This is a genomic window from Anaerostipes sp. CAG:276, from assembly GCF_000432215.1.
GTDB lineage: Bacteria > Bacillota > Clostridia > Lachnospirales > Lachnospiraceae > Anaerostipes > Anaerostipes caccae.
In genome coordinates this window covers 33,700-79,877 of the sequence record NZ_FR889191.1, presented here as the reverse complement: position 1 = coordinate 79,877, position 46,178 = coordinate 33,700, and the positions used below count along the sequence as shown (strand labels likewise).

The 46,178-nt window shown below is 39.0% G+C and carries 44 protein-coding genes; 2 read left to right on the top strand and 42 right to left on the bottom strand.

Annotated elements, in window-relative coordinates; genetic code table 11:
* The 21 genes from QVP35_RS09255 to QVP35_RS09155 all read right to left on the bottom strand — a co-directional run.
* On the bottom strand, positions 1–1,528 hold a 1,528-nt coding region (locus QVP35_RS09255), incomplete at its 3' end, for a polysaccharide biosynthesis protein (protein WP_288187846.1).
* 46 nt (positions 1,529–1,574) lie between these two features.
* Entirely contained in the window at positions 1,575–2,705 is a 1,131-nt protein-coding gene (locus QVP35_RS09250) for a DegT/DnrJ/EryC1/StrS family aminotransferase (RefSeq protein WP_009290634.1), read from the bottom strand.
* A gap of 15 nt (positions 2,706–2,720) precedes the next feature.
* Positions 2,721–4,004: a right-handed parallel beta-helix repeat-containing protein gene (locus QVP35_RS09245; RefSeq protein WP_147510131.1), complete on the bottom strand. Its 1,284-nt coding sequence runs from the start codon at positions 4,002–4,004 to the stop codon at positions 2,721–2,723.
* A 270-nt stretch (positions 4,005–4,274) separates the two neighbouring features.
* Positions 4,275–4,856: an acyltransferase gene (locus tag QVP35_RS09240; RefSeq protein WP_009290632.1), complete on the bottom strand. Its 582-nt coding sequence runs from the start codon at positions 4,854–4,856 to the stop codon at positions 4,275–4,277.
* On the bottom strand, positions 4,856–5,929 hold the full coding sequence (locus tag QVP35_RS09235; protein ID WP_009290631.1) for a Gfo/Idh/MocA family protein: 1,074 nt from the start codon (positions 5,927–5,929) through the stop codon (positions 4,856–4,858). Before QVP35_RS09235 ends, QVP35_RS09240 begins: the two co-directional genes overlap by 1 nt.
* 90 nt (positions 5,930–6,019) lie before the next feature.
* Positions 6,020–6,922 (bottom strand): DapH/DapD/GlmU-related protein, encoded by a 903-nt coding sequence (locus QVP35_RS09230; RefSeq protein WP_022261072.1) that lies wholly within the window; start codon positions 6,920–6,922, stop codon positions 6,020–6,022.
* On the bottom strand, positions 6,907–7,311 hold the full coding sequence (locus QVP35_RS09225; RefSeq protein ID WP_009290629.1) for a MaoC family dehydratase: 405 nt from the start codon (positions 7,309–7,311) through the stop codon (positions 6,907–6,909). The genes QVP35_RS09230 and QVP35_RS09225 overlap by 16 nt, the downstream gene beginning before the upstream one ends.
* A 14-nt stretch (positions 7,312–7,325) precedes the next feature.
* Complete coding sequence (locus QVP35_RS09220) at positions 7,326–8,060, bottom strand: hypothetical protein (RefSeq protein WP_009290628.1); 735 nt, start codon at positions 8,058–8,060, stop codon at positions 7,326–7,328.
* Position 8,061: 1 nt separating this feature from the next.
* Positions 8,062–9,375 (bottom strand): nucleotide sugar dehydrogenase, encoded by a 1,314-nt coding sequence (locus tag QVP35_RS09215; RefSeq protein ID WP_009290627.1) that lies wholly within the window; start codon positions 9,373–9,375, stop codon positions 8,062–8,064.
* A 15-nt stretch (positions 9,376–9,390) separates the two neighbouring features.
* A complete protein-coding gene (gene wecB / locus QVP35_RS09210) occupies positions 9,391–10,479 on the bottom strand; it encodes a non-hydrolyzing UDP-N-acetylglucosamine 2-epimerase (RefSeq protein WP_009290626.1) in 1,089 nt (362 codons plus the stop codon).
* Between the two features lie 16 nt (positions 10,480–10,495).
* Complete coding sequence (gene asnB, locus QVP35_RS09205; RefSeq protein WP_022261071.1) at positions 10,496–12,319, bottom strand: asparagine synthase (glutamine-hydrolyzing); 1,824 nt, start codon at positions 12,317–12,319, stop codon at positions 10,496–10,498.
* Between the two features lie 20 nt (positions 12,320–12,339).
* Complete coding sequence (locus QVP35_RS09200; protein WP_009290623.1) at positions 12,340–13,314, bottom strand: D-glucuronyl C5-epimerase; 975 nt, start codon at positions 13,312–13,314, stop codon at positions 12,340–12,342.
* Positions 13,298–14,614, bottom strand: coding sequence for a lipid II flippase MurJ (locus tag QVP35_RS09195; protein WP_022261070.1), 1,317 nt, complete (start codon positions 14,612–14,614; stop codon positions 13,298–13,300). The genes QVP35_RS09200 and QVP35_RS09195 overlap by 17 nt, the downstream gene beginning before the upstream one ends.
* A gap of 1 nt (position 14,615) precedes the next feature.
* A complete protein-coding gene (locus tag QVP35_RS09190; RefSeq protein ID WP_022261069.1) occupies positions 14,616–15,929 on the bottom strand; it encodes an O-antigen ligase family protein in 1,314 nt (437 codons plus the stop codon).
* The gene (locus tag QVP35_RS09185) at positions 15,926–17,194 is read right to left on the bottom strand and encodes a glycosyltransferase family 4 protein (protein WP_022261068.1); all 1,269 of its coding nucleotides are present in this window, start codon (positions 17,192–17,194) and stop codon (positions 15,926–15,928) included. Before QVP35_RS09185 ends, QVP35_RS09190 begins: the two co-directional genes overlap by 4 nt.
* A gap of 86 nt (positions 17,195–17,280) precedes the next feature.
* Positions 17,281–17,916 carry a NeuD/PglB/VioB family sugar acetyltransferase gene (locus tag QVP35_RS09180; protein WP_022261067.1) on the bottom strand — a complete coding sequence of 212 codons (636 nt, stop codon included), beginning with the start codon at positions 17,914–17,916 and terminating at the stop codon, positions 17,281–17,283.
* A 15-nt stretch (positions 17,917–17,931) separates the two neighbouring features.
* The gene (locus QVP35_RS09175; RefSeq protein WP_287630178.1) at positions 17,932–18,561 is read right to left on the bottom strand and encodes a sugar transferase; all 630 of its coding nucleotides are present in this window, start codon (positions 18,559–18,561) and stop codon (positions 17,932–17,934) included.
* Positions 18,552–19,700, bottom strand: a complete 1,149-nt coding sequence (locus tag QVP35_RS09170; RefSeq protein WP_009290617.1) for a DegT/DnrJ/EryC1/StrS family aminotransferase — start codon at positions 19,698–19,700, stop codon at positions 18,552–18,554. The genes QVP35_RS09175 and QVP35_RS09170 overlap by 10 nt, the downstream gene beginning before the upstream one ends.
* A 50-nt stretch (positions 19,701–19,750) precedes the next feature.
* A complete protein-coding gene (locus QVP35_RS09165; protein WP_022261065.1) occupies positions 19,751–21,127 on the bottom strand; it encodes a glycerophosphodiester phosphodiesterase family protein in 1,377 nt (458 codons plus the stop codon).
* A 166-nt stretch (positions 21,128–21,293) separates the two neighbouring features.
* Complete coding sequence (locus QVP35_RS09160) at positions 21,294–23,288, bottom strand: S8 family serine peptidase (RefSeq protein WP_022261064.1); 1,995 nt, start codon at positions 23,286–23,288, stop codon at positions 21,294–21,296.
* Positions 23,285–25,960: a YfhO family protein gene (locus QVP35_RS09155; protein WP_009290613.1), complete on the bottom strand. Its 2,676-nt coding sequence runs from the start codon at positions 25,958–25,960 to the stop codon at positions 23,285–23,287. Before QVP35_RS09155 ends, QVP35_RS09160 begins: the two co-directional genes overlap by 4 nt.
* Before the next feature lie 206 nt (positions 25,961–26,166).
* On the opposite strand from QVP35_RS09155, the gene QVP35_RS09150 reads away from it, so the two are divergent.
* Both QVP35_RS09150 and QVP35_RS09145 read left to right on the top strand, forming a co-directional pair.
* Positions 26,167–26,601, top strand: coding sequence for a GtrA family protein (locus tag QVP35_RS09150; protein WP_006565726.1), 435 nt, complete (start codon positions 26,167–26,169; stop codon positions 26,599–26,601).
* 227 nt (positions 26,602–26,828) lie between these two features.
* On the top strand, positions 26,829–27,542 hold the full coding sequence (locus QVP35_RS09145) for a PIG-L deacetylase family protein (protein ID WP_009290611.1): 714 nt from the start codon (positions 26,829–26,831) through the stop codon (positions 27,540–27,542).
* Between the two features lie 36 nt (positions 27,543–27,578).
* Here the strand turns inward: QVP35_RS09145 and QVP35_RS09140 are convergent, their stop codons facing one another.
* The 21 genes from QVP35_RS09140 to QVP35_RS09040 all read right to left on the bottom strand — a co-directional run.
* Positions 27,579–28,511 (bottom strand): glycosyltransferase family 2 protein, encoded by a 933-nt coding sequence (locus QVP35_RS09140; protein ID WP_006565728.1) that lies wholly within the window; start codon positions 28,509–28,511, stop codon positions 27,579–27,581.
* 10 nt (positions 28,512–28,521) lie between these two features.
* A complete protein-coding gene (locus QVP35_RS09135) occupies positions 28,522–29,751 on the bottom strand; it encodes a CdaR family protein (RefSeq protein WP_009290610.1) in 1,230 nt (409 codons plus the stop codon).
* A complete protein-coding gene (gene cdaA / locus QVP35_RS09130) occupies positions 29,729–30,553 on the bottom strand; it encodes a diadenylate cyclase CdaA (protein WP_108912362.1) in 825 nt (274 codons plus the stop codon). The genes QVP35_RS09135 and cdaA overlap by 23 nt, the downstream gene beginning before the upstream one ends.
* Positions 30,554–30,612: 59 nt before the next feature.
* Positions 30,613–31,569 carry a hypothetical protein gene (locus tag QVP35_RS09125; protein ID WP_009290608.1) on the bottom strand — a complete coding sequence of 319 codons (957 nt, stop codon included), beginning with the start codon at positions 31,567–31,569 and terminating at the stop codon, positions 30,613–30,615.
* A complete protein-coding gene (locus QVP35_RS09120; protein ID WP_006565732.1) occupies positions 31,547–32,008 on the bottom strand; it encodes a hypothetical protein in 462 nt (153 codons plus the stop codon). The genes QVP35_RS09125 and QVP35_RS09120 overlap by 23 nt, the downstream gene beginning before the upstream one ends.
* Positions 32,009–32,112: 104 nt before the next feature.
* The gene (locus tag QVP35_RS09115) at positions 32,113–33,021 is read right to left on the bottom strand and encodes a metallophosphoesterase family protein (RefSeq protein ID WP_006565733.1); all 909 of its coding nucleotides are present in this window, start codon (positions 33,019–33,021) and stop codon (positions 32,113–32,115) included.
* Positions 33,018–34,220 carry a DUF4474 domain-containing protein gene (locus QVP35_RS09110; RefSeq protein ID WP_022261063.1) on the bottom strand — a complete coding sequence of 401 codons (1,203 nt, stop codon included), beginning with the start codon at positions 34,218–34,220 and terminating at the stop codon, positions 33,018–33,020. The genes QVP35_RS09115 and QVP35_RS09110 overlap by 4 nt, the downstream gene beginning before the upstream one ends.
* A gap of 213 nt (positions 34,221–34,433) precedes the next feature.
* The gene (gene lysS / locus QVP35_RS09105; protein ID WP_009290606.1) at positions 34,434–36,347 is read right to left on the bottom strand and encodes a lysine--tRNA ligase; all 1,914 of its coding nucleotides are present in this window, start codon (positions 36,345–36,347) and stop codon (positions 34,434–34,436) included.
* A gap of 12 nt (positions 36,348–36,359) precedes the next feature.
* Positions 36,360–36,839, bottom strand: coding sequence for a transcription elongation factor GreA (greA, locus tag QVP35_RS09100; protein WP_006565736.1), 480 nt, complete (start codon positions 36,837–36,839; stop codon positions 36,360–36,362).
* A gap of 85 nt (positions 36,840–36,924) precedes the next feature.
* Positions 36,925–37,923, bottom strand: a complete 999-nt coding sequence (dusB, locus tag QVP35_RS09095) for a tRNA dihydrouridine synthase DusB (RefSeq protein WP_009290605.1) — start codon at positions 37,921–37,923, stop codon at positions 36,925–36,927.
* Positions 37,907–38,674, bottom strand: coding sequence for a type III pantothenate kinase (locus tag QVP35_RS09090; RefSeq protein ID WP_009290604.1), 768 nt, complete (start codon positions 38,672–38,674; stop codon positions 37,907–37,909). Before QVP35_RS09090 ends, dusB begins: the two co-directional genes overlap by 17 nt.
* A gap of 3 nt (positions 38,675–38,677) precedes the next feature.
* A complete protein-coding gene (locus tag QVP35_RS09085) occupies positions 38,678–39,007 on the bottom strand; it encodes a DUF6145 family protein (RefSeq protein ID WP_009290603.1) in 330 nt (109 codons plus the stop codon).
* 12 nt (positions 39,008–39,019) lie between these two features.
* Positions 39,020–40,003, bottom strand: a complete 984-nt coding sequence (locus QVP35_RS09080; RefSeq protein ID WP_009290602.1) for a biotin--[acetyl-CoA-carboxylase] ligase — start codon at positions 40,001–40,003, stop codon at positions 39,020–39,022.
* A gap of 3 nt (positions 40,004–40,006) precedes the next feature.
* Positions 40,007–40,945 (bottom strand): ornithine carbamoyltransferase, encoded by a 939-nt coding sequence (gene argF, locus QVP35_RS09075; RefSeq protein WP_006565741.1) that lies wholly within the window; start codon positions 40,943–40,945, stop codon positions 40,007–40,009.
* Positions 40,946–40,983: 38 nt separating this feature from the next.
* Complete coding sequence (locus tag QVP35_RS09070) at positions 40,984–41,637, bottom strand: SGNH/GDSL hydrolase family protein (RefSeq protein WP_009290601.1); 654 nt, start codon at positions 41,635–41,637, stop codon at positions 40,984–40,986.
* A 199-nt stretch (positions 41,638–41,836) separates the two neighbouring features.
* Complete coding sequence (locus tag QVP35_RS09065; protein WP_006565743.1) at positions 41,837–42,586, bottom strand: amino acid ABC transporter ATP-binding protein; 750 nt, start codon at positions 42,584–42,586, stop codon at positions 41,837–41,839.
* Entirely contained in the window at positions 42,576–43,259 is a 684-nt protein-coding gene (locus QVP35_RS09060; protein ID WP_009290600.1) for an amino acid ABC transporter permease, read from the bottom strand. The genes QVP35_RS09065 and QVP35_RS09060 overlap by 11 nt, the downstream gene beginning before the upstream one ends.
* Positions 43,260–43,270: 11 nt before the next feature.
* Positions 43,271–44,077 carry a transporter substrate-binding domain-containing protein gene (locus QVP35_RS09055; RefSeq protein WP_006565745.1) on the bottom strand — a complete coding sequence of 269 codons (807 nt, stop codon included), beginning with the start codon at positions 44,075–44,077 and terminating at the stop codon, positions 43,271–43,273.
* Positions 44,078–44,150: 73 nt separating this feature from the next.
* Positions 44,151–45,122, bottom strand: coding sequence for an SPFH domain-containing protein (locus tag QVP35_RS09050; RefSeq protein WP_009290599.1), 972 nt, complete (start codon positions 45,120–45,122; stop codon positions 44,151–44,153).
* A gap of 10 nt (positions 45,123–45,132) precedes the next feature.
* A complete protein-coding gene (locus QVP35_RS09045) occupies positions 45,133–45,558 on the bottom strand; it encodes an NfeD family protein (protein WP_009290598.1) in 426 nt (141 codons plus the stop codon).
* Positions 45,559–45,560: 2 nt separating this feature from the next.
* Positions 45,561–46,178: TrmH family RNA methyltransferase (locus QVP35_RS09040; RefSeq protein ID WP_288187843.1), on the bottom strand; the 618-nt coding region annotated here is incomplete at its 5' end.

The following is a 46,178-nucleotide window of genomic DNA, read 5'->3' as shown; positions in this document are numbered from 1 at the left end:
CTAAAACAAAAATCTCGCCGCCCTTTGCATAAGCCCCTGCTTGTAGTACTAATGATACCGCTTCTGGTATTGTCATAAAATATCTAATAATGTCAGGATGGGTAACTGTTACTGGTCCCCCCTCCTCAATCTGTTTCTTAAATAGCGGGATGACAGAACCATTAGAACCTAAAACATTTCCAAATCGTACAGCAACAAACTCTGTACGGGATTTTTTCCCAAAAGTTTGTACTATCATTTCACAAATTCGTTTGGTAGCTCCCATAATATTAGTTGGGTTTACGGCTTTATCTGTAGAAATTAGGATAAACTTTTCTGCGCCATACTTATCTGCCGATTTTGCTACATGAAAAGTACCAAACACATTATTTTTTATGGCTTCATTTGGAGATGTTTCCATAAGAGGAACATGTTTGTGAGCTGCTGCATGATAAACGGTGTCCGGATGATAATCATGAAACACTTTATCAATTTTTTTAGAATTTCTTACTGAGGCAATTAAAACCTTTAAATTCAATGCAGGATATTTTCTCATTAATTCTTGTTGTATATCGTAAGCATTATTTTCATATATATCCAGTAAAATCAATTGCTTTGGACCATGTTTGGCAATTTGTCTGCAAAGTTCACTGCCAATGGAACCTCCTCCACCAGTTACCATAACCACTTTATCATTGACATATCCCATTATTTCTTCAGTATTAATATGTATTTGGTCTCTTCCAAGCAAATCTTCTATTTCAACATTTCTTAATGAACTAATACTCACTCTATCAGTTAGTATTTCATATATTCCGGGCAAAACCTTGATTTTGCAATCAGTTTTACTGCAAATATCAATAATTTCTTTCCGTCTAAGGCCAGTAATACTTGGAATTGCTATATAGATTTCGTCTATATCATACTCTTCAGCGGCTATAGGAATCTGTTCTCTCTTTCCAACTACTTTTTTGCCCTGCAGATAACGCCCCTGTTTTGTATCCATGTCATCAATAAAACAAATGACAATCTTATTTAATTTATCAGAATTAGAAATTTCTTTTGCAATTTGATTTCCGGCCTCACCTGCACCTACAATCATTATGCGACTTTTTTCTCCACGACTTCTTCCAAATATTTCATGTTCTTGTAAATACAAACGCGCAAAACGATAGACAAACCTTATTCCTCCAGTTAAAGCAGTCAATAGTAATAAGTAAATGCAATACCAAGATCGAAACATATCCACTCCTAGCAGCACAAATACACCCATAATTATTCCGATTGATATTATGTTGGCAAGAATAATATTTCTAACCTCATATATACTGGCATACAGCCACAGACTAGAATAAAATTTCATAGATATGAATACTGTCATTGTTAGAACTATAATAATGGGTATGTATCTATTTAATAATAATAAATAGTAGGATTCTATTCCACCGTTAAATCTTATCCATAAAGCTCCATATGATGAAACTAATATTGCCATTATATCAAAAATAATAAGTCCTACTCTTCTAATACTTATTGATTTCCATTTCATTGTATTTTATCCTCAGTTTTTTATTTTAACACATTATAGAAAAAGTTCATCTGTTTTTATAGTCATCTATATATCCCGCTACTTCTTGAATCTCTTCGCTGCTCAAATATGGATGGATTGGAAGTGAGAGTACAGTCTCACATAATTTATTTGTCACTGTATAATCCTTTTCCTCATAGCAATATTGCTGAAATGCTTTCTGATGATGCATGGGCTTCTGATAATAAATCATAGATGGAACTTTTTTTGTTCCTAAAAACGCCCTCAATTCATCTCTTTCTTTTGAACTAGATAACGTGATTGTATACTGGGCCCAACTTGAGCAAAATCCTTCAGGTACGATTGGTGTCTTGACCTTGTCCTTTAATAATGTTGTATATATCTCTGCTGCTTTATTAATATTTGATAACTCATATTTCTGAAAAGCGTCTAATTTTACCAGTAATATTGCAGCCTGAAGAGTATCAAGCCGTGAATTCAACCCCACTCTAATGTTATCGTATTTACCATTTCCTTTCCCATGAATTCTAAATGATCTGATTAGTTCTGCTATATCATCATCATCAGTAAAAATTGCACCCCCGTCACCATAACACCCTAAAGGTTTAGCCGGAAAAAAAGAAGTCGTACCTATATTCCCAAAACTGCACGCCTTTCTTTCACGTATAGTTCCACCAAAACCTTGTGCACCATCCTCAAGCAAAAGCAAATCATATTTATTAGCAATATGGGTAATTTCCTGATAATTTGCTGGAAGACCAAAGAGATCTACGGAAACAATCGCCTTTGGACTTAATACTCCTTCTGTTAGAATCTTTTCAATCTGTTCTTGTAATTTTTTTGGATCAATATTAAATGTATCTTCATCCACATCTACAAATATAGGAGTGGCCCCCTGAAGAGCAACGACTTCTCCAGATGAAAAGAAAGTGAAATCAGGAACAAAGACAGCATCTCCGACTCCTACATCCCATGCCATAAGTGCCAGCTGTAAAGCATCTGTACCATTGGCACAAGAAATGCAATGTTTTACACCAACATATTCTGCAAGTTTTTGCTCAAACTGCTTAACTTGTCCACCCATAATAAAATCACAATTTTTCATTACCGACTGTACAGCTTTATCTATATCAGATTTAAGCTCCTGATACTGCTGTTTTAAATCCCTGAACTCCATCTAAAATACCTCATGTTATCTTATATTACGTGTTTTTTGTTCTGTAATATTGTCCTTTTGAATAATCCCTTTCGGATTTCCCCAGAGCACGATATCTCCTCCATATCCAGCCTCTTCAGGATCTACATAGTTATTGCCTGATAAAATATTATTTTGTATGATACATTTCTTGCTCTTTTCCCCTATTGAAATACCGGAAATCAAATTGTTTGTAACATAATTTCCAGAAATATTAGAATTTGAAATTTCTTCTGCACAAATGCCACCTGAATTTCGTTCTGTTCTATTATTCTGAATTAAATACCCTTCACCGCTTTCTAAATAGATACCGTATGTAACATTCGCTTGAATCACATTATCTGAAATATTATTGCCTGATCTTTTTCCCTTTAATGCCCAAATCCCATAACAGTTTCCACCTATAATTTGATTATTTTTAATATTATTAAATGATGCAGATTTAAGAATCGTAATTCCATCGCCTGAGTTCAGAGTTGCACCGCTTGAATTAATGACATTGTCTGTAATTATATTATTGCTCCCAAAAAGATATATTCCACCAGAACAATCGTAAAATGTATTGTCTAATACCTTGCACAGACTAGAGCCAGCATCTATAATAACGGCATTTCTTCCACCTTCTACATGACAACTATTAACAGAAATATTTTCACTTTTCATAATTGCTATATTATTTTGATTATAATTTTCATTGGTTATTTTTATATTGGATAACTCTATATCATGTCCATGATCAACAACAATAATCGACTTCTCACCTCTGGATTTAGTGAGCTTAATAGTTTCATCCATTCCTGAATCTGTCGTCCCGTTTTGTCTAAGTTGATTTTTTATCTGTCCATTTTGTATTGTTATATTAGCTTTTTCATCATTGAAAAGCTCCAAATAACCGGCTTTACTTTTGTATATTCTATGAGGTCGCTCTTTTAATAGAAATCTTTTCTCGTCCAATACTTTATCAATGATATTCATTTCACCCTGGGAGCCATCAGACAAATAAACCCTCTGGCCCTTTTTTATATTTTGTGTACTTTTTATCTCTACGATAAACTTTTTGGGATCCTGCAGTGGTTTAATCTCTACGTCTTTCATTAGATCTAATTTCGTTTTCTTCTCTACATTTCCTATATAAAACAGTGGATTCCCACCTTTTTTTAACAAAGTATGTCCATTCAGATTCAAATTAGTATTAGCACCAATATACAATGTTCTGTCTTTACATAAAATATCACTCTTTAGTACAATATTTAAACTCACATTTTCTCTTTCCTTTTTCAATACCGTCTCTAATTCTTCAAACGTTTTTACATTATGTGTTACTTGAAGACTCTGAGTACGCTCCTCAGCCTTTACCCCCCCCCTCTATCAGAATTGAGACTCATTATTAAAATAATCATAATCAAACTCAAAATTGTCCTTTGTCCAATGTTTTTCATTTTATCCCCTCCATTATTATGTATTGTTAAAATTTACAAACTAAAAAATCAAAATATACCCTACCTTTATATATTAACGTCTATACAAACGGCTGATTTAATGATTCATTTTTTAAGTCTTATCAATTATCTCTGACAGAGTCTTATCCGCCTTTAGTTCATATTTTCTACTACAAATCTCACACTCAAATTTTTTAAGTACAGATCCACATTCACAAACCCAACCAATTTGTCTTGCTGGAATTCCTGCTACTAACGCGTAATCTTTTACATCATCTGTTACTACGGCTCCAGCAGCAACCATAGCCCATTGTCCCACTACACACCCACAAACAATTGTCGCATTTGCACCAATTGAAGCCCCCGTTTTCAATATTGTCTTTTTAAATCCGGCTTTCCCTTTTGGATACTTGGCTCTGGGAGTCAAATCATTTGTAAAAACCATAGATGGACCGCAGAATACATAATTATGAAGTTCAACACCTTCATATATTGATACATTATTCTGAACTTTGCACCCATCACCGATTAATACATTGTTAGAGATATTTACATTTTGTCCAAAAGAACACCCTTTTCCTATTTTAGCACCGCTTTGAACATGACAAAAATGCCAAATCTTTGTTCCATGACCAATTGAAACATCTTCATCAATATAACTACTTTCATGAATAAAGTACTCATTCTGATCCATTAAAATTCTCCAATCATATCTACGCTTGAAAAATCTTTTAGAGGGAGATGCACAACTTCGCCTGTTCTCTGACTTTTATAAATTGCCAGGACCATCTCTAAAGCTCTCATTCCCGCTTCAGCATCTACATATGGATCTCGATCATCTCGAATCGCTTCCATCATATCACTAAAGAGACTGGTATGTCCATTTCCATAAACATTGCTTGTTGCCTCCTGTAAGCCTTTATTTTTCATATCTTCCTTTGTTTCCTTCGAAAACTCCCAGACATCAATATTATTTGTCGACTTTCCTCCAAGCTTTACAGTACCATTTTCTCCAAATAGATAAAGCGTTTCTTCCAGATTCTTCGGATATACATTTGTAGTACCCTCAATAGTAGCAATTGCCCCATTTTTAAACTTTATCACAGCTAATCCTACATCTTCTGCTTCTAAATAATCATGGAATTGTTGCCTTGTAACTCCATAAACACTTTCAACTTCATCACCAAGCATCCATCTTAGTAAATCGATTCCATGGATACATTGGTTCATCAATGCTCCTCCATCTTGTTTCCAGGTACCACGCCAAGGTGCTTGTGTATAATAATTCTTATTTCTATTCCATCTTACATGAATTGACCCATGAGAAAGCTTTCCAAATCTGTTGCTTTCCAAAGCTTCTCTCATTTTTTGTACAGCAATATTAAACCTATTTTGATGACAGGCGGCAACCTTCACTCCTCTTTTTTTCGACAAGTTTATAATTTTTTCCGCATCTTGCATACACATAGCCATAGGCTTTTCAATGATCACATGAATTCCATGCTCAATACAATATAGAGCAATGTCTGCATGCAAACCGCTTTCTGTCGCAATACTGATCAAATCAATATCGTTTTCCTCTATCATGTTTTTATAATCTGTATAACGCCTGATCGTTGTATCATTTTCCAATCCATGCTTCATTAACACATCTTCCATATGTTCAGGAATCAGATCACAGACGGCAACGAATTCAAAGTTATTACTGACGGCCGCCTGAACATGATTTGTTGAAATTCTTCCACAACCTATTAGTGCATATTTCATATTAGCCTATCTCCTTTATAAATCTGATAATCTCTTTTACGATCTTTTCAGCAACATGTCCATTGCCAAAAGGCATATATTTACCAGCAACTATCTTTCTTTAAGGATCCTTGCCGGTATTCCAATTGCAACTTTATTATCAGGGACATCCTTTGTCACTACAGAACCCATACCAACCATCGTATTGTTTCCTACAACACATTGGTTCCGAATAATACTTCCGGCAACATACGCATTATCTCCAATATGAACGCTTCCATATGATTGCGAACAAATGACAGTAGCATCCTGACCAATATAATTATTGTGTCCGATATGCGTTGACGGCGCAATTTTCACTCCATCCGCAATATAGGTATCATCAATGGTGCCTCTTGCTATATTGACATGGCTGCCAATAAACACATCATTCCCAATATATACGCCTCCATGGTGTTTTACCATAACCTTTTTGTGATTGCCATCTTCGGAGTAACCAAACCCATCCTCTCCGATAACACTCAACGACTGAATATAACAGTTTTTTCCAATGGCGACGTTGTTTTTTATTACAACATTATCACAGATCGTAGTATCGTCGCCTATACAAATTTTTCCCGTGATAGAACAATTGTTTCCTATTCTTGTGTTTTCTCCTAATATGACTTCCCCTCCTATAACTGTATTCTTTCCAATCCGATCGCCGTGATCGCTGTTCTCTTCAAAGAAGTGCTCAATAATAGAGAAGAATATTGCTTTTGAATCCCTGGAAATAATCTGATTCTCCGCAGCTGCATATACCCCCTCTTGTACGACAATCAGTTGTATATCTTTTACATTCGGATACCCATTCCTATCTGATTTAATCCAAGTTATGGTTCCCTCTTTATAATTATCTAAAGAAGAAAATCCCGCAATCGAGCACATTTCGTCTCCTAAAACAGTAAAATCAAATTTCCGACTGTCCAAAAAAGCTTTTATTTCTTTCAGACTAACTTTTATTGCTTCTCCCATTTTACTATCGACTCGCCCTCCAACACAACTTTTTCATTTTGATTGGTACAAACTGTATCCATTATATATATATTCTTTGCCCTCTTTATATCCTTCACGCATACTTTAATTTCAATACAATCATCTATATAGACCGGAAGTTTATAATTAAACGACTGCGATATTAAAATTGTTCCTTCTCCCGGCAATACTGTACCAAGCAGTTTGGAAATACCATTTAATAAAAACAATCCATGAGCTATTCTTTTCTTAAAAATTGTTTGTTCGGCATAATGATCATCCAGATGAACCGGATTATCATCGCCCGACACATTGGCAATTTTTCTTACTATTTCATCGGTTGCAACAACCTTTATCATGGCAGAATCACCTATTAGAAGTTCTTTCATATCATCCTCACAATCTACAAATCCTTTTTCGCCAAGATACTTCCCAGATCTCTTATATTATCACTCAGACTTTCATAACACTGAAATACCTTTTGATGACAAAATTCTTTTAAAACCGTTCTTACATCCTTTTCCTCTTCGTAATACCAAATAGGATGCGTAAGAATATGCAGGCGATTATATTGCTTCTGATTCACAATTTCTAAAACATCTTCCCGCCAATTTCTTCTGGAATCGGATATATACTTGAAATTTTTAAAGAACTCTGCTCCATAGCTGTTGATCACATTACCTGATCTTATGACATAATTGGAATCCAAAGTTTTTTGAGATGGTCTATGCATTGATACACTTATTACCCTGCTGTCCCCTCCCAGAAAGCTCTCTAAAATATCCAATTCTTTTTCTATTGCGTCCGGAACATTAATCTCTCTCTTTTCATACTTCTCCTCATCAAAATGCAACCCTATATCGTGTCCGCAATCTTTAATTTTCTGTAAAAGATATATATTCTTCTTTGAAAACGCATTATAAAAATCACTGCTGATCAGAACATAATATGTAGATTTCACTCCCAGGCTGGCTTCTAATTTTGCCAAATCCAGTGCCCTTTCAATATCCATATCAATATCATGTCGCAAAATAACTGCGTACTCATATTGAGAATAATTCAAATAATCACTAAAAACATATTCTCTGTCTTTTAAAGAAGTTATCAACTGCTTATATGCGTTATAAGTAAATCTCATATTACAAAACCTCAATATTATCTCTGATATCGATATTTTTCATCACATTCTTGGTGTCAAAAATTGCAACTGCATTTTTTTGAACCATTTCATAATCAATATTGGTATGTGCGGCTGTAATGCAGATCAAATCATACAACGCAACGACATCCGCATCAAACTTACTAATGCCCTTATGTTTTTTACCTTGATATTTGTATTCCGATATATACGGATCATAAAACTCCACATTTGATCCTTTTTTCGCAAACTCTTCAATTACCTTGAGTGCAGGACTTTCGCGATAATCATCAATATCCTGTTTGTATGCAACTCCCAAGACCAATACTCTTGATCCATTCAACGGTTTCTTATGTCGGTTCAAAATATTACCTGCTCTTTCCACAGTATATTCCGGCATCTTATCATTAATCATCATTGAACTTTCAATCATAGATGTATGGAAACCATATTCCCTTGCCTTCCATGAAAGATAATATGGATCAAGCGGAATACAATGACCACCAAGTCCCGGGCCGGGATAAAATGCCTGAAAGCCATACGGCTTTGTTTTCGCAGCATCAATTACTTCCCATAAACTAATCCTCATCTCATGGCAGAGAATTGCCAACTCGTTTACGAGACCGATATTGATATTACGATAGGTATTTTCCAAAATTTTTTCCATTTCTGCTACCGCCGGAGAGGACACCTCATATACATCTCCTTCCAATACCGTGCGATACATGGTTGCAATGACTTCCGTGGCATCTTTTCCTACGCCCCCAACAACCTTCGGCGTATTTTTTGTCTTATAAATTAAATTACCCGGATCAACACGTTCCGGTGAAAAGCCAAGGTAGAAGTCCTCTCCGCACTTTAGTCCGGAACCTTCCTCTAAAATAGGCTTTATCAGTTCTTCCGTAGTTCCCGGATAAGTTGTGGATTCCAATACAACCATGGTATTCTTTTTAAGATATTTAGAAATTGCTTCCGTAGAACTTTTTACATAACTAATATCTGGCTGCTGATGCACGTCTAAAGGAGTTGGAACACAAATTGCAATAAAATCCGTCTCCTTGACAAAGCTAAAATCTGTTGTCGCTTTAAGCATTCCGGTCTCTACCAATTTCTTTAAATCAGAATCCACTACATCGCCAATATAATTATGTCCCGAGTTGACCGCATCAACTTTTGATGCCTGTATATCAAATCCAATAGTCTCAAATCCCGCTTTTGCCTTTTCTACAGCTAGTGGAAGTCCAACATAACCCAGACCAACGACTCCAACCTTAATATTTTTATTTCTGATTCTCTCAAGTAATAAATCTTTCATGAATTTTCCTCCAGGTTAGATCAATTTGTATGTTTTTAAAATCTCTACGACTTGCTCTGACGTAGTTCCATCACCAAACAGATCCCCATTGTTACAATCTTCAGTTCCTTTTACTGCGTTTGCAATTTTTATTTTATCGCTTCTGTCTCTGCTGTCATCAAAATCAATTGTAATAATATGTTCTCTATTCACCAATTCTTTCCAAGGGTTAAATTTAAGCATAAACAAGCACCTTTTTTTCGCAAAATATGTCTCTTTTGAAACTCCTCCCGAATCACACAAAACATATTTACAATCATTCATCAGTGCAACCATGTCCATATACCCTATTGGTTCAACAATTTTCAGATTTTCAATCTTTAAAGCTTTTTCCCACAATCCAAATATTTCAAGCATTTTTTTGGTTCGGGGATGCAAAGGACATAAAACTTGGTCATTAATTCTCACAATAAAATTTAAAATTTTATTCATTCGCTCTTTTGAATTTGTATTTTCTTGTCTGTGCCAAGTCATAAGCACATATTCTTCTTTATCAACATTATACTTTTCCAAAATTTCTTTATTGCCCTTTTTCTTACAATATAAAAAAGTATCATGCATAATATCCCCAGTAAAGAAGACACCTTCCATAATATTTTCTTTTTTAAGATTTTCTACCGAATCTCTATCAGGACAACACAAAATTTTTGAAATATGATCAACTAAAGTTCTATTGATCTCCTCTGGATTATTTTTTGCATAGGTACGCGGTCCTGCTTCTATATGTACAATAGGTATATCTAACTTTACCGCTGCCAATGCTGCTGCCAAAGTTGAATTTGTGTCTCCGTATACAACTACAGCCGATGGAGAAATATCATTCATTAGCTTTTCTAGTTCCATCAATGCCATGCCAGTCATTTGGGCATGTGATCCACTGCCTATCCTTAAGTTTTTATAAGGTTTTTCTATTCCAAGTTCATTAAAAAAGATGTCCGACATATTTTCATCATAGTGTTGTCCCGTATGAATTATTATATCTTCATAACCCCTTTTATGAAGTTCCCTGGATAATGGCGCTAACTTTATTAATTGCGGCCTATTACCCACTACATGCATTATCATGGTTCACCCTCCTGACTTAAACATTTGCTTTTACATTAAATTTTCTCATCCACAATTCCAAACAAATAAAACGAAAAAGGCCTGCTCCATTTTTATTAACCAATATTTCATCCCAGTTATTAATTAGCTTATCAACATCAATAAAAGCTGAAGAGCGAACTTCTTTCTCTAAAAATATTCCTTTAAAATACTCTTTTTCATTCTTTAGCCAAGTATCCTCTGGTGTAGCAAACCCAATTTTATCTTTCCTCTTTTTTATCGCCTCAGGCATACTTAATGCTTTTCTCATAATATACTTTGACCATCCATGATATATTTTTTTCCCAATAGGTAAATTTGCACAGAACTCTACAAAATGATAATCTAAAAATGGTAGACGACTTTCTATAGAAAATGCCATAGAATTTCGATCTGCATATCTTAATAGCGCAGGCAGAGATGCCACGAATACATCGTTGTACTGAAAGTTTGTTTTTCTTGAATAATCAAAACCATTTTCTTTCTCTTCAAATCTCTTATTGAGATAGTTATTTTTTATTTCTACTTTATTTTTTGAAAAAATTTTACGTATTTTTAATATATCATTTTGTAAAAACATTGTACTTTTTACTTGTGAAATTGATCCAAATAATTCTATTATAGCTGTCACAAAGCGTTTTTCCTTTAATAGTTTATTAATATAATAAATTCTTGATTTCCTGTATCCACACAATATTTCATCAGCTCCTTGACCATCTAATAATACAGTAATCCCATTCTTTTTTGCATCTTTATATACACAATAGCTTGCATACATCCCTGTTGAAGAAAATGGTTCATCCTGATAATAGATTAAATCTTCTAGTTCATTCTTCAAATCATTTTCACTAGAAAAAACCTGATGTGAAATAGTATCAGTATGTTGTGTCACTACATTCATATATTTTCTTTCATCAATTCTTTTGTCATCTGTACAAAAAGAGAAAGTATGCTGCTCTTTTTTTTCTGGCATCTTGTTAAGGATTTCATCAATGCAACAAACAATAGAAGAAGAATCTAATCCCCCTGAGAGACAACTTCCAACCGGAACATCTGCTCTCAAACGTAGCTTCACTGAATTCTCAAATGTTGTTTTACAGGTTTTTTTATCATTTATATTTACCCTTGCTTTTGTTTCTTCATTAAACTTCAAATCATAAAACCGTTTTATTTCTATCTCTATATTTTCTTTAATCAACATATAATGCCCTGCCGGCAATTTATAAACATTTTTAAAAAAAGTTTCATTTGTATGTTCTACCAATCCTTGTGTTAAATAGTCGAAAACTATAGGTTCATTTGCAACCCGTTCAATTTTCTTATCGCAAAGTAATGCTTTGATTTCAGATGCAAATAAAAAACGTTCATTATTAATATTATAATAAAATGGTTTAATGCCAAAACGATCTCGGGCACAAAACAGCTGTTTCTTTTTTTTATCCCACAAAGAAAATGCCCACATACCATTAAATCTGCTTAAACAATCCACTCCCCAAAAATCATATGCTGCAAGTATAACTTCTGTATCGGTATTTGTTGTAAAATTATAACCTCTCTTTTGTAATTCATCTTTCAATTCTAAATAGTTGTATATTTCTCCATTGAAAACTATGACATAACGTTCTAGATATTTCATCGGTTGATGTCCTTTGCTGGTCAGATCAAGAATAGACAATCTTCGGTGACACAACCCGATATATTTGTCTAAAAATAAGCCTTCATAATCAGGTCCTCTATGAGCTAATATACTCCCCATTTCTTTTAAAAACTCACTTCCATCAAAACATCCACTTTTATCTATATAACCACATATTCCACACATACTTTTTCCTTCCCATTATGTCAATAATAAAAAATTTTAAACCAACATTTATATACTAGGGCAACATTCCTAAATACAAAATTTTTCTGATACTTATCCCACTTTTCTGCATAATAACGAAAAATCTCATCTTTTGTTAATTTATACAAAGCTTTTAGCTGCTGTACATGGACATTATGATAAAATTTACTTGCAGGCATTTTGGGCTTTTCAAGATAACAATCTGCTCTTGACCAGAAACCCAAATCAAAATCAGAAAGCCGTTCTTTAAGAGTTAAACAGCACTTATCGAAAATCTCTTTAGCTGTATTGTCTTCATAAAACAAATAATAATCATATACCCCGTACATGGCATATATAAAACCATCTAGGATACATGATATTTTTTCAGTTACAGCTTCCTCCAAATACATTCTTCCTTTGTTATCAAAATTTACTACTCCTCCTTCAAAAACGCTGTATTGGAATGATTGAAACAGATACTGAGCTGCTTTTTCATAGTTTTTCTCTCCTAAAATCAATGCCGCTCTCAACATAAAACTAATCGCTTGACCTTGCGCTATTGCAGAGATATAATTATCTTGAGAAATTTGATTATACTCGTCACCAGAAAAAGTATATTCCAATCTGCCTATTCCTATATCATTAACTATCATATTTTTGTATAGCCAGTCAGCTTGAATTTTCATTTTAGATAAATATTTTTCTTCTTTATTTTTTAAATATTTAGAGCATAATCCCAAACCATACTGAGCTATTGCACAAGGATTATATTGCACCCCCATCTTTCCCTTGTAATCTAATAATAGGACTCCCTGATCATCAAACAAATAATCATAATCTGCTTTGGACGAAAAGTCCAAATAGTAATCACAAATACTTGTATTACTTAAATTATACACCCCACAGCCTTCGTACAAAGGAAGCCACCAAAACGCCAATGATGATGTGTCTTTTTGCACATATCGCTTTAATGTATCAATCAATCTTCCCATTTCGTTTTTTCCTTTTCAGTAAATTTACTTTATAATTTTTTTTCAATATAATTAACCAAATGATAATTGAAATATTAAATGCTATTATATTTCCTAATATAATTCCATTCACTCCCAAACTTTTTATAGTCAGGCATGTCACTCCTATATATACAATCATCTGAACAAATAGTACCCCAAAAGGTTCAAAAAATCTCCCACCTGCATAGGAAATGCTCTGAAAAAAAGAACTCAATGCCATTCCCGCAATTCCACATGCATAAAACTTTAAAGAAATAGCCGTGGCAGCAATATCCTTTCCCCCAAACGCTCCTCTTCCAAATAATAACTGCACCACCCAATTGCCTAGTAATTGAAATAAGATAACTGTTACTACCGCACCAGATATACAAAATAAAACTATTCTTTTTATTATCTTAGATAATTCTTCTTTATGCTCATTTAATATTAGCCGTGTAACATCCGGTAGCATTACTTTTGTTACCGATGTTATAAATAAATACACTGGCAGATTTACTATTTTATAACTATAAGACAAGATTGCTACTGCTCCATCTCCCAATAAAGAGGCAAAAAACTTGTCCAACATCAAATTTATTGAAGTAAAAGAAGAAATAATACAAACAGGTAAAATAGCACCAATAATCATTTTCATACTAGTTTTATTTACTTTTAGAATAGTTACACGAAGATTATATTTAAAACAACAAATAATTAGGACAGTCAAAAACATCAAAATCCCGCCGCACACTGAGCCAACGGCAACATAATATATATTTGCTTTTGTTAAAATCTGCATTAATATTATACTGCCATTCAAAAACAGAGTAGCAGCTGTAGGTATGATAAACTGGTTATTTGCATTTAAAAAAGAATTAAATATCGAAACCATTGAAAGAAAGAAAACATTTGGGGCCAATATTATAACTAGTCTACAGGTTATAACAAATTTATCTCCATGAAATCCTGGTGCAACAAGCCCAACAAATATATTCGGAAAAAACGATATAGCCGCCACTAAAATCAACAATATCATACTACATAAAACAATAGCACTATGAATTAAATTGTCATCTTTTTTTTGTTGTTCCCTTACGAGTAATGGAGTTAACGCTAATGGCACAGCACTTATTAAAATTTGAGTAAATAGTAATGGTATAGTTTCAGCAACCTGAAAAGCCTCCAATCCTTTAGATGTACCCAAATAGAATGCAAAAAGCATCTCTCTAATATAACCAATAACTTGAGATAACATTGTCAAAAATGCTACACTTAATGTAGTACTTAAATATTTCTTCATATCACTCTATCCTATCATATTTTTTATATTCCACCGCCATTGCTGCAAAGAATACAGAGCAAATTATGACAAACTCAATACTTCTAAATACTGCAAAAAAATTAGCATAAACAAATGCCATCGCTATAACAGAAAAACTAAGTAAAAAAACTCCTCCATCCTCTATTTTACCATTAGATTTTTTAAGCATCTTAGCGTTCATTCTTATAATAGCAACTAAAATAATAATTATATATGCAGCGCCTAAAATTCCAAAATCCATTAAAATATAAGCGAGTATATTATGCATATATAATACTGGCCCTCCATAATCAAGTCCATCTGCCTGCCATCGATACCCAATCCCCTGCCCAAATATGGGTGAATTAATGAACGATTTAACAGCCATCTTTAACTCAATAATCCTTACCGAAACGCTTCCTTCATCAACCGTTACTATTTTTTCTGGTTCTTCAGCTTCATTACCTTCTATACTTCCGTTATTATCCGATATTGACACCATCGTTTTCCATCGTTTTCCAAGATTTGTTCCCGCCATTAATATTACCATACAGGCTAATAAACAACATTCAACAATTAAAACCTTTCTTACTAATTTCTTTTTATCTACCCCTTTTTTTCGAACATAAATCACTACACCTATACCCAATACTATCCATCCACCCACAAGCGCCATTAACATTGACTTAGTCTCTGTCAGCATAACTGCTATAAAACAAACGAGAGTACCAAATAAATATTTTTTGTTTTTATTTTTTTTTCTAATATAAAAAAATCCTAAAATTAATGACCCTACCATCGGAATCATCGATGTGGCTTTTATCAAGTGAAATGTCACTCTTTGATATGGATGTCCAAATACATAAACCATATAATATGTAATAATTCGCAAAGCATAAAAAATTGAAATCCAGCCAATTAATCGAATCATATTCTCAATTTGTTTTTGTTGCAAAGCCTGAGTTATGATTACAATATAACAAAACCAAGTAAAAGGCAGTATGCCTCTGACCACATCTGAAATCGGAGTACCTCTGGAAATCCCCCACAAAGCCGATATTGCACATAAAACAATAAATCCAACTACACATAGAAAGCTTCCATCAACGTTTATCCCTTTCTTAGCCCAGTTTTCTTTTAAAAACATTAAAACTGTTGCCACAGATAAACATGCAAAAAGGGTATAAATCAAAATTCGAATTTTATTCATCCTCCCATCCATAGAAGGTAGAATAAACAACAACATAAGTTGCATTAATAATAAAATATATATAACACCAGAATTTTTTAATCTATTTTGTATACTAAATCTCATTTTTCTATCACCGTTATTAATTTTTGAGTCAATTGTGAAAATTCAAAATCTTGTGATGCAACACGGCTATTTTCACACATCTCTTTATATTCCTCTTTATCTAACTTATACATTTTTATGATTCCTTGAACCAGCCCATCAACTGAATTATTTTCTTTTAACACTAATCCACATCTATATTTCTCAACAAGATTATATGCACTTGGCTGTGTGTAGAGCACAGGTTTACCTGCTGCAATATATTCAAACAATTTATTATGACTTCCTCCATATCTAAGGACGTTATGTTTGCTTTCAAATATTTCTTTAGCATAATTTACAATAAGAATATTCCCTTTACTTAAGATATATGGAATATTTTTTTTGGGAACTCTTCCTTTAAACTTTACATTCTGTATTTTATAATCCAAACAATATTTTTCTAAAATCGCTTGCTCATCCCCCTGTCCATATATTAAGAACATGATTTTATTTCCATAAATTTTTTGAACTTCTCCCGCTGCTTTTACGATTCTTCCAATGTCATTTGCTCTCGAGATTGTACCCGTATAAATAATCTTAAAAGCATTACTTTCTAAATCTACATCAAAAAAATAACCACTTTCAACCTGTTGGTCAAATTGTTCCAAATCAATTCCATTGTTAATATAATAAACTTTTTTTAAATCAATAGTTTTATTCCAACCCCTATCAATTATATATTGTTTTCCACCCTCCATCGTAAAAACAATGGCATCCGATCTTTTGTAAATCCACCTTTCTCCATAGTATAAAATCCTTGCTATCATGCTCTTTTCTTTAAGTGCTCCTAGCATAACTAATGTTTCGGGCCATAAATCACGAATTTCAGTTATAATTTTGCAATGAATTTTTTTTGATATAATAATACCTGCAACGCAAGTAAATGGATGAACAGATGATGCAATGATCACATCTGGTTTTTTTAATTTCTTCATCAAAGCCCTATAACTTCTCAACAGACCTACAGAAAACTCTATCATGTTCTTTATTCTCTGTTTACCATTGCCAAAATACGAACCTGTTTTAATGAATACAAAAGGAATGCCTTCCCGCTCTTTTATAATGAACCTCTGATCTTTCTCTTCAATATAATTTTTTGTACCTTTATGTAGAAACGAGGCACAAATTATAACAGGGCGATATCCTTTCTTTTTTAAATTAATTGCAAAGTTATAGTGCCTTCCACCCTGAGTTTCAAACATTTCTGTTGCATAATGATTAATCAGCCAAACGTCCTTTTTCATCATTCTCCTCTTAACGTATATTTACCACATATTTAATAATGTATTATTATATTTTTTCTGTTACATTTCCATTTTCAAATTTTTTATTATTTAATTTTTTTTACTGGGACCCCAACATACACACCTGGTTCTGTCAAATTATTTATGACAACACTTCCTGCCCCCAAAATTGTTCTTTGGCATACTCGGATTCCCTGAATAATTTTTGTACCAACGCCAAGTTCAGAACATCCGTCTAATTGAACATATCCAGATAAATTTGTTGCAGGATATAAGGTAATATAATCTTTTAAAATCACGTCATGACCAACAGTACAATTCCAGTCAATTACATTGAAATCATTCATTTTCACATTTATGCTAAGCACACATCCCGCACAGATAATATTTCCTCTTCCAATTCTAATATCTGGAGAAACCACTGTATCAGGATCCATTAAATTTGGAAAAATGAGATAATCATTTTCTCCAATCTCCTCCCCTATCTTCTTTCTAACCATTGCATTTCCAATTGCACATACAACATTCAGAGATTTACTCACAGACTTCAAATCAGAAACTTTCCCAATTACACTATAGTTCTCTACTTTTGTGCCAATTGCAATATTATCATCTATAAATCCTTTAATTTTCCATTGATTATTTACTTTGTTTATTCTTTCAATCAACCATACAACTTCTCTTCCAAATGCTCCTGCTCCAACAATGACTATTTCATTCATAATATATACTCCGTTTTATTCTTTTGAACCTTTAAAAGCTTCCATAGTGGCTGAAGTACTGCTATTAATTCCTTCTTTCTTAATCACTGTTTTAAATGTTTTAATAAATATCTTAATATCTGTCTTAAAAGAAATATTATCAACATATTTAACATCAAATTCTAATTTTTCTTCCCAACTAATAGAATTCCTTCCATTAACTTGCGCATATCCAGTAATGCCCGGAAGAACTTGATGCCTTCTTTTTTGTCTTTCACTATATAATTCTAGGTATTCAACCAATAAAGGTCTTGGCCCTACAATGGCCATATCTCCTTTTAAAATATTAATTAATTCCGGCAGTTCGTCTAGACTTGATGTTCTTAATGCTTTTCCAAAATTCGTTAACCGTTCTTCATCGGAAAGTAAATTTCCATCTCTATCCGTTTCATTCGTCATCGACCTAAATTTATACATATTAAATATTTCACCATTAAGACCAGGTCTCTTCTGTTTATACAATACTGGTGATCCTAATTTTATTCTTACAGATAACGCAACCATTAAAAAAATTGGACTAAATAGAATCAAAGCCACGAATGCAATACAAAAATCTATACATCTCTTAATAACTTTAATGTAAACCTGTTTGAACATCAGTTCCATAATCCCTTCACAATTTCTATAACTCTTTCTAACTCCTCTTCCGTCATTTTTGTGTCGGATGGTAAACATAATCCTCTTTTAAAAATTTTTTGAGCAGTTGCTCCATTATCAACATATTCATATGTTTTATAAAAAGGCTGCAGATGCATTGGTTTCCATATGGGTCTAGCTTCTATGTTTTTATCTTCTAATGCAAGTTGAATATCTAAAGGTGTCACTGAACATGTTTCAGACAAAACAAACGAAGAAAGCCAACAATTACATTTTTGATTTTTATTGTTATTCGGCATCATCTTTATATCTGATATTTCTTCAAAAGCTTTCTTATAAAACGTATAGATCTTCCTTTTTTTCTCTATGCGTTGATCAAGAACCATCAACTGACCTCTTCCTATTCCCGCCACAACATTGCTCATTCGGTAATTGTATCCTAACTCTTTATGATGATAATAACGTTCAGCTTCTCTTGATTGTGTTGCCCAAAACCGTACTTTTTCTGCTTGTTTCTTTGCCTTCTCTGAATTAAGTAATAACATCCCGCCTCCAGAAGACGTAATAATTTTATTGCCATTGAACGAAAGTACTCCACAACTTCCAAATGTACCCGTCATTTTGCCTTTATATATAGTCCCTAAACTTTCAGCAGCATCTTCCAACAAAGGAACATCATACTTATTACATATCTCTAATATCTCATCAATTTTAGCTGCAATGCCGTATAAATGAACAACAATTACTGCCTTTGGTTTTTTCCCAAAACTTATATATTTCTGAAAAGCTTTTTCTAAAGCATCAGGACTCATATTCCATGTTTCTTCTTCACTGTCTATAAATACTGGTGTTGCATTCTGATAGATGATAGGATTTGCACTGGCAGAAAATGTAAGGCTTTGACAAAACACCAAATCCCCAGCACCAACGCCTAATAGTTTTAAAGCAAGATGAATAGCTGCAGTACCTGCACTTAAAGCCGCTGCATCTTTAGCCCCTGTCACTTGACAAATTTCCTTTTCAAACTGATTTACATTTTCACCAAGAGGAGCAATCCAATTTGTATCAAAAGCTTCTTTTATGTACTCCATTTCATATCCTTCTTCACTCATATGCGGTGAAGAAAGATAAATTCTTTTATTTTGCATAACCGATCCTTCCCATTGTTTCTATATATATAAGTATAATATTAATCTTATTACCAAAATTTTTTATTCGTGGTTATATAATCTACTTTCTTATTGATAAAATCCCAAACCTTTTCTTCATTATCCACAGTCCACAAATTTACCAATACTTTAGAGTCAAGGAATTTTTCCAACGTTGCATTAGAAATCTTCTCATAATTACAGTCTAACGCAATTCCTCTCTTATAATAATAATTAATCATACTCTCACTCGGATCATTTGTTACGTGCTGTAGCTTAACATTAGGCATATCTTTTACAATTTTCCGCATCTCAACCATTGTATCAAAGTCATAAGCAATAAACATATATTGTCCGCCATTCATTTTGGATTCCACTGTATCGCTTAATTGTTGTAAATCATCCTCTACAACTCCCTGCATCCTGCCGTCCGCTACTCTTCCATTGGTTGTATATTCCATCTTAATTTCAATGACCGGGACCATTTCTTTTTCTTTACACACATCAAGATATTCGTCTAAAAATGCTACTTTATTTGCTTTCGGATCATTTTTATATTTAGAATACCCGTTGCCGCTGATAATCTTTAATTTACGGATCTCCGCCTCGGTCATATCTTCCGGCCTCTTATCAACACCACATGTTCTTTTTAAGGTAGTATCATGCACGGCAACAAACTTACCATCTTTCGTCATTCGTATATCTGTCTCTGCGCCCCAAAAGCCTGCATCTCCTGCTAACTCAAATGCTTTTACCGTACTCTCCGGCGCCTCAGAACTTAATCCGCGGTGTGCCACAAACTTTGCAGAACTGCTCGTAATCTTCCCAATCACCCTCACAGGATAGCTTGCCTTCTTTTTGCTTCCATCCGCTGCTGTTGCTGTAATCGTCGCTGTCCCCTGTCCTTTTGCATAAATCTTTCCCGAAGAATTCACAGTTGCCACCTTAGTGTTTGATGACTTATATGTAACTTTTTTATTATAAGCATAAGACGGCGACACCGAAGGCTTCCTTGTATAATATTTACCCTGCTGAAGTACGGCTTTGCTTTTATTAAAAGATACCTTGGACACTTTCTTTGTCTTTACTGTAACCCTGCATCTTACCTTTTTAGATTTTTGTGATTTTATTCTAGCTGTTATGTAAGCCTTTCCATTCTTCTTGGCAGTTACAACTCCTTTAGAATTGACTGTTGCAACTTTTTTATTGCTGGAATACCACTGTATTTTCCTTTTCTTCGCCTTAGACGGCGTAATCTTTACTGTAAACTTTTTCGTTGTTCCTCTGTACATGGTCTTTTTAGAAGAAACATTAGAGAATTTGATTTTTTTCACCTTAGGAGTTTTGGCTGATACACTATTTGTGCCCATCAAAATAAACGCCATACATAATGATGCCGTTCGCAGTAAAAATTTTAGCTTTTTCATACTACACCTCATACTTTCTCTCTCAAGCTGAACAATAAATATCAGTCCCCATCCTAACCCTATATCTGTGATTCCCTATTTTATCACAAAAGTAACATATCTACAACATATTTGCCTAATTCTTTTAACAAATTCAGACATTTCTCAACTGATAATGAGAGCTTTTTTACGATAATTTTATTTTCTTGATGATCTCATTCCCACTTTTGTCTATGACATATACGGTATAATAACGGCCTTTTTTTCCTTGAAATTCTGCTTTCCCTTTTTTATTTTTTAATTTCGTTCCTTTTTTCCCTTTTTTAAAATAGGAAACTGATTTTTTCCCTTTTGCATATCTGAATTTCAAGGTCTTCTTGCTCTCATCTGAAGCTGTTATTTTGACCTTAGCACTTTTTCGGCTCTTTCTATATTTTTTCACTTTAAGCTTCGGCGCTTTCCCCGCAGTTATTTTTACTGTCTTTACTGTCTGATTTCCCGCATTGTCTCTGGCATATATCGTATAATAGTCTGTCTTTTTAACTTTAATGGAACTGTTTTTTACAGAATAACCCCTTTTCCCGTTTGCAAAGTATGAAGCAGTCTTCTTGCCCTTTATGTATTTTACTTTTGTAATTTGCGTACTGCCTCTTTTCTTCGCACTTACCTTTACCAGAGAATAATTCTTTTTCTTTGATGTCTTTACCGTAATATATGGAGGATAATAATTGGAATTGACGGTCTTCTCAGCATTTAAATACCCGCCGGAAGCTGTCTTTCCATTCAAGCTGCTGAGTCTGGTTGCTCCGCGTTTCAGCGCAGATTTCACCATGGCCGGTGTTACTCCCGGATATTTTGCATAGATCAGCGCCGCCGTACCCGTCACCATCGGAGCTGCCATGGACGTTCCACTTTCAATGATTCCTCTTTCTCTGACACCCAGCCCAAAGATATCAGTTCCGGGAGCAGCCAAAAGCACACTCTTTTTTCCATAGTTTGAATACCCGTCTAAATATCCGTTGTAATCCAGATTCGCAACAGATATTACGTTGCTGTAATTATAGCTGGCAGGATAAACAGGATACCGGTCATTATTATTTCTCTCATTTCCGGCGGCGCAGATAAACAGCATATCTTTATTTTCTTTTATCACATCCCGGAGCATCCTGTCGTTTTGATAGGAGCCAAAGCTGAAATTGCAGATTTTTGCCCCCATCTTTTTAGCATATTTAATTCCTTTTATGACGCTGAGTGTTGTTCCCTCTCCCTTTTTTCCGCCCAAAACTTTTATGGACATGAGTTTTACATTTGTACCGGACGCAATGCCTGCGATGCCGTATCCGTTATTGCGGACAGCGGCAATCGTACCGGCACCATGGGTACCATGGTCATCTTCATAGGAAACATCTCCATAAGAGTCTACATAATATTTATTTGAATATACCTTATTGTTATTATTATAGAAATTCCACCCGTAAATATCGTCTTTATAACCGTTCTTATCGCTGTCTTTTCCGTTCTTCTTTTCTTTCGGATTTTTCCACATGACAGACTTCAGATCAGGGCTGGTATAATCCACACCCGTGTCAATATTTGCCACAATTACTTTTTGGGTATTTTTTTTATTCAGCTGTTTCCAGAGATTCTTTACATTAATGTCCAATCCTTCTTTTTGTGGAATAGTAATGCCCTGTCCCCCTTGCTGATCATGGACATAATCTGTGAGATTCGATCCGTAGTTCAAGAGTCCCCACTGTACATAAAAGAACGGATCGTTGACTCCTGCTGTCTTCATCGCAGTCTCTTTCCCTGATGTTCTGCCGTTTCCGTCTACCAGCCGATAGACATAGTTTGGCTGAACATATTCTACGTCGCTGTTCTGATCCAGTTCTTTTACTGCTGCTGCCGTCTCTTTCTTTGTATCTGTCTTTACGACAGCCATGGAGTCCGTCACCTGCTGTGCATCTCCCGGGGACTCATCCATGATGTTTTCCTTTTCATTCTCGGACAGGCCGTCTTTAAACTTTACAATGACTTCCTTTGTTTTATATTCATCTGTATCTGTGACAGAAACAGATGTATTTTCTGCTGTATCCGCCTTTACTTCCTTTATCTCCGGCTGAAAAAGCGAGAGATTGCCTACAAGGCAGACTGCTGCCAATCCTCCGATTATTTTTCTCATATAACTCCTCTTTTCTTTCTCATTATTACTATATAAATAATAAATATACATCCGGCCATACTGCTGACGGCAGCCCCTGGAACCAGCCATGGCGTCCGGTATCTTAAAGTGATCTTGTGTTCTCCCGGCTTCAGCACCAGCCCCATATGCATTCCATTTGTTTTTATGATTTGCTGCTTCTCTCCGTCAACTTCGGCTGACCAGCCCTTGGAATACGGAATCGGAATACATAATAATTTTGTTTTCTTCGTCGTGATCTCTCCGGTAAAAACATTATTCTTATAGGAAATATTTTTTAATGAATTACGTTTTCTGTTCTTCATCTCCTTTTTCATATCCTGTGGCTTCACAGAAATAAGCGAAACCTCATCCACCTTATACGTTCCGGTACTCGGAAACTGGAATTTAAGTTTTCCGCTGTCCGATATCTTCATCAGATAATCATGTCTTCCAAAATAGTAGGAGCTCATCTTATCCTGAATATAAATATGGTGTTCCTCCGAACCGTCTGTCACATCAATTCCGCGGTTTCCCTTTTTCCCTTTCAAAGCAATCTCGCCAATATTAGACTTATTCTTTGTCAACGGACTGTAATGAAGATTTTTTATATAAATATAGTGATCTTTCTCCGGATCGAGTTTTAAACGGTATTCTTTACTTTTACCGGCCTTATTTACAGACGTACTGTGTTTCCCGGAAAGAATTTTGTCTTCTGTCTGCGCTGCCAGGCTGCTCTGCTTTTTCAGGCCTTTTACCTCATCTTCCAGAACCGCACATTTCAGCATGGCCTGCTCCCGCTCTGCTCCATTCATTGTATCATATTTTTTTTGGCTGATCCATGAATCATAGGTATAACCAAACGGAAGTGCATACGGATTCTCATACACCCTCGATTCTTCTGTTTCATCCAGGAGACGGTATCCCTCCAGCTTCTGGTCTTTCGGCACCGCAATATATTTTACAGAAGCAAGACTTAAAAGTCCCTGCCTGAGATCCAATCCATGGTATTTGTCTGCGTACTGCATTCCCAACGTCTCATAACTTTTTACAGCTTCCATTGTTTCCTTTGGAATAATGCTGTAATAGGCACTGACTGTATTCAGCCCATCCAGCAGTCCATAATTGTGAAATCTCTGGCCCTCATCGTGCACTCTGACCAGCTGTCCGCCCGCCTGTTTTCTCAACCGTTTATTTTCCTCTGTCTGAATCGCTTTCAATGCCTCTCCTGAATCTAAAAATTCACCGGCATAGTACCTTCCCCCGTCACCAAAGCGGTAAAACCCATGGACTCCTATACTGGCCACAACCAGGACAGCAACGGCAATCCGAGTCACCATATGTTTATCATCCATTCCTTTCCACTGAAAGAAGAGGAAGACCAAATAAAACAAGAACAAAAAGATGCCTGCGATGTAAGCCCCATCATTTTTAAATACTTCCGGCTTGCTCAGCTCTGCCACTTTGATGATCAGATTATAGATTGAAATGCCCACCAGAATACCGATAATCTGGCGTTTTGACATGTGAAAGAGCCTCGGATACATTTCAGCCACAAGCAGTGCTATAATAAATGTAAACGCAAAACTCCAACGGTTGGTCACATAAGAAAAACCATTGAAAATATAACCAAAAACAGGGAGTGCCAGGAATACAATGCATCCGACAAACGCCATCTTATACTTTTTGTGTTTCATTCTCCTTGAGTACATTAAAAACAATACAACAATACCGGCAATCGGAATGAAGCCTACGTTGGTAGACTGTCCGCTATTTCCATATCCAACAAAGTTTTCTAAAAACAAAATGTAATATTTGAAAGGATATGCGATCAGATTGTGGATCTGTCCGCCGCCTCGTCCATTTCCTAAAAAACCATCGACTGCAGGCAGAAGGATCACTGCCGACAGGGCAACACCCAGTATATAATAACCTGCAAAGTTTCTGAGCAGAACAAAAAAATTCTTCAGCCGCTCTTTTGTATAGTATTGATAAAAACGAATCAGCGCATATATTACCGTAAAAATAGTCAGCATATATAAGAAATAGAAATTACTCATAGATGCCACAGCTGTGATAACAATGAATAAATACGGCCGTTCCTTTTTAAAAATCTTTTCAACACCAAGGCATAGCAGTGGAAAATAGATCATCGGATTGATAAAAAACGGATGTCTTAGCCCTGAACGAAACGTGAATCCGCAGAATACATAGACAAGCGCCCCTAAAACTACTGCAAAATTATTTTTATTCATCTTTCTTCCGTATGCCATAAATGCGGCACCGGCTAAAAACATGCGCAGCAGAATCATGAAGTTATACATAATCTCTGTATGCTTCACAGGCACAAAAATATACAGAAGATTCAGGGGATCTCCGATGGCATAGTAGTTTAGAGTCGATAAAATATCGCCCCCGTAACCGAGACTCATATTCCACATAGGAAGAGACAGATGTCCTGATGCAATATTTCCAACCAATTCCCGCAGGTAATGTCCCCAATAAGCCAATGATTCAAAATGTTGTGACAGCCCGTCCTCTACCCCTGCGCCCCAGATAAAAGACTTACCCTCCGCAATAAATGGATAAAATGCCGTAAAGCACATGAAAACAAATAACATGAGATATAGTAAATAATATTTCCTTGTATTCTTTGTATTCTTTTGTGACGTCATGAATGTCTCTCCTTTAAATCTTATCTTCCTTTTCAAGAACAAAGTTTTCAAAATATGATTTATTATACCATAGACGACTATATATTTCCATATTACTGTTCAGATCTTTGTTAATGTAAGAAATTCTTCATATTGTTGCAAAATATTGTATGTAATCTTATAATGTAATAAGTTAAAATCTATAGAAACCGAAAGAGGAAATCAATATGATAAATATAATAAAAAAATTATGGAACAATCAAGGGCTCCGTTATGTTTTTTTCGGAGGATGCACAACACTTGTCAACCTTTTAATTTTTAATGTTTTGGTGTATGCCTGCCAAGTAAACTATACAATCAGTAACATTATTTCAGTAGCTTCCGCTATCGTATTTGCTTTTGTTGTGAATAAGATCTTTGTATTTGTATCCAAAAGTTCTTCCTGGAAAGAAGTATGGATTGAATTCTGCCGTTTTGTTCTGGGCCGTCTTTCTACAATGATCATCGAAGTCGGCGGTGTTTTTGTTCTCGTCCAGTATATAAGCCAGGCAAAATGGCTTGCAAAGCTGGAAACTCAAATTATCGTTACAATCGTAAACTATTTTATCAGTAAATTCCTTGTATTTAAAGAAACAACTGCAAAGGATGAAACAACTTTATGATCTTGCGCTAAAAATTTTTTGACCATGGCATCATTTCATTATATTATCATTTTGTTACATTTTGAGTGACAATATAACAGATATTTTTATAAAGTTAAATAATCTTACAAAACATCGAACTCTCTTGAAAACCTCTGCCTTTGATTCTATAATAATGTAGCTTATATAACTCATCCGTTATATTCGATTTTACATTCAAATTAGAAACCCTCAAAACGGAGGCCGTCATGAAACTTGACCGTTCACAAAAGATAATCATATGCTTCACTCTAATTTTTGCCTTTGTCCTGGCAGTACACAGTACTTCTCTGCCGGTGAAAGAAGATGCTACAAATAAATATTTGGACACCTTGGATTTAAAAGGTGTCGACCGCCTTATGATCGTGGCACATCCCGACGATGAATCTCTGTGGGGCGGCGCCCATCTGGCAAAAGACCGGTATCTGGTTGTGTGCCTTACCAATGCAAGTACATACCATCTCACAAGATATAAAGAATTCAAATATGCCATGAACGCAGCCGGTTCCCCGAGTATTATGCTGAATTATCCGGACTATGTCAATAGAAAACGCGTCTCATGGGAGCCATATAAAAACCGCATAGAGCATGATATCCAGACATTGCTCCGGTATAAGAACTGGAAAGAAATTGCCACACATAACCCTGAAGGAGAATATGGCCACCCTCACCATATCGGAACATCTAACATCGTAACTTCTGCCGCAAAAAAAGAACATGATTTTGACCGGCTCTATTATTTCGGCAGGTATTACAGGCAGCTCCCTCCTGACCGGCCCATCGGTCCGCCTCAGGATCCAAAATACATGCGGGTCAAAAAAAGGATGTTTCCCTACTATTACAGAGAACGCAGAACGATACGAAAGCACCGGCAGATGCACTACTATGAAAATTGGGTCAAAGCGACTGACTGGGATTCATAGCAAAACAGCGGAAGGACTCAGATCCCTCCGCTGTTTTTAGTTTACGTTCTTTGTCTCTGTTATTTCCGATATAATATATCTCGGCCGCATTTTCACTTCTTCGTAGATTTTCGACAGATAATATCCGATCACTCCCAGACTGAACATCAGAATGCTTCCAATGATCAGCAGAAGCAGTATAACTGTCGTAAAACCAGCCACAGCCCTTCCGCTGAAATACAGATACAGTGACTGTACTGCCAGTACGATTGCAAACAGGAAAAAGATCACACCGCAGAATGTAACCACCTGCATTGGCACAGCACTAAAAGAAGTAATATTGTTAATGGCGTATTTGAACAGCGACTTCATAGACCACTTTGATTCTCCGGCCTCGCGCTCCTGCACATGAAATTCTACATAAGTGGTCTTAAACCCCACCCAGGAAGACAGTGCCCGGAAAAAAACATTTCGCTCCGGAAGTTTCAGAAATTCATCCACAGCGGCCCGGTCAAGAAGCTTAAAATCAGATGCCCTGGACATATCGACCCCTGTGGCATTGCTTATGATCTTATAAAATGTTTTGGCAAAAAATTTGTGAAGAAATCCCTCCCTGCCTCTCGAGGCCTTAACGCCTTCGATCACCTGATAACCCTGTTCCCAAAGCCGGTACATTGTGATAAGAGTCTCCGGAGGATGTTGGAGATCGCAGTCCATGACTGCCACACAGTCTCCGGAGGCATTGGCGAGTCCCGCAAACACGGCTCCTTCTTTCCCAAAATTTCTGGAAAAACAGATTCCCTTAATATTTGAATTCTTCTTTGAAGCTTCCTTAATCCGTTCCCATGTCTGATCTTTGGATCCGTCGTTGACAAAGACCAGCTCATAGCTTATGTCTTCATTCTCCATCAGCCGGGCGATTGTCCCGGCCGTTTTTTCTATCATCTGTTCTTCATTATAAGCCGGAAGGACGATTGACATTGTCTTCATAATTAGGCTCCTATTCTGATACTGTGATTTTTACCTGTACGTTTCCTATGATGTCCATATTTTTTACTTCTTTCAGCTGGACCTGGACCGTATGCGTGCCGGTTTCATAGACAGAGACGTCAATCTTCGGATTTAAATCCTTAGCCGTCAAATCATCTACAACGGATTTCAGCCCCGTCACTTTGATCGGTACTTCAGACTGGTCGAATTCAATCTTATAATTATTTTCATTATTGATCAACTGGATCTGATCCGTGGAGAGAGTGATCGTTCGTTTTTTATACTTCTCAATGTTTGCTTTTACGACGATATCTTCGATCTTGCTTGTGTCTTTTACAAATGTGATCCCTTCCGGCAGTTTGATGTCCGCTGCTTTGATGGTCTTTTCTATACTTTTTGTACTGTTGCTTATGTCGATCGTAGAAAGTGCGATCTCATCAACCTGTTCCAGCGCGTCCTGCTCACCGGTAATCTCAATCTCCTCAGGTGAATAGTCAATACTTCCAAGGGCATATCCCTTAGCCGGAGTTCCCTTTGTCTTGACTACAATCGGCACGGTTTTAGTCCTGCTGAATTTTATTTTCACTTTTACTTCATCATTGTCCAGCTTCAGCCGGGACTGATCTACCTGTTCTCCTTCACTGTCATAGCAGACAACTTTATGAGTGATCGAGATGTCCTTTTTCAGGCCGGTAACGTCCACGATGACCTTGATGGATTTTACCTGCTTAACCACACTTTTTGGCCCTGAAATGGATATCAGGTTCGGCGCGGCTGTTTTGCTTCCAACTGCATAGCCCGATGCCGGTCTACCCGTTGTCTCTACCGTTACCGGTACCCGGACTCTCCTCAGGTCTTCCAGTTTCACTTTAACGCTTTGGTTGTTACCTGATACAATCTCCAGCTGATCTGCAAATTTCAGCGGTACAATCTTAATAGGAATTGAATTCACTTTTGACATGGAAGATACATCTGCGGTAGCCCGGAAGTCACTTTTCTTGAGCTTATCGAGGACTGTTTTTTTGCCTTTGACCGTAAAACTGACGGTTGAACCCTCCGTGATCTTATAAGTCCTGTTCAGTTCATCCAGAACCTGTTCATTGAGCATATCCACAGGAATATTCGAAAAAGATTTTGTGATCACCGGGTCCTCTGTATTAATGACAAACAGCCAGAGAAGGATTGCAAGAACAAGAGAGAATACTTTTAATATGAGATCATTTCCTAATTTTTCTTTCATTGCGGTTCAATCCTTTCCAGAGTCTGAATTTTCTTCCGTCGCTGTAATCACTCTTTACCACAGCCAGTCGGTCTCGCAGCTGCTGCGGGGTCAGTCCCCTGTAAATCCTGCCTCCCTGGGCAATGGAGATGCCTCCCGTCTCCTCTGAGACTACAATCGTCACGCTGTCGGAAACTTCGCTGATTCCCACCGCCGCCCTGTGCCTGGTTCCCAGTTCTTTTCCTATCTCAAGACTGTCACTCAGCGGAAGGTAGCAGGTTGCCGATACGATCCGGTTGCTCCTCACGATCACTGCCCCGTCATGAAGCGGCGTGTTGTGCTCAAAAATATTAATCAGCAGCTGGCTGCTCATTTTCGCATCAACAGGAATTCCTGTCCTCTCATACTCTCCCAGAGGAACCTCTCTCTCCAATACGATCAGCGCTCCGGTCTTAACCTTTGACATCTCGATAGTAGCACGAACGATTTCCTGTATGGTCCGGTCCGTATATCCTATTTTTTCATCCCTGCTCTCATCCGAAGAAAAAAGATTTACGATCGGATTTTTCCGACCGAGCTGTTCCAGGGCATTCCTGAGTTCCGGCTGAAAAACGATGATCGCCGCAGTCACTCCCACTCCCATTGTATTATTGATGAGCCAGGAGATCGTGTGCAGCTGAAAAACATAAGCAGCCATTGCCACGAAAACAAGCAGCATGATCCCTTTTAACAGCGTCCATGCCCTTGTATTTTTGATCCAGCGGGCAATTTCATAGATCAGCACGCTGACAATCAGGATATCCAGAATATCTGTAATTGACATCTGCGGAATGGACAACCAATATAAATATTTTTCGATGACTGATAAAAACTGCTCCAAATCTACTCTCCCTTATGTTTTTTAAATCCAAATTTCTTGCCTGAAGGATTAATCTTTGTAATATTGATTTCCTCTTCGTTGACCCTGCTCTTCGGAATCGCTTTGACGTAATAGTAATAATCCTCGTCCTCGAACTCCATCGTCTCCTGTCTGGAATAGTCAATGACAACTTTGAAAAACTGCATGATCATGACCGCCAGGATGCTTAATGCCGCGACAGCCAGTTCCCCTGCGATATCTACACGGTTGCCCGTAAAAAACCCTCCTACGAGGACAACGATTACATAGGCAATCCCTCCGATAAAAATCGAAAAGTACCATCCATAATCCACCTGCATTTTTCGAATGCCCACGACCAGTGCCGCTACAAATATAAAACAGAGGATATATACAATCAATTCCTTATTTTCTATAGTTCCCTGAAGCACAAAATTATACAGCTGACTTCCGAAGGAGCCGTTGTTTACCTGTACAACACCGCTTTGGACCGTCATAGCAAAAATATATAAGAACGTGCCCATGACGATGGCCGGAATCCCTGTAATGCCGATAAAAGACCCTACATAAAGCGGCACCACAGCAGGCAGATGAAAAAAGAAAAATACCGGTGTCATAAACAAAAGATATCTCATCCCCGGAAACATTCTCTGATATAACAGATAGTAAATACCAAGTATTATGAAATATAAGATTCCAATCTCAACAGATACCATGGATAAATGAATGATGATGATCAGATTGCAAAGTAAAAATGTCATTGAAAATGGAAGAAACACACAGATTCCTGCCAGGATCAGAATACTGAACGGCTGATTCAACACTTTGGAATACCCAAACAGGGAGTTTATCACATAAAAGATTAACACTCCTCCGATAAATTTTCCCACCGGGCCGCAAACCTGCCAGTGGGAAGACAGGAAATTCAAAATTTTTTCTCTATAAATCAATAATTTTTCCATCTGCCAACTCCTCTGCATCCATATCTATCTTAGGACTGTTGTCCTCTTTTTCTTCCTCTTCGTAAACTTCAAGAAGCTTTTCAAGCTGTCTTTCATAAGCTTTGATTCGTACCATGGCCTCATTATAGCGCTTCTCTGCCCTTCTTCTGGTAGACTTTACATAGCAGAAAAAAAGAATCCCGAAACAAATCAGTATCAGTATTGCCGGAACAGCAATTGTGCCCTTCCTCATCATGGAAATCACATCCTCCATGCGGAAAATAACAATAATCCCTGTTAAAAGAAGCAGTGCAACCACTAAAGCCACGCCTACTTTCATCGTCTCCATTCTTACATAATCACCGCAGCTGTACCGGTTTATGCGTAAATCTCCGGTTCCCTCTTTTTTTTCATATTGGGCCAGGGACGTCATAATCTTTACTTTTTCTTCTGAAATCACAGGATGTACCCCTCCTTCTTAGCTGCATATCTGGGCATGGTGACATTATATCACAAAACAAGGTACAGACCAAGGAGTCTGTACCTCATAATTTACTCTTTTATTTACTTCTCTGCTGCGGCATACTCTGTCAGGGATACCGGGTCCTCCAGTACCTCTCTCTCAACCCTGAGTATTCTGTCCTCTCCGGACCGGACAGACCATTTTACGAGAGAAATCCGATTGTCTTCAATTTCAATACATGTAATACACCTGGGATGCACACAGCTTCCGGAATTAAAATAGGTTCCTTCTCCCGGTTTTGAAAACGCCGGCCGGTGCGTATGCCCGGCGATCAAAATCTTTTTTCTGCTGCTGCCGTAATCGGCCAGTCTTTTTTCGATCCGCTCTTTAGCCTTTCTCGGACGTCCGGCTCCGGTGGGATCTAAAAACCCGATCAATTCCATATATCTCCATACATATCTCACTAAAAACCTGGAAACCGGCCAAAGGGTATCATTCAGAAAATCACCCTGATGTCCGTGTACCATAAAAATTTCTTTTCCATCTTTTCTGTTTCGGAAAATCAGCCCCTCCCGGACAGAGATATCCGGAAAGAGAGACTGCACCTGATGGGCAGCATCGCAGTAATAACATCCGCAGTGCCTTTGCATATAGCTTTTATTCCGTTTCACGATGTCATGGTTTCCATATACCATATAAAGCCGTTTCTCTTCGTAGAATCTCGACATCATCCAGAAAATGTCATCATGAACCTCTACGATTGTCTTTAATTTTCTGTTTTCCCACAGCTCGTCACCGTCTCCAAGCTCAACATAGGTAAAACCTTTCTGAAAATAATACTCCAGTGCGCCAAAACACACTGCCTGATTAGCCAGAAAATTATCTCCTGCATTTCCCTGTCCTCTGTGGCAGTCACTCATAACTACCAGTTTTGTGCCGGAATCAAATGGTATAACTGGAACATGTTTATATACCTGATCCAATTTCCGCTCTACTGCCCGGCAGTTCATTCTTCTCTGTGCTTTCCGCAATGATGGCAGGAATCTGATGGCCGGCAGCAGCAGTCATTGGAATCACACTGCCGTCTCGGCGGACAGGATCGGCACGGATGGCATGGGAGTTCCGATGGACATGGCGGATGCGGTGGGCACGGCGGTTTTGGCGGACACGGCGTCTCTGGCGGACACGGCGGTTTCGGTGGACACGGCGGCTTTGGCGGACACGGCGGTTTCGGTGGACACGGCGGCTTTGGCGGATGCGGCGGTCTTGGCTCGGGCCGCTTTCCCGTCAGCCAGTCTTTGATCCATCCAAATGCTTCATAAATTCCTTTTGCGTAAAGAGAATCCACAAAGATTGTATAGAGCTCCGGCATGACAGCCTTTATATATTCAATCTTATCAAGTGTATTTGGATATTTTTCTGTGGTAAATTCATACAGCCTGCAGTTATTTTTATTGGTTTTCTGTACAACAGCTTCCTGAATGCCGTCTCTGGCTTCCGGCTGCACTGAATGAGGTTCCGTATAATGGATATTCACAGTATTCCTGCGCACCGAAAATTCTCTTCTTCTATAACCAAGTTTCTTCAAACTATCTATAAAAGAATCCCTCATTTCACGGTTTGGAAACGTGATGGATGCGTCCATAGTAAGAGTATCCGTCTCTGAAAACTCACCGAGTTTAAAGCCGGTCAGCCACCAGTGGACTGCCCTGCGGCGCAGAAGAACTTTTCCGTTTTTCCTCAATACATAAGATAACGGAAGTCTCTCATCATCCTGTATATTTTCATAGAAGGTTCCTTTGAATTTTTCGTGATCGATATCCTCCCGTTTTGTGTTGTAGATACCGATCTCTCCTCCTGTTGTTATTCCATACTGTCCCTTCCACAGTTCGATCAGCCATCTCTTTCCTCCATAGGAGAATTCAACAGGCTCACAGTCCATGATCATATTAAACATCGGCGCTGCTTCATCATAAAGCCGGCAGTATCCGACCTCACGCTGCCAGCAGTCCATCAGTGAATAAAAGTAGTCACCGTTTATTTCATACGCAAACCCGGCATCTTTCAGGTCGGCATTTAATTCCATTTGCTGGCGCTGTATATCCGCAGTCGGACGGAAACGGCGGCTTCTGATACGCCATATGATCAGGGCAATCAGCACAGCCGCTGCTACAACAGCCAAGATAATGATAATAGATGTTGCTAACACAATATTTCTTCCTTTATTTATCTTCGTAATACATTTTATTCCACATCTCCTTTTTTCGTTACTTTTTGACTTTGACTAAAAATTCTTTCAATTTCTATTTCTTGGCCATAACAGAAAAGGACACCTCTCTAACATATTTTTTAGAAAAGTGTCCTTGTAGTACTATATATTTATCTGTACTAAGATGGGGCTTATTTTAAAAAGCTTGAAGATTTAATACAGCTTTGCTCCCGCCGGGATCCGGTCATCTGCCATCAGCAGATTTAATCCCTCTCTGCCATCTTCCTCATGTACTGCTGAAATCAGCATACCCTCAGAATCAATACCCATCATCTTTCTTGGGGGCAGATTTACGATTGCGACTGCTGTCTTTCCAATCAGTTCTTCTGGTTCATAATACTCGTGAATACCGCTTAAAATCGTGCGTTTCCGGTCTGTTCCGTCATTCAGAGTGAATTTCAGAAGCTTCTTTGACTTCGGAACCGCCTCACATGCCTCGATCTTCACGGCACGGAAATCGGACTTGCTGAAAGTGTCAAAGTCAACCATTTCTTCAAAAAGCGGCTCGATTTTTACATTGGAAAAATCAACTTTCTCAGCCGTTTTTTCCTCTGCTGCAGCAGCTTTTTCCGCCTTTGCCCCGCCCTTCTTGGCATCCAGTGACTTCATCGTCGGGAATAACAGCACATCCCTGATCGCTGATGAGTCTGTCAGCAGCATGACCATTCGATCGATTCCAAAGCCAATGCCTCCTGTCGGCGGCATACCGATCTCTAACGCATTCAGAAAATCTTCGTCTGTGGAATTTGCTTCTTCGTCACCCTGGGCAAGCAGTTCTTCCTGTGCCTTAAACCGTTCTCTCTGATCGATGGGATCATTAAGCTCGGAGTAGGCATTTGCCATTTCCCATCCGTTCATGAAAAACTCAAACCGTTCCACATAGTCCGGATTTTCCGGCTTCTTTTTTGTAAGAGGAGATATCTCCACCGGATGATCCAAAACAAAGGTAGGCTGAACAAGTTTATCTTCCACAAACTCCTCAAAGAACAGATTGAGGATATCTCCTTTTTTATGGCGCTCTTCATATTCCACATGGTGTTCATCCGCAGCTTTCCTTGCGTCTTCAACCGTATGGATCTCGTCAAAGTCAACACCTGCATATTTCTTTACAGCATCAACCATCGTAATCTTTTCAAACGGTTTGCCCAAATCCATCTCAATGCCATTGTAGGTAATCGTGGTGCTTCCCACGACTTCCTGTGCCAGGTAACGGTACAGATTTTCTGTCAGCTCCATCATTCCATTATAATCTGTATACGCCTGGTATAATTCCATCAGCGTAAATTCCGGATTATGTCTGGTGTCCACACCCTCATTTCGGAATACCCGGCCGATCTCATACACTTTTTCCAGACCGCCGACAATCAGTCGCTTTAAATAAAGTTCCAGAGAAATACGGAGTTTTACGTCTTCATCCAATGCATTATAGTGGGTCTCAAACGGTCTGGCCGCTGCTCCCCCGGCATTCGGCACCAGCATCGGTGTTTCTACTTCCATAAATCCCTGTCCGTCTAAGAAAGAACGGATCTTGCTGATGATCTTAGAACGTTTAATAAACGTGTCTTTAGATTCCTCATTCATGATCAGATCCACATACCTCTGGCGGTATCTGGCATCGGTATCCTTTAAGCCATGGAACTTCTCCGGAAGGGGCTTCAGACTTTTTGATAAGAGTACAACCTCTTTTGCGTGGATGGACTTTTCCCCGGTTTTGGTCACAAATACAGTTCCTTTGATTCCAATGATATCTCCGATATCCATCTTTTTAAAATCCTTGTATTCCTCTACACCGATTTCGTCTCTGGCCACATATGCCTGAATACGTCCCTCAAGATCCTGAATATTACAGAAAGAAGCCTTTCCCATGACCCTTTTGAACATCATCCGGCCTGCAACAGACACTTCTTTTCCTTCCAGTTCTTCAAAATGATCTTTGATCTCCATAGAGTGGTGCGTTGTATCATACTTCATGATCTCAAACGGATTTTTCCCTGCACTCTGTAATTCTTCCAGTTTATTTCTGCGTACCCTGACAAGTTCGCCCGCATCTTTGTTCTGTTCTGCCACTTTCCAACCCTCTTACTTTCTCTTAACGTCTAAAACTTTATATTGATTCACCTGGCCTACGCCTTCCACTTCTACCACATCTCCGATCTTCGCCCCGAGCAGTGCCTTGCCGATCGGTGCTTCATTGGAAATCTTATTATTCAGGATATCGGCCTCTGTGGAACCGACGATATGATAAGTAACTTCTTCCTTAAATGTAAGGTCCTCTAACTTTACAAGGCAGCCAAGGCTGATGACACCATGCTGGAATTCCTCATCGATCACCTCTGCATTTTTCAGGATCTGTTCTAATTCTTCGATTCTTGCCTCAATGTCCCTCTGCTCATCTTTCGCAGCATCGTACTCAGCATTCTCTGATAAGTCTCCCTGCTCTCTCGCTTCTTTGATCTTCTGGGCTACTTCTTTTCTTTTGACAACCTTTAAATCCTGTAATTCATCTTCTAAAGTTTTTAAACCCTCCTGAGTCAGAATATTCTTTTTTGCTTCTGCCATATTTTCGCTTCCTTTCCTTTTATATCAATCCTTCTGTCCGTCTGGTTCGTACACGCTCATCCGTAAATTATATCTCAGTACTGTTTTATTTGTCAACAGAGGACGCCCCGTTATTTCTGATGATCGCCTCCAGTTCCCCTATACTCTCTGCATGGTTTACCTGATCTCTCAGCTTTGCCGCACCGGCGAGCCCATGGGTATACCATGAGACATGCTTTCTCATCTCCCGGATGCCGATGTATTCGCCTTTGTACTCGATCATCATTCTCGCATGTCTCAGAATCATCTGGATAATCTCTTCAATCTCCGGCCGCGGCATCAGTTCCCCTGTGTCAAAATAATGACATAGTTCTTTGAAGATCCACGGATTTCCTTTGGCTCCTCTGGCAATCATAAAGCCGTCACAGCCGGTCTCCCGAAGCATCGCTTCCGCATCCAGAGGTGAATTGATATCACCGTTTCCTATCACCGGAATGGAAACGGCTTCTTTGACCTGTCTTATGATATCCCAGTCCGCTTTCCCGGAATAATACTGTTCTCTTGTTCTTCCATGGACAGCGACTGCTGCCGCTCCGCTCTGTTCTGCGATCCTTGCCATCTCCACTGCGTTTACATGTTCATCATCAAAACCTTTTCTGATCTTCACCGTTACCGGTACACTTAACCTGTCTGCCATGGCTTTAATGATCTTTCCTGCAAGGACAGGATCTTTCATCAGAGCCGATCCGTCTCCGTTATTTACAATCTTCGGCACCGGACATCCCATGTTAATGTCAATAAGGTCAAAGCCCATTTCCTGGACCCGGACAGCCATATCCGCCATCAGTTCCGGTTCTGAGCCAAAAATCTGCGCCGCAATGGGCCTTTCCCATTCTTCTTTTGCAAGCAAAGGTCCTGTATTGGGACTATTGTAATACATACCTTTTGCGCTGACCATTTCTGTATAGAGAAGTCCCGCACCCATTTCTTTGCACAGCAGCCGGTAAGGAAGGTCCGTGACTCCAGCCATCGGGGCCAGCAAAAAAGGATGGTCTATTTTAATGTCTCCAATGATCAGTGGGTTTAGTCTACAGCTGCTTTTCATAAATAATCCGCAATCCCTTCAATGTCAGTGTATCGTCAAAACAGTTGATCTCCGGCACTTCCCTGGAAATCATCTTTCCAAGCCCCCCGGTCGCCACGACTTTCATGTCTTTAAATCCCGTTTCCTTCTTCATCTGCTCAATGATATATTTGGTCTCCCCGATCACTCCGTACATAAGTCCCGCCTGCATGCTTGTGATCGTATTTGTGGCAAGGATACTCTCCGGTGTCTTGATCTCGATCTCCGGAAGTCTTGCCGCTCCCTTCCATAATGCATTGGCAGAGGTTCGGATGCCCGGTGCGGTGACTCCGGCCAGAAATACTCCGTCTTCCGTAACCACGTCATAGGTAGTGGCCGTCCCGTAATCGATTACCAGAGTAGGCCCCCCGTAAATTTCATAGGCAGCTACAAGGTCCACGATACGGTCTGCTCCTACCTCCCTGGGATTCAGCCTTCCCAAGTTGATTCCTGTCTTGATGCCGGGTCCGACGATCACCGGAGTCACATCAAAATATTTGATAATTCCGTTGGTGAGAGAATACATGATATTCGGCACAACCGATCCGATGATCGCAGCGCTGATCTGTTTTGTATCCAGCCCCTTGGCGGCGATCATATCCCGGATCAGGATTCCGAACTCATCTGAAGTTCTCGGAAGTTTCGTTGTGATACGAAACAGTTCCACCAGATCCTTCTCCACAAAGATACCAGCTGTAATATTGGTATTTCCCACGTCCATAGTCAATAACATTGCTTATACCTCTTCTTCCAGAAAGAACACCCGAAAAAACAGTTCCAGCGATTCCCAGAGATCCGCTCTGTCCCGCTGCATTTCTTTTATCTTCAGTGCACTTCCGATTTCATCATAAAAATAATCATTTTCCGCTGCTGTCGTTTTAAATGACAGCTTCCCGTCCTCATCAAACTCAAGCGTTAAGATGCCCCCGATCTCTTCTGTGTACAGCACACAGGCAATCTTTAATTCATCCTTGATCTGCTGGGGAAGGGATTCAAAATCTTCATTTAAATAATATTTCTTTTCATATCCATTGGAACCGCATAGAGTTATGGTCTCCTGATACATACTTCCTCCTGTTTATACACTGTAACCGTGGATTCCCCGTATCGATACTTCTCCAGAAAAAATCTCTCTGGTCCGTCCAAGAGAATCTTCCACGATCAATTCTCCGCGCCGGTTGATCCCCCCGGACTTACACATATATTCATCATTTCCCCTCATAACTTTGATTTCCTGTCCGCGATGCGCAAGAAAACTGTTGTATTCTTCCATCAGCATGGAAAAATCCTGAGTTTTTTTAAAGATCTCATAATCATGCTCAAAATGTTCCAAAACTCTGCAGAGAAGTGCGATCCGGTCAGCAGGTTTTCCCGTCTCTAAAAGCAGAGACGTAGCTTTGTCCCTGACTTCTTCCGGAAATTGTTCAATATTGGCATTGATCCCGATTCCTACAACAATATAATTCAGTTCATCCATCTGAGCACTCAGTTCCGTGAGGATTCCGCATACTTTTTTTCCGTTGATCAGGACATCATTGGGCCATTTGATCTTTCCGTCAATGCCTGCTGCATCTTTGATTCCTTTTTCTACAGCCAGAGCCGCCACAAGGGTTAGCATGGAGCTGTTTTCCAGTTCCACATCCGGTCTCAGCACAAAACTCATCCAGACACCCTGTCCCGGCACTGAAACCCAGGAACGGCCTCTTCTGCCCTTCCCTGAAGTCTGTTCTTCCGCCGTCACAAGTGTCCCATGAGAAGCTCCCGCCTCCGCGAGTCTCCTCGCCTCCAGATTGGTGGAATCCACTGTCTTCATCACCTTAACCGTTTTACCAAGCCAGGAAGTTGACAGACTGCTCTTTATATCTTCTGCCAGAAGAATATCCGGACTTTTCACCAGTTTATATCCCTTATTACTCACAGAGTCAATGACGTAGCCTTCTTCTTTTAATGCCTTTATATGTTTCCAGACTGCGGTTCTCGACACCCCGAATGTTTCGCACAATTCCTGCCCGGATACATAGCCGCCGCATTGTTTTAATCGTCTGAGGATCTTTTCTTTCATTGTTTATTTTTCCCCGAGAGTTGCAACCATAACCGCCTTAATCGTATGCATGCGGTTCTCTGCCTCATCAAAAATCACTTCTGCATGTTTTTCAAATACATCTTCCGTGACTTCATTTCCTTTTACCGCCGGCAGACAGTGCATGACAACAGTCGTATCCTTCTCTGTTTTCTTCATCAGTTCATCGTTGACCTGGAAGGGCTTCAGAAGAGCCACCCTCTCTGCGGCTTTGTCTTCTTCCCCCATAGAGCACCAAACGTCGGTATAAATACAGTCGGCTCCCTTCACGGCATCGGTGTCTTCGGTAAAGGTAAGTTTGGCTCCGGATTCCTTGGCATACGTTCTGCACTGCTCGATCAATTCTTCTTTCGGCCACAGGCTCTTAGGCGCCAGACAGGTGAAGTTAATCCCCATCTTTGCACATCCGATCATTAACGAATTGCCCATGTTATTGCGTCCGTCCCCTGCGAAAACGAAGTTTAATCCCTTTAATTCTCCGAACTGTTCTCTCAGAGTCAGAAAGTCTGCCAAAATCTGTGTCGGATGATAATCATCAGTAAGTCCGTTCCATACCGGAACACCGCTGTATTTCGCCAGCTTTTCCACATTTTCATGTAAAAATCCCCGGAATTCAATTCCGTCGAACATTCTTCCGAGGACTCTGGCCGTATCCTCTACACTTTCTTTATACCCAAGCTGGATGTCGTCCTTTCCTAAATATTCAGGATGTCCGCCTTCATCGATACATCCGATGGTGAATGCGCACCTCGTCCTAGTGCTCGGTTTTTCAAAAATAAGGGCGATATTTTTACCCTTCAAACTATCTCCTGTGATCCCTTTTTTCTTATCTTCTTTTAACTGTGCCGCAAGATCCAGCAGGTAACTGATCTCTTCCGGGGTAAAGTCCTTCAGTGTTAAAAAATTTCTTCCTTTTAAATTCATCTTTCTTCCTCCGTTTTTTGGCCTTTGCATAACAATCATTATATAGCACCCAATATGTTTTCACAAGCCTTACTGATGGCTTCTCCCAGCTTTCTGTGCCCCTCCGCACTCAAATGGCATGCGTCTTTTTCAGACGGTTCCGCAAACTGTGCGGCATCCATAAAATGAATACCATAAAGGTCCGCCCATTCTTTATAAACAGATGCCAGGCGCTTGGAATATTCATAAGCCCTCTCAAAACCCATAGTCTCTCCGTCTGCCACTTCCCTTATATTTTCCCCGATCAGGATCGGCGACACCAGAAGGATCTCAGACGGCTTTCCATCCTCTCTCTTCTGCGGAGTGATCTCAAGTATCTTTTTGACCAGCCGTTCAATGGCCTTCCCAATATCCACCGGGGTCAGCTGGAAACGGATCTTCAGATCATTTGTTCCGAGCATCAGCACAACCAGATCCAGAGGCCCGTGCGAATGGAGACAGGGTTCCAGATAGGCAAAACCATTTCTGCCCGGACGGATCTCGTCTTCAAAGCAGGTGGTCCTTCCGTTGAGGCCCTCCGGAATCACCCTGGCCCGTCCCTCCATATTTTTCTCTAATATACTTGTCCATCTCAAGTCATATGGATACCGGAAACCATTTTCCGGATTATAGCCGTATGTATTTGAATCACCGTAACACAGAATTGTCTTCATGAGAAACCTCCTTATAGAAGAACAAAAGTGTGCTTCGCACACCTCGCAAACCAATTTTTTCTAAACACAGCTTTTGTTCAGCGCGCGAAGCTGTGCATTCTGCCCGCAGGGCTTTTATTCCATAGGACGAATTTTCCTATGGAATAAAAACAGCCGCTTCTTATCATCGTCATAAGAAGCGGTTGCTCTGTATCGTTTATTATAATACCTGATTTAAGAAATTGATGGTTCTTGGTTCCTTTGGATTGGCCAGCAGTTCATGCGGTTCTCCCTGTTCGACGATATATCCGCCGTCCATGAAAATAATACGGTCCGCAACTTCTCTCGCAAAGCCCATCTCATGTGTCACAACAACCATGGTCATTCCATTCTTGGCCAGCTGTTTCATAACATTTAAAACTTCACCGACCATCTCCGGGTCCAGTGCACTGGTCGGCTCATCAAACAGCATGATGTCAGGATGCATGGCAAGCGCCCTCGCAATCGCCACACGCTGTTTCTGTCCTCCGGAAAGCTGTGCCGGATAGACATCAGCCTTTTCTTCGAGTCCCACATCTTTCAGCAAATTTCTTCCGACCGTCTTGGCCTCGTCCAATGTCATTTTCTTTAACTGTACCGGAGCCATTGTAATGTTTTCCAGCACGGTCTTGTGAGGAAACAGATTAAAATGCTGAAACACCATGCCGATATTCTCTCTCACTTTATTAATATCTGTACCCTTGTCTGTGATGTCGAATCCGTCGACAACAACTTCTCCTCCGGTGATCGTTTCAAGTCGGTTAAGACACCTTAAAAATGTACTCTTTCCGGAACCGGAAGGTCCGATCAGACATACGACCTCTCCGTCTGCGACTTCCAGATCCATTCCTTTTAATACCTCTAGCTCACCAAAACTCTTGACCAGCCCTTTTACTTGAACCTTCACTTTTTTATTATCTTTATTTTCCATAAGACAACTTCCTTTCCACAATATTTGCCACCTTAGAAAGGATGGTGCAGATCACCAGGTAATAGATGGCTGCCATCACATAAATGCTCATGACAGAGGTCGGCTCGTTTGCAGTAATGATCTGGCTGTTCATCGTAAGCTCCCGGATACCGATAGCATAAACCAGTGATGTATCCTTAATGGAAATGATGAACTGATTAATGATGGATGGAAGCATGGTCCTGATAGCCTGAGGAAGGATTACTTTTGACATAGCCTTCCCGTAAGGCAGTCCCAGACTCCTTGCTGCCTCCATCTGACCCTTGTCCACAGATTCGATTCCACCCCGGACAATCTCTGCCATATAAGCTCCGGCGTTTAAACTGAGGGCTACAACGGCAGCCACAAAAGGACCTCCGAAATCATCCCAGTTTAAATCCATAGGCTGCAGAAAGGCTCCCGCCACTCCATAGTACATAATAAATACCTGTACGACAAGAGGAGTTCCCCGGATAATATCTACGTAAATTTTGCAGATAATATTCAGTATCTTGTTTTTTGATACGCTGAACATACCAAAAATAATACCGATGATGCTGGCACAGATCAGAGAAGCCAGGGCAAGCTGCAGTGTCAGTCCCAGCGCCGTCAAGAATGACGGAAAATACTGTTGAAATAGTTCTATAAAGTTCATAATCTGTCCGCCTACTTAGTCTTTGTATATTTATCTACAATTTCCTGATATTTTCCGTTGTCTTTGATCTTCTTTAATCCGCTGTTAAACTTCTCTACAAGTTCAGAGTTTTTGCCCTTCTTTACAGCAAATCCATACTGGCTTCCGCTCTCGGATGTGAAAGCAACCTGTAATTTAAGATTCTTCTGACCGATCTGATAAGAAATGACAGGGAAGTCTTCAAAACATGCAGCTGCATTTCCTGTCAGCACTGCCTGGTACATGGTCGGTGAATCCTTGAACTGTCTTACTTTATATCCATATTTTTCAGCATTTTCGTTGGCATATGTGGCACCTACCGTACCTACCTTTGCTGCTACTGTCTTTCCTTTCAGGCTGGAAAGTGCTTCTTTTTCTGCTTTTTTCTTGTCTTTTATATTATCAAATGTTTTTCCGCCCTTTTTCACAGCGAAAGCTACTTTAGAATCGTAGTAAGCCTCAGAAAAATCATATTTCTGCTTTCTTTCCTTCGTAATAGACATACCCGCGATCATACCGTCGCTCTGTCCGGACTCCACAGATGCCATGGCAGCGTCAAATCCTACTGCAGTCACTTTGTATTTGAATCCTTCTTCTTTTGCAATCGCTTCTAATAAATCAAGGTCGATTCCTACACGGTTTCCATCCTTATCTTCAAATTCGAATGGTGTAAATGTGGTGTCAGACGCAATCTTATATGTCTTTTCCTTGGAGTCTTTCTTATTTCCGCCGCCGCATGCAACCAGGCTGATTCCCATGACAGCTGCGAGACCTACTGCTAAAACTTTTTTCAATCTCATTCCTTTTTCCTCCTAAATGATAATATTCGTGTCTTTCCGTTATGAAAAAGTACACACTAATAAATATTATATCTTATTTTGAAGAATTGGTCAAACTCTCTTCAATTTGGTCTTTTAGTGACGGTTTTTGATCTTCAGCCACTTCTGTGATAGATTTCACCAGTCCTGCAATACCCTGGATTTCTGATGGGATAATGATCTTTGTCGCTTTTCCGTCAGCCGCTTTTGCGAATGCCTCCAGGCTCTTTAACTGCAGAACTGCGTTGTCTGCAGAGGCTTTCTTTAAGAATTCAATACCATCTGCATTCGCCTGCTGGATCTGTTTGATCGCTTCCGCCTGGCCTTCTGATTCCCTGATCGTCGCTTCTTTGTTCGCTTCTGCGCGCAGAATTGCGGATTCTTTATCACCCTCTGCTTCCAGGATCACAGATTCCTTATGTCCTTCTGCACGAAGAATAGAAGATTTCTTTTCACCTTCCGCACGAAGGATTGCCTCCCTCCGCTCTCTTTCCGCTTTCATCTGTTTTTCCATAGCATCCTGAATTGCTGCCGGAGGAATAATGTTTTTCAATTCCACACGGTTGACTTTGATTCCCCATGGGTCTGTCGCCTCATCCAGGGTAGCACGCATCTTTGTATTGATCGTTTCTCTGGATGTCAGTGTCTGGTCGAGTTCCAGATCACCGATGATGTTTCTAAGTGTTGTAGCCGTCAGGTTTTCGATCGCCATGATTGGATTCTCGACTCCGTAGGAATAGAGCTTTGGATCTGTGATCTGAAAGTAAACTACGGTGTCGATCTGCATGGTAACATTATCTTTCGTGATGACCGGCTGAGGCGGAAAATCCACAACCTGTTCCTTCAAGTTAACTCTTCTTGCCACACGATCAATGAACGGGACCTTGATGTGAAGCCCTACAGACCACGTTTCCTTGAATGCTCCCAGACGTTCCACCACATAGGCATTTGCCTGCGGAACGATCCGGATGCTGGAAAGCATCGCCATGATGATAATAAAAAATAAGATCAATAATAAAATAAACATTCTGCACCTCCTACTTCTTGCTCACGATTAGTTTCACGCCTTGAATTTCCTCTACGATTACCTCTGTCTCTTCCGGGATCTCATCATCATCGGCAGAACGCGCTGTCCACTCCATTCCCTGGATATAGACCATTCCCTGTCCTTTGATATTGACGATTCTTTTCTTTACGATCCCTGTCTTCCCGATCAGGCTTTCTGCATTGGTCTTTTCCGTCTTGTTGTTCAGATATTTTTGGGCCCATGGCCTTGCAAATACAAAAACCACACAGGAAACTGCCACAGCCAGGATCAGCTGCCCGAAAAACGGCAGACCCAGCGCCGCACCGATGGCTGCTGCTAAAGATCCCACCGCAAACCAAATACTGGTAAGTCCCAATGTCAGAATTTCAAGCAACAGGAAAACAGCTACCGCAATCAACCAGTATACCGTATACATAATCAGCTACCTCCTTTTTTCTGCCTCCTGGCCTCATACATAAGAAGTCCTCCGGCCATAGCTGCATTTAATGATTCGACCCGGCCTTCCATGGGAATTCTGATCCTCTTGTCTGCCAGCGCCGCGATTCTGTCTGTCAGTCCATTCCCCTCATTGCCGATGAGAAATGCGCTGATCTTATCGTATGATTCATCTGTATAGTCTGTGCCGTTCAAGTGTGCCGCATACACATGTACCGACTGCTGCCTTAAATACTCCACCGTTTCGGCAAGATCCTCTGTATAAGTGAATGGAACCCGGAATATAGAGCCCATCGTAGACCTTATGACTTTAGGATTATAGATATCCACAGTATCCCTGCTCATGATGATGCCGCTCACACCGGCTCCTTCTCCCGTCCGAATCAGCGTCCCCAGGTTTCCCGGGTCCTGCAGATTCTCCAGAAGAAGAATACTGCTTCCGCTGCGCTTTAGTATCTCAGAGAGAGTCGATTGTTTCATCTTCACAAGGGACAAGATCCCCTGAGGCGTCTCCGTATCCGAAATCTCACGGAACACTTTAGGCGAAACCTCTTCAAACGGAATACCTTTCAGTTCTTCCCCATGCAGCTTTAAAAAGTC

Excerpts from the sequence above, each read along its gene's own strand:
- QVP35_RS09185 (WP_022261068.1), bottom strand. The coding sequence starts at position 17,194 with ATGAAAAAGGACGTTTGGCTGATTAATCATTATGCAACAGAAATGTTT.
- wecB (WP_009290626.1), bottom strand. The coding sequence starts at position 10,479 with ATGATAATGCATGTAGTGGGTAATAGGCCGCAATTAATAAAGTTAGCG.
- asnB (WP_022261071.1), bottom strand. The coding sequence starts at position 12,319 with ATGTGTGGAATATGTGGTTATATAGATAAAAGTGGATGTTTTGATGGA.
- QVP35_RS09180 (WP_022261067.1), bottom strand. The coding sequence starts at position 17,916 with ATGAATGAAATAGTCATTGTTGGAGCAGGAGCATTTGGAAGAGAAGTT.
- QVP35_RS09160 (WP_022261064.1), bottom strand. The coding sequence starts at position 23,288 with ATGAGAAAAATAATCGGAGGATTGGCAGCAGTCTGCCTTGTAGGCAAT.
- dusB (WP_009290605.1), bottom strand. The coding sequence starts at position 37,923 with ATGAAAAGCAGCTGTAGACTAAACCCACTGATCATTGGAGACATTAAA.
- greA (WP_006565736.1), bottom strand. The coding sequence starts at position 36,839 with ATGGCAGAAGCAAAAAAGAATATTCTGACTCAGGAGGGTTTAAAAACT.
- QVP35_RS09115 (WP_006565733.1), bottom strand. The coding sequence starts at position 33,021 with ATGAACTGCCGGGCAGTAGAGCGGAAATTGGATCAGGTATATAAACAT.
- QVP35_RS09195 (WP_022261070.1), bottom strand. The coding sequence starts at position 14,614 with ATGAAGAAATATTTAAGTACTACATTAAGTGTAGCATTTTTGACAATG.
- QVP35_RS09170 (WP_009290617.1), bottom strand. The coding sequence starts at position 19,700 with ATGCAAAATAAAAGAATTTATCTTTCTTCACCGCATATGAGTGAAGAA.
- QVP35_RS09220 (WP_009290628.1), bottom strand. The coding sequence starts at position 8,060 with ATGAGATTTACTTATAACGCATATAAGCAGTTGATAACTTCTTTAAAA.
- QVP35_RS09135 (WP_009290610.1), bottom strand. The coding sequence starts at position 29,751 with ATGAAAGAAAAATTAGGAAATGATCTCATATTAAAAGTATTCTCTCTT.
- QVP35_RS09060 (WP_009290600.1), bottom strand. The coding sequence starts at position 43,259 with ATGAACTTTATAGAACTATTTCAACAGTATTTTCCGTCATTCTTGACG.
- QVP35_RS09250 (WP_009290634.1), bottom strand. The coding sequence starts at position 2,705 with ATGGAGTTCAGGGATTTAAAACAGCAGTATCAGGAGCTTAAATCTGAT.
- QVP35_RS09190 (WP_022261069.1), bottom strand. The coding sequence starts at position 15,929 with ATGAGATTTAGTATACAAAATAGATTAAAAAATTCTGGTGTTATATAT.
- QVP35_RS09145 (WP_009290611.1), top strand. The coding sequence starts at position 26,829 with ATGAAACTTGACCGTTCACAAAAGATAATCATATGCTTCACTCTAATT.
- QVP35_RS09065 (WP_006565743.1), bottom strand. The coding sequence starts at position 42,586 with ATGGAAAATAAAGATAATAAAAAAGTGAAGGTTCAAGTAAAAGGGCTG.
- cdaA (WP_108912362.1), bottom strand. The coding sequence starts at position 30,553 with ATGTCAATTACAGATATTCTGGATATCCTGATTGTCAGCGTGCTGATC.
- QVP35_RS09055 (WP_006565745.1), bottom strand. The coding sequence starts at position 44,077 with ATGAGATTGAAAAAAGTTTTAGCAGTAGGTCTCGCAGCTGTCATGGGA.
- QVP35_RS09150 (WP_006565726.1), top strand. The coding sequence starts at position 26,167 with ATGATAAATATAATAAAAAAATTATGGAACAATCAAGGGCTCCGTTAT.
- QVP35_RS09200 (WP_009290623.1), bottom strand. The coding sequence starts at position 13,314 with ATGGGAAGATTGATTGATACATTAAAGCGATATGTGCAAAAAGACACA.
- QVP35_RS09235 (WP_009290631.1), bottom strand. The coding sequence starts at position 5,929 with ATGAAATATGCACTAATAGGTTGTGGAAGAATTTCAACAAATCATGTT.
- QVP35_RS09225 (WP_009290629.1), bottom strand. The coding sequence starts at position 7,311 with ATGAAAGAACTTCTAATAGGTGATTCTGCCATGATAAAGGTTGTTGCA.
- QVP35_RS09080 (WP_009290602.1), bottom strand. The coding sequence starts at position 40,003 with ATGAAAGAAAAGATCCTCAGACGATTAAAACAATGCGGCGGCTATGTA.
- QVP35_RS09140 (WP_006565728.1), bottom strand. The coding sequence starts at position 28,511 with ATGAAGACAATGTCAATCGTCCTTCCGGCTTATAATGAAGAACAGATG.
- QVP35_RS09215 (WP_009290627.1), bottom strand. The coding sequence starts at position 9,375 with ATGAAAGATTTATTACTTGAGAGAATCAGAAATAAAAATATTAAGGTT.
- QVP35_RS09070 (WP_009290601.1), bottom strand. The coding sequence starts at position 41,637 with ATGAAGACAATTCTGTGTTACGGTGATTCAAATACATACGGCTATAAT.
- QVP35_RS09175 (WP_287630178.1), bottom strand. The coding sequence starts at position 18,561 with ATGGAACTGATGTTCAAACAGGTTTACATTAAAGTTATTAAGAGATGT.
- QVP35_RS09125 (WP_009290608.1), bottom strand. The coding sequence starts at position 31,569 with ATGGAAAAATTATTGATTTATAGAGAAAAAATTTTGAATTTCCTGTCT.
- QVP35_RS09090 (WP_009290604.1), bottom strand. The coding sequence starts at position 38,674 with ATGTTATTGACTATGGACGTGGGAAATACCAATATTACAGCTGGTATC.
- QVP35_RS09085 (WP_009290603.1), bottom strand. The coding sequence starts at position 39,007 with ATGTATCAGGAGACCATAACTCTATGCGGTTCCAATGGATATGAAAAG.
- QVP35_RS09155 (WP_009290613.1), bottom strand. The coding sequence starts at position 25,960 with ATGACGTCACAAAAGAATACAAAGAATACAAGGAAATATTATTTACTA.
- QVP35_RS09230 (WP_022261072.1), bottom strand. The coding sequence starts at position 6,922 with ATGGGAGAAGCAATAAAAGTTAGTCTGAAAGAAATAAAAGCTTTTTTG.
- QVP35_RS09050 (WP_009290599.1), bottom strand. The coding sequence starts at position 45,122 with ATGTTTATTTTATTATTGATCTTATTTTTTATTATCATCATGGCGATG.
- QVP35_RS09240 (WP_009290632.1), bottom strand. The coding sequence starts at position 4,856 with ATGGATCAGAATGAGTACTTTATTCATGAAAGTAGTTATATTGATGAA.
- QVP35_RS09045 (WP_009290598.1), bottom strand. The coding sequence starts at position 45,558 with ATGTATACGGTATACTGGTTGATTGCGGTAGCTGTTTTCCTGTTGCTT.
- argF (WP_006565741.1), bottom strand. The coding sequence starts at position 40,945 with ATGAATTTAAAAGGAAGAAATTTTTTAACACTGAAGGACTTTACCCCG.
- QVP35_RS09165 (WP_022261065.1), bottom strand. The coding sequence starts at position 21,127 with ATGAAAAAGCTAAAATTTTTACTGCGAACGGCATCATTATGTATGGCG.